The 52,615-nt window shown below is 64.6% G+C and carries 58 protein-coding genes, 1 tRNA gene, 1 rRNA gene and 2 pseudogenes (1 of these 62 cut by a window edge); 27 read left to right on the plus strand and 35 right to left on the minus strand.

The window, feature by feature from the left end:
- Positions 1 to 200 precede the first annotated feature (200 nt).
- Both rrf and PHA8399_RS12250 read left to right on the plus strand, forming a co-directional pair.
- Positions 201 to 315: ribosomal RNA gene (rrf, locus tag PHA8399_RS12245) — 5S ribosomal RNA — on the plus strand.
- 44 nt (positions 316 to 359) lie between these two features.
- A tRNA-Met gene (locus tag PHA8399_RS12250) sits at positions 360 to 436 on the plus strand.
- 669 nt (positions 437 to 1,105) lie between these two features.
- Here the strand turns inward: PHA8399_RS12250 and tnpC are convergent.
- The 10 genes and pseudogenes from tnpC to hmgA form a co-directional block, all read right to left on the minus strand.
- Positions 1,106 to 1,765: pseudogene (gene tnpC / locus PHA8399_RS22010) on the minus strand (IS66 family transposase); the annotation flags it as partial.
- A pseudogene (gene tnpB / locus PHA8399_RS12265) lies at positions 1,749 to 1,943 on the minus strand (IS66 family insertion sequence element accessory protein TnpB); the annotation flags it as partial. The pseudogenes tnpC and tnpB, both read right to left, overlap by 17 nt.
- A complete protein-coding gene (gene tnpA, locus PHA8399_RS12270; RefSeq protein ID WP_082649538.1) occupies positions 1,940 to 2,290 on the minus strand; it encodes an IS66-like element accessory protein TnpA in 351 nt (116 codons plus the stop codon). The gene tnpA and the pseudogene tnpB, both read right to left, overlap by 4 nt.
- A 147-nt stretch (positions 2,291 to 2,437) precedes the next feature.
- The gene (gene maiA / locus PHA8399_RS12275; protein ID WP_058286440.1) at positions 2,438 to 3,070 is read right to left on the minus strand and encodes a maleylacetoacetate isomerase; all 633 of its coding nucleotides are present in this window, start codon (positions 3,068 to 3,070) and stop codon (positions 2,438 to 2,440) included.
- Between the two features lie 61 nt (positions 3,071 to 3,131).
- Positions 3,132 to 3,674, minus strand: a complete 543-nt coding sequence (locus PHA8399_RS12280; protein ID WP_058286441.1) for a VOC family protein — start codon at positions 3,672 to 3,674, stop codon at positions 3,132 to 3,134.
- Entirely contained in the window at positions 3,671 to 3,889 is a 219-nt protein-coding gene (locus PHA8399_RS12285; protein WP_145977033.1) for a DUF2783 domain-containing protein, read from the minus strand. Before PHA8399_RS12285 ends, PHA8399_RS12280 begins: the two co-directional genes overlap by 4 nt.
- Positions 3,890 to 3,894: 5 nt before the next feature.
- A complete protein-coding gene (locus PHA8399_RS12290) occupies positions 3,895 to 5,505 on the minus strand; it encodes an FAD-dependent oxidoreductase (protein WP_058286443.1) in 1,611 nt (536 codons plus the stop codon).
- 149 nt (positions 5,506 to 5,654) lie between these two features.
- Positions 5,655 to 6,605 (minus strand): MBL fold metallo-hydrolase, encoded by a 951-nt coding sequence (locus tag PHA8399_RS12295; RefSeq protein ID WP_058286444.1) that lies wholly within the window; start codon positions 6,603 to 6,605, stop codon positions 5,655 to 5,657.
- Positions 6,606 to 6,687: 82 nt separating this feature from the next.
- The gene (gene fahA, locus PHA8399_RS12300) at positions 6,688 to 7,944 is read right to left on the minus strand and encodes a fumarylacetoacetase (RefSeq protein WP_058286445.1); all 1,257 of its coding nucleotides are present in this window, start codon (positions 7,942 to 7,944) and stop codon (positions 6,688 to 6,690) included.
- A gap of 104 nt (positions 7,945 to 8,048) precedes the next feature.
- Positions 8,049 to 9,404 carry a homogentisate 1,2-dioxygenase gene (gene hmgA / locus PHA8399_RS12305; protein ID WP_058286446.1) on the minus strand — a complete coding sequence of 452 codons (1,356 nt, stop codon included), beginning with the start codon at positions 9,402 to 9,404 and terminating at the stop codon, positions 8,049 to 8,051.
- Positions 9,405 to 9,475: 71 nt separating this feature from the next.
- Between hmgA and PHA8399_RS12310 the strand changes: the two genes are divergently transcribed.
- Together PHA8399_RS12310 and PHA8399_RS12315 are read left to right on the plus strand one after the other, a co-directional pair.
- Positions 9,476 to 9,916, plus strand: a complete 441-nt coding sequence (locus PHA8399_RS12310) for a MarR family winged helix-turn-helix transcriptional regulator (RefSeq protein ID WP_008556625.1) — start codon at positions 9,476 to 9,478, stop codon at positions 9,914 to 9,916.
- A gap of 51 nt (positions 9,917 to 9,967) precedes the next feature.
- Positions 9,968 to 11,200, plus strand: a complete 1,233-nt coding sequence (locus PHA8399_RS12315; protein WP_058286529.1) for an adenylate/guanylate cyclase domain-containing protein — start codon at positions 9,968 to 9,970, stop codon at positions 11,198 to 11,200.
- Positions 11,201 to 11,218: 18 nt separating this feature from the next.
- Here PHA8399_RS12315 and PHA8399_RS12320 read toward each other — a convergent pair whose 3' ends face one another.
- From PHA8399_RS12320 to rplS, 4 genes are all read right to left on the minus strand, one after another.
- Positions 11,219 to 12,028 carry a division plane positioning ATPase MipZ gene (locus tag PHA8399_RS12320; protein ID WP_058286447.1) on the minus strand — a complete coding sequence of 270 codons (810 nt, stop codon included), beginning with the start codon at positions 12,026 to 12,028 and terminating at the stop codon, positions 11,219 to 11,221.
- Between the two features lie 170 nt (positions 12,029 to 12,198).
- Positions 12,199 to 14,214, minus strand: coding sequence for a DEAD/DEAH box helicase (locus tag PHA8399_RS12325; RefSeq protein ID WP_058286448.1), 2,016 nt, complete (start codon positions 14,212 to 14,214; stop codon positions 12,199 to 12,201).
- A gap of 112 nt (positions 14,215 to 14,326) precedes the next feature.
- Entirely contained in the window at positions 14,327 to 14,548 is a 222-nt protein-coding gene (gene rpmE / locus PHA8399_RS12330; RefSeq protein ID WP_058286449.1) for a 50S ribosomal protein L31, read from the minus strand.
- Positions 14,549 to 14,559: 11 nt separating this feature from the next.
- Complete coding sequence (gene rplS / locus PHA8399_RS12335; RefSeq protein WP_058286450.1) at positions 14,560 to 14,934, minus strand: 50S ribosomal protein L19; 375 nt, start codon at positions 14,932 to 14,934, stop codon at positions 14,560 to 14,562.
- A 360-nt stretch (positions 14,935 to 15,294) separates the two neighbouring features.
- Here rplS and PHA8399_RS12340 point away from each other — a divergent pair, with 360 nt between their 5' ends.
- Complete coding sequence (locus tag PHA8399_RS12340; RefSeq protein WP_058286451.1) at positions 15,295 to 16,257, plus strand: mechanosensitive ion channel family protein; 963 nt, start codon at positions 15,295 to 15,297, stop codon at positions 16,255 to 16,257.
- A gap of 88 nt (positions 16,258 to 16,345) precedes the next feature.
- Here the strand turns inward: PHA8399_RS12340 and PHA8399_RS12345 are convergent, their stop codons facing one another.
- Positions 16,346 to 16,681 carry a YegP family protein gene (locus PHA8399_RS12345; protein ID WP_058286530.1) on the minus strand — a complete coding sequence of 112 codons (336 nt, stop codon included), beginning with the start codon at positions 16,679 to 16,681 and terminating at the stop codon, positions 16,346 to 16,348.
- A gap of 104 nt (positions 16,682 to 16,785) precedes the next feature.
- Positions 16,786 to 17,589: a tRNA (guanosine(37)-N1)-methyltransferase TrmD gene (trmD, locus tag PHA8399_RS12350; protein ID WP_058286452.1), complete on the minus strand. Its 804-nt coding sequence runs from the start codon at positions 17,587 to 17,589 to the stop codon at positions 16,786 to 16,788.
- A gap of 185 nt (positions 17,590 to 17,774) precedes the next feature.
- Here trmD and PHA8399_RS12355 point away from each other — a divergent pair, with 185 nt between their 5' ends.
- Positions 17,775 to 18,689: an aminoglycoside phosphotransferase family protein gene (locus PHA8399_RS12355; RefSeq protein WP_244270216.1), complete on the plus strand. Its 915-nt coding sequence runs from the start codon at positions 17,775 to 17,777 to the stop codon at positions 18,687 to 18,689.
- Between the two features lie 9 nt (positions 18,690 to 18,698).
- Here PHA8399_RS12355 and rimM read toward each other — a convergent pair whose 3' ends face one another.
- The 9 genes from rimM to PHA8399_RS12400 all read right to left on the minus strand — a co-directional run bounded on the left by rimM (position 18,699) and on the right by PHA8399_RS12400 (position 24,955).
- Positions 18,699 to 19,202, minus strand: coding sequence for a ribosome maturation factor RimM (gene rimM, locus PHA8399_RS12360; RefSeq protein WP_058286454.1), 504 nt, complete (start codon positions 19,200 to 19,202; stop codon positions 18,699 to 18,701).
- 153 nt (positions 19,203 to 19,355) lie between these two features.
- Entirely contained in the window at positions 19,356 to 19,994 is a 639-nt protein-coding gene (gene bluB, locus PHA8399_RS12365; RefSeq protein ID WP_058286455.1) for a 5,6-dimethylbenzimidazole synthase, read from the minus strand.
- A 4-nt stretch (positions 19,995 to 19,998) separates the two neighbouring features.
- Positions 19,999 to 20,367, minus strand: a complete 369-nt coding sequence (gene rpsP / locus PHA8399_RS12370; RefSeq protein ID WP_058286456.1) for a 30S ribosomal protein S16 — start codon at positions 20,365 to 20,367, stop codon at positions 19,999 to 20,001.
- 60 nt (positions 20,368 to 20,427) lie between these two features.
- Positions 20,428 to 20,736: a chorismate mutase gene (locus PHA8399_RS12375; protein ID WP_027235628.1), complete on the minus strand. Its 309-nt coding sequence runs from the start codon at positions 20,734 to 20,736 to the stop codon at positions 20,428 to 20,430.
- A 114-nt stretch (positions 20,737 to 20,850) separates the two neighbouring features.
- Complete coding sequence (locus tag PHA8399_RS12380) at positions 20,851 to 21,453, minus strand: GNAT family N-acetyltransferase (protein ID WP_058286457.1); 603 nt, start codon at positions 21,451 to 21,453, stop codon at positions 20,851 to 20,853.
- 61 nt (positions 21,454 to 21,514) lie between these two features.
- Complete coding sequence (locus tag PHA8399_RS12385; protein ID WP_082649539.1) at positions 21,515 to 22,033, minus strand: GNAT family N-acetyltransferase; 519 nt, start codon at positions 22,031 to 22,033, stop codon at positions 21,515 to 21,517.
- 197 nt (positions 22,034 to 22,230) lie between these two features.
- The gene (locus tag PHA8399_RS12390) at positions 22,231 to 22,782 is read right to left on the minus strand and encodes a GNAT family N-acetyltransferase (protein WP_058286459.1); all 552 of its coding nucleotides are present in this window, start codon (positions 22,780 to 22,782) and stop codon (positions 22,231 to 22,233) included.
- A gap of 3 nt (positions 22,783 to 22,785) precedes the next feature.
- On the minus strand, positions 22,786 to 24,303 hold the full coding sequence (gene ffh / locus PHA8399_RS12395) for a signal recognition particle protein (protein ID WP_058286460.1): 1,518 nt from the start codon (positions 24,301 to 24,303) through the stop codon (positions 22,786 to 22,788).
- Between the two features lie 211 nt (positions 24,304 to 24,514).
- On the minus strand, positions 24,515 to 24,955 hold the full coding sequence (locus PHA8399_RS12400) for a hypothetical protein (RefSeq protein WP_058286461.1): 441 nt from the start codon (positions 24,953 to 24,955) through the stop codon (positions 24,515 to 24,517).
- Positions 24,956 to 25,230: 275 nt separating this feature from the next.
- Here PHA8399_RS12400 and PHA8399_RS12405 point away from each other — a divergent pair, with 275 nt between their 5' ends.
- Both PHA8399_RS12405 and PHA8399_RS12410 read left to right on the plus strand, forming a co-directional pair.
- Complete coding sequence (locus PHA8399_RS12405) at positions 25,231 to 27,138, plus strand: elongation factor G (RefSeq protein ID WP_058286462.1); 1,908 nt, start codon at positions 25,231 to 25,233, stop codon at positions 27,136 to 27,138.
- Positions 27,139 to 27,338: 200 nt separating this feature from the next.
- Positions 27,339 to 27,866 carry a prolyl-tRNA synthetase associated domain-containing protein gene (locus PHA8399_RS12410; protein WP_058286463.1) on the plus strand — a complete coding sequence of 176 codons (528 nt, stop codon included), beginning with the start codon at positions 27,339 to 27,341 and terminating at the stop codon, positions 27,864 to 27,866.
- Here PHA8399_RS12410 and PHA8399_RS12415 read toward each other — a convergent pair.
- Both PHA8399_RS12415 and PHA8399_RS12420 read right to left on the minus strand, forming a co-directional pair.
- Positions 27,863 to 28,615, minus strand: a complete 753-nt coding sequence (locus PHA8399_RS12415) for an aspartate/glutamate racemase family protein (protein WP_058286464.1) — start codon at positions 28,613 to 28,615, stop codon at positions 27,863 to 27,865. The genes PHA8399_RS12410 and PHA8399_RS12415 overlap by 4 nt on opposite strands.
- A gap of 123 nt (positions 28,616 to 28,738) precedes the next feature.
- Complete coding sequence (locus PHA8399_RS12420) at positions 28,739 to 29,320, minus strand: FMN-dependent NADH-azoreductase (protein WP_058286465.1); 582 nt, start codon at positions 29,318 to 29,320, stop codon at positions 28,739 to 28,741.
- A 119-nt stretch (positions 29,321 to 29,439) separates the two neighbouring features.
- Between PHA8399_RS12420 and PHA8399_RS12425 the strand changes: the two genes are divergently transcribed.
- The 3 genes from PHA8399_RS12425 (at position 29,440) to PHA8399_RS12435 (ending at position 31,736) form a co-directional block, all read left to right on the plus strand.
- Positions 29,440 to 30,318: a LysR family transcriptional regulator gene (locus PHA8399_RS12425; protein ID WP_058286466.1), complete on the plus strand. Its 879-nt coding sequence runs from the start codon at positions 29,440 to 29,442 to the stop codon at positions 30,316 to 30,318.
- Positions 30,315 to 31,211 carry a DMT family transporter gene (locus tag PHA8399_RS12430; RefSeq protein ID WP_058286467.1) on the plus strand — a complete coding sequence of 299 codons (897 nt, stop codon included), beginning with the start codon at positions 30,315 to 30,317 and terminating at the stop codon, positions 31,209 to 31,211. The genes PHA8399_RS12425 and PHA8399_RS12430 overlap by 4 nt, the downstream gene beginning before the upstream one ends.
- 99 nt (positions 31,212 to 31,310) lie before the next feature.
- Positions 31,311 to 31,736: a universal stress protein gene (locus PHA8399_RS12435; RefSeq protein WP_058286468.1), complete on the plus strand. Its 426-nt coding sequence runs from the start codon at positions 31,311 to 31,313 to the stop codon at positions 31,734 to 31,736.
- Here PHA8399_RS12435 and PHA8399_RS12440 read toward each other — a convergent pair.
- Positions 31,733 to 32,077, minus strand: a complete 345-nt coding sequence (locus tag PHA8399_RS12440) for an ArsR/SmtB family transcription factor (RefSeq protein WP_058286469.1) — start codon at positions 32,075 to 32,077, stop codon at positions 31,733 to 31,735. The two genes, PHA8399_RS12435 and PHA8399_RS12440, sit on opposite strands and share 4 nt — an antisense overlap.
- Positions 32,078 to 32,165: 88 nt before the next feature.
- On the opposite strand from PHA8399_RS12440, the gene PHA8399_RS12445 reads away from it, so the two are divergent.
- The 6 genes from PHA8399_RS12445 (at position 32,166) to PHA8399_RS12470 (ending at position 35,973) form a co-directional block, all read left to right on the plus strand.
- Positions 32,166 to 33,062, plus strand: a complete 897-nt coding sequence (locus PHA8399_RS12445) for a DMT family transporter (RefSeq protein ID WP_058286470.1) — start codon at positions 32,166 to 32,168, stop codon at positions 33,060 to 33,062.
- A 204-nt stretch (positions 33,063 to 33,266) separates the two neighbouring features.
- A complete protein-coding gene (locus PHA8399_RS12450) occupies positions 33,267 to 33,602 on the plus strand; it encodes an AtpZ/AtpI family protein (protein WP_058286471.1) in 336 nt (111 codons plus the stop codon).
- 40 nt (positions 33,603 to 33,642) lie between these two features.
- Complete coding sequence (locus PHA8399_RS12455; RefSeq protein ID WP_058286472.1) at positions 33,643 to 34,446, plus strand: F0F1 ATP synthase subunit A; 804 nt, start codon at positions 33,643 to 33,645, stop codon at positions 34,444 to 34,446.
- Between the two features lie 88 nt (positions 34,447 to 34,534).
- Entirely contained in the window at positions 34,535 to 34,771 is a 237-nt protein-coding gene (locus PHA8399_RS12460) for a F0F1 ATP synthase subunit C (protein ID WP_008553903.1), read from the plus strand.
- An 88-nt stretch (positions 34,772 to 34,859) separates the two neighbouring features.
- The gene (locus tag PHA8399_RS12465) at positions 34,860 to 35,408 is read left to right on the plus strand and encodes a F0F1 ATP synthase subunit B' (RefSeq protein ID WP_058286473.1); all 549 of its coding nucleotides are present in this window, start codon (positions 34,860 to 34,862) and stop codon (positions 35,406 to 35,408) included.
- A gap of 4 nt (positions 35,409 to 35,412) precedes the next feature.
- Positions 35,413 to 35,973 carry a F0F1 ATP synthase subunit B gene (locus PHA8399_RS12470; protein ID WP_058286474.1) on the plus strand — a complete coding sequence of 187 codons (561 nt, stop codon included), beginning with the start codon at positions 35,413 to 35,415 and terminating at the stop codon, positions 35,971 to 35,973.
- Positions 35,974 to 36,088: 115 nt separating this feature from the next.
- On the opposite strand, the gene PHA8399_RS12475 is transcribed toward PHA8399_RS12470, so the two are convergent.
- Positions 36,089 to 36,859 carry a FadR/GntR family transcriptional regulator gene (locus tag PHA8399_RS12475; protein ID WP_058286475.1) on the minus strand — a complete coding sequence of 257 codons (771 nt, stop codon included), beginning with the start codon at positions 36,857 to 36,859 and terminating at the stop codon, positions 36,089 to 36,091.
- Positions 36,860 to 37,017: 158 nt separating this feature from the next.
- Between PHA8399_RS12475 and PHA8399_RS12480 the strand changes: the two genes are divergently transcribed.
- The 4 genes from PHA8399_RS12480 to PHA8399_RS12495 all read left to right on the plus strand — a co-directional run bounded on the left by PHA8399_RS12480 (position 37,018) and on the right by PHA8399_RS12495 (position 42,785).
- Positions 37,018 to 38,226: an aminotransferase-like domain-containing protein gene (locus PHA8399_RS12480; protein ID WP_058286476.1), complete on the plus strand. Its 1,209-nt coding sequence runs from the start codon at positions 37,018 to 37,020 to the stop codon at positions 38,224 to 38,226.
- 165 nt (positions 38,227 to 38,391) lie between these two features.
- Positions 38,392 to 41,847, plus strand: a complete 3,456-nt coding sequence (locus PHA8399_RS12485) for a chromosome segregation SMC family protein (RefSeq protein ID WP_058286477.1) — start codon at positions 38,392 to 38,394, stop codon at positions 41,845 to 41,847.
- Between the two features lie 55 nt (positions 41,848 to 41,902).
- The gene (locus tag PHA8399_RS12490; RefSeq protein WP_058286478.1) at positions 41,903 to 42,370 is read left to right on the plus strand and encodes a YbjN domain-containing protein; all 468 of its coding nucleotides are present in this window, start codon (positions 41,903 to 41,905) and stop codon (positions 42,368 to 42,370) included.
- Positions 42,371 to 42,440: 70 nt separating this feature from the next.
- Complete coding sequence (locus tag PHA8399_RS12495) at positions 42,441 to 42,785, plus strand: hypothetical protein (RefSeq protein ID WP_375543680.1); 345 nt, start codon at positions 42,441 to 42,443, stop codon at positions 42,783 to 42,785.
- Here PHA8399_RS12495 and PHA8399_RS12500 read toward each other — a convergent pair.
- From PHA8399_RS12500 to PHA8399_RS12515, 4 genes are all read right to left on the minus strand, one after another.
- The gene (locus PHA8399_RS12500; protein ID WP_058286480.1) at positions 42,782 to 43,951 is read right to left on the minus strand and encodes a lytic murein transglycosylase; all 1,170 of its coding nucleotides are present in this window, start codon (positions 43,949 to 43,951) and stop codon (positions 42,782 to 42,784) included. The genes PHA8399_RS12495 and PHA8399_RS12500 overlap by 4 nt on opposite strands.
- A gap of 45 nt (positions 43,952 to 43,996) precedes the next feature.
- Positions 43,997 to 44,908: an adenosylcobinamide-phosphate synthase CbiB gene (cbiB, locus tag PHA8399_RS12505; RefSeq protein ID WP_058286481.1), complete on the minus strand. Its 912-nt coding sequence runs from the start codon at positions 44,906 to 44,908 to the stop codon at positions 43,997 to 43,999.
- On the minus strand, positions 44,905 to 45,876 hold the full coding sequence (locus PHA8399_RS12510) for a threonine-phosphate decarboxylase (protein WP_439330523.1): 972 nt from the start codon (positions 45,874 to 45,876) through the stop codon (positions 44,905 to 44,907). The genes cbiB and PHA8399_RS12510 overlap by 4 nt, the downstream gene beginning before the upstream one ends.
- Positions 45,877 to 46,016: 140 nt before the next feature.
- Positions 46,017 to 46,991 (minus strand): glutathione S-transferase family protein, encoded by a 975-nt coding sequence (locus tag PHA8399_RS12515; RefSeq protein ID WP_058286482.1) that lies wholly within the window; start codon positions 46,989 to 46,991, stop codon positions 46,017 to 46,019.
- A 215-nt stretch (positions 46,992 to 47,206) separates the two neighbouring features.
- Here PHA8399_RS12515 and PHA8399_RS12520 point away from each other — a divergent pair, with 215 nt between their 5' ends.
- The gene (locus PHA8399_RS12520) at positions 47,207 to 47,575 is read left to right on the plus strand and encodes a hypothetical protein (protein WP_058286483.1); all 369 of its coding nucleotides are present in this window, start codon (positions 47,207 to 47,209) and stop codon (positions 47,573 to 47,575) included.
- Positions 47,576 to 47,584: 9 nt separating this feature from the next.
- On the opposite strand, the gene PHA8399_RS12525 is transcribed toward PHA8399_RS12520, so the two are convergent.
- Positions 47,585 to 48,112, minus strand: a complete 528-nt coding sequence (locus PHA8399_RS12525; RefSeq protein ID WP_058286484.1) for a L,D-transpeptidase family protein — start codon at positions 48,110 to 48,112, stop codon at positions 47,585 to 47,587.
- Positions 48,113 to 48,114: 2 nt separating this feature from the next.
- Positions 48,115 to 49,287 carry a MalY/PatB family protein gene (locus tag PHA8399_RS12530; RefSeq protein ID WP_058286485.1) on the minus strand — a complete coding sequence of 391 codons (1,173 nt, stop codon included), beginning with the start codon at positions 49,285 to 49,287 and terminating at the stop codon, positions 48,115 to 48,117.
- 98 nt (positions 49,288 to 49,385) lie between these two features.
- On the opposite strand from PHA8399_RS12530, the gene def (PHA8399_RS12535) reads away from it, so the two are divergent.
- The 5 genes from def (PHA8399_RS12535) to PHA8399_RS12555 all read left to right on the plus strand — a co-directional run.
- Entirely contained in the window at positions 49,386 to 49,904 is a 519-nt protein-coding gene (gene def, locus PHA8399_RS12535) for a peptide deformylase (protein WP_058286532.1), read from the plus strand.
- A 14-nt stretch (positions 49,905 to 49,918) separates the two neighbouring features.
- Positions 49,919 to 50,416 carry a peptide deformylase gene (gene def / locus PHA8399_RS12540; protein WP_058286486.1) on the plus strand — a complete coding sequence of 166 codons (498 nt, stop codon included), beginning with the start codon at positions 49,919 to 49,921 and terminating at the stop codon, positions 50,414 to 50,416.
- Positions 50,417 to 50,517: 101 nt separating this feature from the next.
- The gene (gene fmt, locus PHA8399_RS12545) at positions 50,518 to 51,423 is read left to right on the plus strand and encodes a methionyl-tRNA formyltransferase (RefSeq protein WP_058286487.1); all 906 of its coding nucleotides are present in this window, start codon (positions 50,518 to 50,520) and stop codon (positions 51,421 to 51,423) included.
- Between the two features lie 12 nt (positions 51,424 to 51,435).
- The gene (locus PHA8399_RS12550; RefSeq protein ID WP_058286488.1) at positions 51,436 to 51,672 is read left to right on the plus strand and encodes a GlsB/YeaQ/YmgE family stress response membrane protein; all 237 of its coding nucleotides are present in this window, start codon (positions 51,436 to 51,438) and stop codon (positions 51,670 to 51,672) included.
- A gap of 130 nt (positions 51,673 to 51,802) precedes the next feature.
- Positions 51,803 to 52,615, plus strand: the 5' portion of a protein-coding gene (locus PHA8399_RS12555; RefSeq protein WP_058286489.1) for a glycosyltransferase family 2 protein. Its footprint extends 180 nt past the window's final position; 813 of the gene's 993 nt are visible here — the first part of the coding sequence; it begins with the start codon at positions 51,803 to 51,805; its stop codon lies off the right edge, out of view.

Here is a 52,615-nt window from a genome sequence, read left to right on the forward strand (position 1 = left end):
AGTGTTACGAAAACCAAACAAGCAAACCATCCCAAAAAAACACGGACAACGTTGATTGTAACCGACGCAGGCTGTTGTGCCTGCCGCCACCAGGCGGTGACACAGCAACCGGGCGGCAATGCGCATTTGCTGAAGCAAACACGCTGCCTGCCGCTCAACAGCCTTGCTCCGCAAGGACGTCGGAATTGGATTTTTCTTGGTTTGGTGGCCACAGCACAAGTGAAACACCCGGTCCCATCCCGAACCCGGAAGTTAAGCACTGTCGCGCCGATGGTACTTGGGCTCAAGCCCTGGGAGAGTAGGTCACCGCCAAACCTAGTAAAATCCAAAACCTCTCTAATCGATGACAAAACACCTGTCGCGGGATGGAGCAGCCAGGTAGCTCGTCAGGCTCATAACCTGAAGGTCGCAGGTTCAAATCCTGCTCCCGCAACCAATAAAATTTCCTCAGACATATCAAAGGCTTCGGATCTACCGTCCGGGGCCTTCGCCGTGTCCGGGCCTTGCGCACCCGCCGCAAGACGCAGCAGCCCGGCCAGATCCCCCTCAAGGGTCAGATCCAGGCCAGCGCCTGCCGCCGCGGGCGTCAGCACGATCCGCTCCACCAATGCCCGAGCCTCTTCTAAGCAGATGCCCGCCAATCCGTTTGCGGCATCTGACACAAGCTGAGCTGGTGAGATTTATTCGCCGTGAGGGTCACAAGAAGGGTATTGATGACACAGGGATCGAAGCTGCCGTGGATCTGCGACGTGCGCTGCGAGACCTGCCACAGCCGGAAGGAACAAAAGGAAGCAGCAGCTCAGGGCTGGGCGCTGATCGGAGCTGACCCGGACAGGGACCCGAACTATCGTCTGTACCGGCATCGGGAATGCGGGCACACCCAAAGGGTGGCCCGGGTCAATATGCAGACCGGAAGGTTTGGCTGCGGCAAATGCGGTGACGACTGGCCCGCCGCGCCAAGCCATCTCTACGCCATGCAGTTCAAGCTTCCGAACGGGGCACAGCTGGTAAAATTGGGCTTTTCCCGGAACCCGGACTCCCGCCTGCGCCACCAGCTTATGAAGGACCACAGCGTGGACGCGCAGATCCTGAAGACCGTCCGGATGGCGAGCGGGCAGCTGAACGCTTCCCCGCGGCCGCGCGCTTGATCAGTTCGAGCTGCCGCCGCAGGCGGGTCAACTCCGCCCCATGGGCGCTCGTCGCGGACATAGGTCCAGACGCGCGCCGTGGCGCACTTGCCTTTGGACTGCATCCTGATCGGGGTGTCGTCTGCAAGGATTGCCTGGCCAGCGCGCACATGACGGCCGATGGCATCAGCCAGGGGTTCCAGCAGCGCCGCAGAGCGGCCAACCCAATCCGCCAAGGTGGAACGGTCCAGATCGATACCTTCACGTCCGTAGATTTGCGATTGGCGGTACAGAGGGCAGTGGTTCGCATATTTGCTGACCAGCACATGCGCCAGCAACCCAGGACCGGGACGGCCGCGCTCAATCGGACGTGATGGCAGTGCCGATTGAATGATCCTGTCGCAATCCCAGTAAGCCATGCGCGGGCGGACAATCCGGTTCACAACAAACCAGCCCGGCACATACTCCAACTCTTCCGTCACATCCTCGGCAATGGTCCGAAGCTGGCCGCCGCATGTGCAGGCGTTTCCGGGCGTCAGAACCTGATCAATCCGGGGCAGATCGGGCGGCAGAGGTTTGCGTTTTGGTTTGACCTTCTGCCCCTCGGCATCACCGTCAGGAGCATCTGCGCTGGCCATCCCACCAGATGACCTTCAGCAGGTCGCCCCGGCTGCCCCGGAATACAAACAGATGCCCGCTGAACGGATCTTCCGCCAAAACCTTCTCGGCCAGAGCTGACAGGCCGCCGAACCCCTTACGCATTTCCGTGACCCCGGCTGCCAGCCAGACCTTTGTACTTGCCGGAACTGGGATCACGCCGAAAGCTTCCGGATCAGTGCGGCAAGCGCATCGGTATCAAAGCCGCCCTGAACCTTCAGGCGGGGGCCGTTGGCAAGCTCCACCTCTATCTGTGACCCGGCATCCGGCGGGGCTGAAGCAGGTTCCGCATCCAGAACTTCAACTGGCAGGAACGGCACAACTTCCCGTTCCTCATAAGCCGCCGCTGCTAACCGGGGTTCCTTCAGCCAATTGAAGACCTGATTGGCATTTACATCATAGCGCCGGGCAACCTGGGACACTGATACACCCGGTACCCGCGTCTGTGCGCAGATCATCCGTTTCTCGTCTTCAGACCAATTCCGCCGCCTGCGCCGCTTCGCCATATTCAACCCCGATAGTTTCCACTTGTTCGCTAATGGACATTATCCATCACTAACGACCGCCGTCAGTGCGGGCAGACCGGACGGTTGCAGCCCGAACGAAGCCCGGACAAAACAGAACCGGAGCGCCGAGGCGGCAGAACCGGGGCGTCAGGAATTCTGGTCCGGATGCGCGGTTGCAAACGCGGGATGGTCCGCGCAGGCGGCCTCCACTGAGCAGATCCGCGGCAGGTCCGAGAAATCCGCCTCCCAGCGGCGGGCGTTATACAATTGAGGCATCAGGCAGATGTCCGCCAGCCCCGGCGCGCTGCCGGTGCAAAAGGGGGTCTGCTCGAATCCGGCCAGCAGAACCTCAAACGCTTGCAGGCCGGGGCGGATGAAATGCTGCATCCAAGCCTTGGGCATATCCGGCGCGCCGCCGCTGAGGGCGGTTGCGTGTTTGGCCACCTGCAAGTTGCAGACCGGGTGCACATCCACCGCCACAGAGTGTGCCAGCGCCCGTGCCAGAGCGCGCTGGCCCGGGTCCTGCGGCAGCAGGCCAAGCGCCCGTGTTTCGTCCAGATAGTCGAGGATCGCCAGCGACTGGGTAAGCCGCAGGCCGTCGATCTCCAGCACCGGGACAAATCCCTGCGGGTTGCGGGCCAGGTGGTCCGGGCTTCTGTGTTCGCCCTTGACCAGATCGACCGGGACAGTGGTGTAGCCGATCTCCGCCAAATTCAACGCGATGCGCAGCCGGTAGCTGGCTGACGAGCGCCAATAATCATAAAGAACCGTGCGGGTCATCCGCGTCCTCCCTGTTGTGAAAAGGCAGCCCTTTGGGCTGCCTTCCACCGTTTGTGCGGGCTCAGCCCTTGTTCAGTTCCTTGGCGTGCAGCCAGTCGGCGTGTTTCGGTGCCTTCTTGGTCTTCGACCACTCCTCCAGCATCTCCCACTTCACCGCGTCCAGCTTTTCAAGCAGCGCGTCTTCCGCGGGATCGGGGCAGGCGAGCTCCACCCGGTGGCCGTTCGGGTCAAAGAAGTAGATCGAGTGGAAGATGGAATGATCGGTGACGCCCAGAACCTCGACGCCATTGGCCTCCAGATGCTCCTTGAACTGGATCAGGGTGTCGCGGTCCTTGACCTTGAAGGCGATGTGCTGCACCCAGACCGGCGTGTTGCGGTCGCGGTCCATCTCCGGCTTGGTCGGCAGCTCAAAGAAGGCCAGGACGTTGCCGTTGCCAGCATCCATGAAGATATGCATGTAAGGATCGGGTTCATGCGTCGATGGAACGTGGTCCTCGGCAATGGCCAGGACAAAGTCCATGTTCAGCATCTTGTTGTACCACTCCACCGTCTCTTTGGCGTCTTTGCAGCGGTAGGCGACATGGTGAATCTGTTCGATTTTCAAGCGGTGTCCTCCCCGGGATTCAGCGCGGCCGCAGCCAGCGCTTGTTTCAGGATTGCGCGTTTTCCAATGTGGTTGGCGAGCAGCAGCACCAGGCGGGCGTTCAGGGCATCGCTTTCGGACCTGCTGAGGCCCTCGTGCGCTGCCAGCAGATCTGCATAGAAATCGTCGGCGCGCTCGGTGTTGGCGGTCAGGATCAGCTGATCGGTTTGTGTCATGGTGATCATTCCTTGCCGATGGCCCGGCGGATTGCGTGCCGGAACTGGTTTTCATCAAAGGCAGGCCGGCGGGCGGCCACATGCTGGTCCGGGCGGATCAGGTAGACGCCGCTTTCATGCTTGCCCAGGTAGCGCTGCTGCAGCGCCAGCGTCTTGTCATCCTTGATCGACAACGCCAGGCGGGTGACCTCGATGCCTTCCTCCACGATCACGTCCGGCGCGTCGGCGTCTATGGTCAGCAGCACGAACTTGTCGCCCAGCTTATCCAGCAGGAACCCGTCGCCAAGCGGTGCGTCGGGGCAGGGGGAGCCGGGGCGGGTGCGGTCCGGCCCGTCCAGCGCATCCGCCGAGTTCAGCGGCGAGCCGTCATAGGTGCAAGGCACCGACAGGCGGCCGGAGTTCACCAGGGGGCGTGCGAATTCATACTGTTCCGACAGGTCCAGGACTGCGTCGCGCAGCACCCGGCTTATCTCAGATTTCGGAGTGATGAAATCGGTTGAGCGCGAGGAGTTGAGAATGTTCTCATCCGCGCCGTGAATGCGCTCGGCGTCATAGGTGTCCAGCAGGCCCTCCGGCGCCTTGCCGTCCATCACCAGCTTCAGCTTCCAGCACAGGTTGTCGGTGTCCTGCAGGCCGGAGTTGGCGCCGCGGGCGCCGAAGGGGGAGACCTGGTGCGCAGCATCGCCGGCAAAGATCACCCGGCCGTGGCGGAATTTCTCCATCCGGCGGCATTGGAAGGTATAGATCGAGACCCACTCCAGCTCGAATTTCACATCCTCGCCAAGCATCGCCTTGAGGCGCGGGATCACGTTATCCGGACGCTTCTCGCGCTCCTTGTCGATGTCCCAGCCCAGTTGCAGGTCGATGCGCCAGACCCCGTCAGGCTGCTTGTGGAGCAGCGCCGACTGGCCCTTGTTGAAGGGCGGATCGAACCAGAACCAGCGTTCGGACGGGAAATCCGCTTCCATGATCACATCGGCAATCAGGAAGTTGTCCTCGAACACCCGGCCGACGAAATCCAGGCCCAGCATCTGCCGGGTGGGCGAGCCCGCGCCATCGCAGGCAATCAGCCATTCGGCCTCCAGCGTATAGGAGCCTTCGGGCGTGTCGATTTCCAGCACCGCGTGGGTGGGGTGGGAGCCGATGGCAGAGACCTTGTTGCGGCCCCGGATTTCGATCGGCGCGCCCTGCTCTTGCAGCTCGCGCACCCGGTTCACCAGGTATTCCTCGAAGTAATACTGCTGCAGATTGATAAAGGCGGGGCGTTTGTGGCCCTCTTCCGGCAGCAGGTTGAACTCATAGACCTGGCGGTCGTCGAAGAACACCTTGCCGGTGTTCCACTGCACGCCCTTGTCGACCATCGGCTGGCCGCAGCCCAGCCGGTCAAGGATCTCCAAGGGCCGCTTGGCAAAGCAGATCGCGCGGGAGCCGAAGCTCACCTTGTCGTTGTCGTCCAGCACTACAACTTCGGTGCCCTGCTGCGCCAGGTCGATGGCGGCAGCCAAGCCAACCGGGCCCGCCCCGATGACCACCACCTTGCGGCGCACGGGCGAAGAGGCGTCTTCATCCGCATGGCGCTTGTAGGGGTACAAAGGGACTTCAAAGATCTTCTTCATCTGGTCTCCTCCCAAATTCCGGGTGCCGTCAGGCACAGCTCTACCCTTTCCCGGCAGGAGCCGGCCGGGAGCATGGTCTAGCGTCTCACAGGTTCTGCCGGGGCGACACGATCTGGATCAAACCGCCCCGGGTGCTAAATTGCCGGGACTCAGCCCTGCAGGGCCTCCCACATCTCCAGATCGCGCTGAGCGGTCCAGATCCGCGGGGTGTCGATGCCGCGGGCCTCGTCAAAGGCGCGGGCGACGTTGAAGGGCAGGCAGTGCTCATAGATCGCATAGTCTGCAAACTTCGGATCGCACTCGGCGCGAACCGCGTCCCAGGCCTCCTTCAGGGTGCCGTTGCGCGCCGCCACCTTGGCCGCCGGGCGGTAGGTGCTTTCGACGAAATCGCGGGTGTTTTCGATCGCGGCGTTGACCATCTCCTTGCCGACCAGCGCGTCGCCGCGGCCCGGGGCAATGGCATCAACGTCAAAGGCCTTGATGTTGTCGAGCGTGCTGCCCCAGTCGCCGAAATGGCCATCGCCGCAATAGCAGGCCGAGTGGTATTCGACGATGTCACCGGTGAACATCACGTTCTGATCCGGCACATGGATCACGATGTCGCCCGCGGTGTGGGCGCGGCCCAGGTGCATCAGGTCAACCCGGCGGTTGCCGAGGTAGACAGTCATGTCATCCGAGAAGGTGGTGGTCGGGTATGTCAGCCCGGGAATGCTCTCATGGCCTTCGAACAGCCGCGGGAAGCGCTGGAACTCGCTGTCCCAGTCCTCCTGCCCCCGCTCCACCACCATGGCGCGGGCGGCGTCGCCCATGATAACCTGCTGCGCGCCAAAGGCAGAGGCGCCCAGCACGCGCACCGCGTGGTAATGGGTCAGAACCACATGGGTGATCGGCTTGTCGGTCACGGAGCGGACGCATTCGATCACCTTGTTGGCCAGCCGCGGGGTCGCTTGCGCCTCGACAATCATCACGCTGTCATCGCCGATGATCACGCCGGAGTTGGGATCGCCCTCTGCGGTGAAAGCATAAAGGCCCTCGCCCACCTCGGTGAAGGAGATTTTCTTTTCGCTCATGTCCCCTTGGGACGCGAATGCCTTGGCCATGTGTCAGTCCTTTCAGCGGTGCGCCAGAGGCAAGTGCGGGAGCCTCCGGCGGAGATATTTGGGGCAAGAGGAAAGGCGGTGCTTACCTCTTGAACGGATCGTCCAGCGCGGGCAGAACCTTGCCCGTGCAGTCACCGAACCCGATGGTGTAGCCATCGCCTTTGGCCGCGCCTTTCAGGGTCAGCGTATCGCCGTCAGCGATGAAGGAGCGCTCCTCGCCGGTTTCCAGTGTCAGCGGCTCCTTGCCACCCCAGCTGAGTTCCAAGAGCGAGCCGCGGCTTTCCTTGGTGGGGCCAGAGATGGTGCCGGAGCCCAGCAGGTCGCCTGCATTCATCGGGCAGCCCGAGGTGGTGTGGTGCGCCAGCTGCTGCGCGGCGGAGTAATACATCTCCTTGTAGTTGGTCCGCGCGATGGTTGTGGCCTCTTTTCCTTCCGGCGCCAGGGTCACTTCGAGGTCGATGTCATAGAGCATCGGACCGCAGTCCTTCAGGTGGTCCAGAAGCTCCACTTCGCGCTCCGGCGTGTCGCAGCGGAACGGCTCCAGCGCCGGCTTGGTCACGATCCAGGGGGAGATCGTGTTGGCAGTGGCCTTGGCCTGGAACGGGCCAAGCGGCTGGTATTCCCAAGCCTGGATGTCACGCGCCGACCAGTCGTTTAGCAGCACGTAGCCAAAGATGTGGTCATCGGCTTCCTGAACAGTGATGGGTCCATCGGAGGGTGTGCCGACGATGGCGCCCATCTCCAGCTCGATATCAAAGCGCGCGCAGGGTGCCCACCGCGGCTTGTCGTCATTCGGGCCTTTCAGTTGGCCCCAGGGGCGGCGCACGTCGGTGCCGGAGACCACCACCGACGAGGCGCGGCCGTTATAACCGATCGGGATGTGCAGCCAGTTCGGCGGCAGCGCGTTTTCCGGGCCGCGGAACATGGTGCCAACGTTGAAGGCGTGGTTCTTGCCAGCATAGAAATCGGTGTATTCGCTGACCGCAAAAGGCATGTGCAGCTCTGCATCCGCGGCCGGAACCAGCAGCGGCTCCACCTTGTCCTGCTCCGCCGCCCCTTCGGACAGCAGCGCGGTCAGGCGGTCGCGCAGTGCGGCCCAGACCGCCGGGCCTTCTTCCATCAGATCGTTCCAATAGGGCACGTCGAACAGCGGCGCATCGCCGAGCTGGACCAGACCGGCCTCCTCGGCGGCCTGCATGTCCAGGATCATATCGCCGATCGCGACACCGCAGCGCGGGTCATCACCGTCGACGGAGAATACGCCATAAGGCAGGTTGTTCAGCGGGAACGGGTGGGCCGCATCATTGGCCGAGGCCGCCCAGGATCTCATCAAAGCCATATCGTCTTCCTGTCATCAGCCGGTGCCGGCTTCATCTTTCCAAAAATACTCCAGGGGTGAATGGGCCTTCCTGAGGCCCAGAGGGGGCAGCGCCCCCTCCACCTTCACTTCAACCCGGGCGTGCCGTCAAACTTCTTCTCGATGTCGCTCCAGCAGTCGATGTAGTCATCCTGCAGCGGCGCTTCCTTTGCTGCAAAGGGCGTCAGATGCTGCGGGAAGCGGGTCTCGAACATGAAGGACATGGTGTTGTCCAGCTTCTCGGGGCCGAGGTTGGAGTTTGACGCGCCTTCAAAGGCGTTCTTGTCCGGCCCGTGCGGCAGCATCATGTTGTGGAGAGACATGCCGCCCGGCACGAAACCTTGCGGCTTGGCGTCGTACTGGCCGTAGATGTTGCCCATCAGCTCCGACATGATGTTCTTGTGGTACCACGGCGGGCGGAAGGTGTTTTCGGCCACCATCCAGCGTTCGCGGAACAGCACAAAATCAATATTCGCGGTGCCCGGCACACCCGACGGCGCGGTAAGCACGGTGAAGATCGACGGATCCGGGTGGTCGAACAGGATGGCGCCCACCGGGCAATAGGTCCGCAGGTCGTATTTGAAGGGGGCGTAGTTGCCGTGCCAGGCGACCACATCCAGCGGCGAATGGCCGATCTTGGTCTCGTGGAACTGGCCGCACCATTTGATGGTCACGGTCGAGGGCGTCTCGCGGTCCTCGAACGCCGCCACCGGCGCCTTGAAGTCGCGCGGGTTGGCCATGCAGTTGGCACCGATCGGGCCGCGGCCCGGCAGTTCGAATTTCTGGCCGTAGTTCTCGCAGACAAAGCCGCGGCAGGGGCCTTCGAGCACTTCCACACGGTAAACCAGGCCGCGCGGGATGATGGCGATTTCCTGTGGTGCCAGGTCGATGATGCCCAGCTCGGTTGCAAAGCGCAGGCGGCCTTCCTGCGGCACCACCAAGAGTTCGGAGTCGGCGGAGAAGAAATAGCTGTCCACCATCGACTCGGTGACCAGATAGATGTGGCTGGCCATGCCGACCTGGGTGTTCACGTCGCCCGCGGTGGTCATGGTGCGCATGCCGGTGAGCCAGGTCAGCCCCTGATCGGAATGCGGCACCGGATCCCAGCGGTACTGGCCCAGCGAGATCACGTCCGGATCGACACAGGGCGCCGACTTCCAATGCGGCAGGTCGATCTTCTGATAGCGGTGCGAATGCTTCACCGAGGGGCGGATCCGGTAGGTCCAGGTCCGCTCCGGCGGGTCGGCGGTAAAGGCGGTGCCGCTCAGCTGTTCGCCATAGAGGCCATAGTTGCATTTCTGCGGGCTGTTCATGCCCTGCGGCAAGGCGCCGGGCAGCGCCTCGGTTTCAAAGTCGTTGGCAAAGCCGGGCATATAGCCCTCGTTCGGCCCCGCAAGCGAGGGAGCCTGGATCATTTCATGGGGATCGGCTGGCCGATTCATCGCGCGTTTCTCCTATCACTGCTTGCGGAATATTAGTTGTTTTTGTAACTAACAAGGGAGAGAGGACGCAAATGACCGAGAAAGATGACTTCACTCTGCAGGATTTCCTGCCTTTTCTGCTGAACCGGGCGGCCGAGGAAAGCTCGCTGGGGTTCCAGCGGCACTACAAGGACCGCTATGGTATGCTGCGCACGGAATGGCGGGTGCTGTTCCATCTGGGCAACTATGGCCAGATGACCGCCAAGGAGATCGGCGAGCGGGCCAAGATCCACAAGACCAAGATCAGCCGTGCGGTCGCCAAGCTGGCAGAGAAACGGTTTGTGACCCGCACTCGGGATGAAAGCGACCGCCGGGCAGAGCATTTGACCCTGACCCCGGCGGGGCAGTCCGCCTACCGGGAGCTGCGGGACGTGGCGCAGGAGTTCGATGCCAAGCTGTGCCGCCAGTTCACGACCGGCGAGGTTGCGATTTTGCGGTATATGCTGCGCAAATTAGCAGGCATCGGCCCGTAGACATTGCTGGGTGCAATGCCCAGATATGGCAGCGGAATTGAAGGTGAAACCATGATACAGATTGATGTCAATTCGGGACCGCTGATTGCCTGGCTGATGGAACAGGGACTGCATGGGGCGCAGCAGCAGGATCTCTTGCAGGGCTATTGCCAGCGGCTGTGCGATGCGGGCGTGCCGTTGTGGCGTTTCCATCTGGCGCAGCGCGCCTTTCACCCGAAATTCGGCGGCATCGGTTTTAACTGGACCCGGGCCGACGGCCTGTCTCACCAGCATTACGAATACCGCGAGTCCCCGCGCGAGGAATGGCTGCGCAGCCCCTTCTACCACATTCTGGATCAGGAGCTGGACGAGTTCCGCGAGAAACTCGAAGACGGCGCGCCGGAGGAATTCCCGCTGCTGCCGGAGCTGCGGGAACGCGGGGCAACGGATTATTTCGCCAAGGGTGTGCGGTTTTCCCCGCCCGAAGCCGGGCCGAACGACCCCAGTCATCCGCAAGAGGGCATGCTGGTCTCCTGGGCGACGGACCGCCCTGGCGGCTTTTCAAACCGCGAGCTGGACCTGATCCGCACCACCCTGCCGCATCTCGGGCTGGCGCTGAAATCCTCCTCCAACCGGCAGATGGCCAGCGATCTCTTGCAGGTCTACCTGGGCCGCGATGCCGGCCGCCGGGTGCTGTCGGGCGAGATCCAGCGCGGCTCCTCGCAGCAGATCGACGCGGTGATCTGCCTGTTCGATCTCAAGGGGTTTACCGAACTTTCCGAGCGGCTGCCCGGAACCGAGCTGATCGACATGCTGAACGGCTATTTCGGGCTGGCGGTGGAAACCATCCAAGCGCATGGCGGCAACATCCTCAAGTTCATGGGGGACGGCATGCTGACCATGTTTAATCTGGGCAGCATCGAGGAAGACGCCCACGCGGCTCTGGCCGCCGCCAATGAGCTCTGCGGCAAGATCCGCGCCTGCAACACCGAACGCGAGGCGCAGGGCGTGCCGACCGCAGGCTTTACCTTGGCACTGCACGCGGGCACTATCCTCTATGGCAATATCGGGGCGGAGAGCCGGCTCGACTTTACGGTGATCGGCCAGGCGGTGAATCAGACCGCCCGGATCGCCGGGATGCACCGGTCGGTCGGCCAGAACATCATCATGTCCGAAGATGTTAAGCTGGCTGCCAGGGGCACCAACCATGATCTGGTGTCGCTGGGCCGCTACATGCTGCGCGGGGTGGCCGAACCGATGGAGCTCTACACGATCAACCGCGGCAACTGCGGCTGTTCCGGCTAAGGTGCCGCCGGGGCGGGGTCAGATGCTGACCTCGACCCCCGGCAGGTTCACTTCCTTCATCATATCGCGCAGCTCCTGCCGGGCGGCGATGTTAGAGATGTTCAGCTGCTTGACGCCAACATCCTTGAGGTCCAGCAGCGTCAGCCCGCGCGGGAACAATTCGCGGAAGATCACCCGCTCCGAGAACCCGGGCGCCACGCGGAAGCCGATGCGCTTGGACAGCATCTTGATGGCACGCTCCATCTTTTCTTTGTTGACCATACGCTGGGTGCCGACCCGGTTGCGGATCACGATCCAGTCGATCGGCTTGAGCCCAGCCTGCGCCCGCAGCTGGCGGGCGTTCCAGACCATTTCCGAATACACGGACGGACCGGTGATGGTCTCGCCCTTCTGGTCCACATGGGCCAGCAGGTCGAAATCGACGAAGCTGTCGTTCAAGGGCGTGATCAGCGTGTCCGCCAGCGAATGTGCCACCTGGCTCAGGCGCGTGTGCGAGCCGGGGCAGTCGATCAGGATGAAATCATGGCCCGGCTCCAGAGCCGAGACCGCTGCCGAAAGCCGGTGGTCGTAGATATTTTCACCCGGCTGCAGGCCGGCCGGGTCGATCTCCGGCAGCTCATGCATTTCGACCATCGGCAGTTCCAGCCCCGCCTTGGCGCAGAAATCCTGGCGGTTTTCCAGATAGCGCCCCAAGGAGCGCTGCCGCAAGTCCAGGTCCAGCGCCGCCACCTTGTGGCCCAGCCGGGCCAGAGTGGTTGCCACATGCATGGAGACAGTCGATTTGCCCGCGCCGCCCTTCTCGTTGCCGACGACAATGATATGCGCCATGTACAGGTCCCTTCGCTCGTGCTTTGGTGCACGTCTTTAGCTTTGTGCCCCTGTATAGGCTCTGGATTCGGCCAAGAAAAGTGGTGCGCGCAGGCTGGTGAATTTAGGGTTAGCGCCCATTAAATCCGCAACACTGGCCCAGCGGATTTAACGGGCACCAAGGCCGGGCTTCACCGGTGCTTTGCAGGCCCGGAGGGGCTGCGCTTGGGGCGGGCATCGCCGCCCTTGCCGCCCTTCGCTGTCTGGGGTGCCGCCGCGCGCGCCTTGTTCTTCTTGCTGTTCGGCTTGCCCGCCGGCGGTTTCGGCCCCTTGGCTTTGAACGGCTTGCCTGCGGGCGCGCCGGGCCTTGCCATCCGCTTGGAGGGATCGGACGCGCCCTTGGGCTTGGCCGTCACGGCCGGCTTGGGCTTGCTGGGGCGGGTCTCTGCGCGCGGCTCCCGCCGCTCGTCCCGCGCCGGTTTGTCTTTCCACTCCTTGCGCGGCGGGCGGCTGTCTTCCCCGGCCTCAGCCTTGCGGCGGTAGGGCTTCGGGCCTTCTTCCTTGCCGCGGTGCGGCTTGGGCTTGCGGTCGCCCTTGAACCCGCCAGGCCCGCGGCGCGGAGCAGGGCCCAGGTCAGGCGCCTCGGACAGCCGGGTCAGCACGGCGCCCGGTTCCAATTCGGTCTTACCGTCCAGCGCCTTCAGGAAGCCGTCAACAGCGCCCTCGCTGATTTCGGCAAAGGTTTCATTGTCCTGCACCCGGATCGCCCCGATGGCGTCGCGGTCGATATTGCCGGCCTTGCACAGCATCGGCAGCACCTTGCGCGGGTCGGCACCGGCCTGGCGGCCGCCGGACAGGGAGAACCAGACGGAGGGGCCAAAGGCTTTGCGTTCCTTGCGTGGCTCTTCCTCACCGGCCGGGCGCAGATCCTCTGGCGCCGAATGGCGGCTGCGGAACAGGCGCAGATAGGTGGCGGCGATTTGCTCGGCCGAGAAATTGTCCAGCAGGGTTTGGACACCGGCCTGCTCGTTCTCCTCAACGGGCTGCTGCCAGACCGGATCGGCCAGCATCCGCTCTTCATCCCGCGCCAGCACATCATCGGCAGAGGGCGCTTCGCAATGCTCGGCGGTCAGTTTGGCCCACTTCAGCAGGCGCAGGGCCTTGGCGCGCGCCTTGGGCGGCGCGATCAGCGCGCTGACGCCCTTGCGGCCCGCGCGGCCGGTCCGGCCGGAGCGGTGCAGCAGCGTTTCGTGGTTCGAGGGCAGTTCCGCATGGACCACCAGCTCCAGCCCCGGCAGGTCGATGCCACGCGCCGCCACGTCGGTGGCCACGCAGACCCGCGCGCGCCCGTCGCGCATCGCCTGCAGCGCGTGGCTGCGCTCGGTCTGGCTCAGCTCGCCCGACAGCGTCACCACCGGCAGACCGCGGTTGGTCAGGCGCGCCGCCAGACGGTTCACCGCCGCGCGGGTGTTGGCAAAGACGATGGCGCTGGGCGCCTCATAGTAGCGCAGCACGTTGATGATGGCGTTTTCCGCGTCCGCTTGCGCCACGCTCATCAGACGGTATTCGATATCCGCGTGCTGCTTGGTCTCGCCTGCGGTCTTGATCCGCATCGCGTCGCGCTGAAAGGTCTCGGCCAGGCTGGCAATCGCCGGCGGCACGGTGGCGGAGAACAGCAGGGTGCGGCGGTCTTCGGGCGCTTCGCCCAGGATAAACTCAAGATCCTCGCGGAAGCCAAGGTCCAGCATCTCGTCGGCCTCGTCCAGCACCACGCCGCGCACCTGGCTGAGGTCGATGGAGCCGCGCGCGATGTGGTCGCGCAGACGGCCCGGAGTGGCCGCCACGATATGGGCGCCGCGTTCCAGCGTCCGGCGCTCGTCGCGCATGTCCATGCCGCCGACGCAGGAAGCAATCCGTGCGCCTGCCTCGCGGTAGAGCCAGCCCAGCTCGTGTTTCACCTGCAGCGCCAGTTCGCGGGTCGGGGCAATCACCAGCGCCAGCGGCGCCGCGGCCTCGCCGAACGCCTCATCCTCACCCAGCAGATCCTGAGCCAAAGCCAGGCCAAAACCGACGGTCTTGCCCGATCCGGTCTGTGCAGACACCAGCAGGTCGCGCCCTTCCACGTCGGGCTGAGTCACAGCCTCCTGCACTTGGGTCAGGGTTTCATATCCGCGCTCTTGCAGTGCGTTGGCCAGGGCTTGTTTCACGAGGGGGCTGTCTTTCCCGCGGGGCGCGCATCCGGCCCCAGCGTCAGGAGAAATGAAAGAAGGCTGCCCGTCCGGGGCAGCCTTCGGGAGTTTGAAAAATACGGCAGGCGGCTTAGAAGCCCAGGCCTTCGTATTTCTTCTTGAACTTGGACACGCGGCCGCCGGCGTCCAGCAGGCGCGAGGTGCCGCCGGTCCAGGCCGGGTGCACAGTCGGGTCGATGTCCAGGGCCAGCTGATCACCCTCAGAGCCCCAGGTGGAGCGCATCTTGAGGATGGTGCCGTCGGTCATTTTGACGTCGATGAAGTGGTAATCGGGATGGGTGTCTTTTTTCATGATACCGCTCCTCAGGCTTTCTTGGGCTTGTAGTTCGCATCTTCTGCGATACGGGCCGACTTACCGCGGCGGGCGCGCAGGTAGTACAGCTTGGCGCGGCGGACGCGGCCGCGGCGCACCACTTCGATCGAGTCGATGTTGGTCGAATACAGCGGGAACACACGCTCCACGCCTTCGCCGAACGAAATTTTGCGGACGGTGAACGAACCGGCAATGCCCGAGCCGTTCTTGCGGCTGATGCAAACACCTTCGTACATCTGCACGCGCGAACGCGAGCCTTCGGTCACCTTGTAGCCGACACGGATGGTGTCACCGGCTTTGAAGTCGGGGATTTCTTTCCCCAGGGCGGCGATCTGTTCCGCCTCCAGCTGTGCGATCAGGTCCATCTGATCATCTCCTATTTTCGCTCGCGGTTGCTTCCGCGAAGATTGGCGCGGACAAGAGAGCTCCTGGTCTTCACCGGGTCCGCCCGCAGGCGCCCGCCAGAGATCATGCCGGTCGTTCCTTGAATTTGCGGCCTGCCTGCCGCGCGTGGCCGAAGAAGGCCGGTTGGCAGTAGTTCGGCAAACCGCAAACAGCCCGGAGCCGCAAAAGCGATTCCAGACCAGCGGACGTATAGGCGGGAACGCCGCAGGGATCAAGCGAAAGAAACGAGGGGCCGCCGCTGGTACGGTTCTGGCGCAGGGCGGGGAACGATCCCGCCCGCCGCGCGTTTCATCCCGAAGTGTCTGTGCGGAGGGAAACGGATGGAACAGATAGACGCAGATGTCGGTAATGTCTTTGAGAAAATCGACAGCTGGGTCGATGGGTTCTTCAAAATCCTGCCGAACCTCGGCATTGCCTTGGTTGTTCTGGCAGCCTTCTGGCTTCTGTCCAAGCTGGTCGCGTCATTCGTGCGCAAGGCCGGCAAGCGGCGCGGGCGGGACAATCTGGGCGAGGTTGGCGCCGCCTTGATAAAATGGGCGCTGATCATCGTAGGTGTCATGCTGTCGATCACGATCGTTGCACCGTCGATCACGCCTGCGGATCTGTTCGCCGGGCTGGGCATCGGGTCGGTCGCCATCGGTTTCGCCTTCAAGGATATCCTGCAAAACCTTCTGGCCGGGGTACTGATCCTGCTGCGCCAGCCCTTTGAGGTGGGGGATCAGATCGTCTCTGGCGGGCATGAAGGCACGGTGGAGCGGATCGAGACGCGCGCGACCCTGATCAAGACCTACGACGGGCGCCGGGTCGTCATTCCGAATTCCGACATCTACACCGATGCGGTGACCGTCAACACCGCGTTTGACCAGCGCCGCTCGCAGTATGACGTGCAGGTTGGCTGCAACGACAGCTTGGAGGACGCCAAGGATACCATGCTCGCGGCGGTGCGGGGGTGCGAGGGCGTGCTGGAAGACCCGGCGCCGGAGGCGCTGCCCTGGGCCATTGCCGACAGCGGCAACAACATTCGCTTGCGCTGGTGGACCAAACCGGACCGGGCCAGCGTCGTGTACACCTTTGCCCAGGTGATCGAGGCCGTCAAAACCGCGCTGGATGAGAAGGGCATCGACATGCCTTACCCGACCCAGGTGGTGCTGTTCCACGATCAGACAGAGGAAACGGACGGCGACCGCAGCCGCCATCGCGAAGGCTGGCCTGCACGCCCGGACGGCGAGAACCCCAAACCGCTGCGAATTGCAGATGGCCTCAACGGAGGGCAGCAGCCGTAACGGCTATGCGCGGGGCGCCGGGAGGGGGCCTGGAGCGCCCCATCTTTACTTGCGCCGCATTGGTCTGCGGGCTGCAATGGCCTGCAAATCAGCCGGTCTGATCGTCGACGTCTGCCTCGGGGGCGTTGGTCTTGACCGACTCGATGCCATTGTCGCGGCTCGACGCGCTGGTGTAGCTTTGCGAGGTCCCAATCACCTGGCCATTTGCGGCCTTCAGATTGAACATGTACTTGCCGGCCGCCGTGTCCTTGCGCTCGTAACGGCCGTCGTCACTGGCGTTCTTCTTGACCGACTCGATACCGTTCTCGGCGCTGGCCTTTTGCGTGTAGCCCTCGCTGGCAAGGATGTTCTGGCCATTGGCTGCCTTCAGGCGGAAGCGGAATTCGCCTGCATTGTCGGTATAGAGTTCAAATTTCCCAGCCACGCTGTGCACTCCTAATTCCTGATGAATATGAACGGACTAAAGCACGGCTTGACCGATCCGGCAACGGTTTGGCGTTGCGGGTGCTGGGCGGGGGGGGGACAGGGTCAGCGTTTGTTGCCTTTGGCCTGCTGGTAGGCCGCCCACAGGTCCGGACGCCGCGCCTGGGTGATCTGTTCGCTCATGCCGTGGCGCCATTCGGCTATCTTGCCGTGGTGACCGGACATCAGGACTTCGGGGATCTCCAGGCCTTTCCATTCGGCGGGGCGGGTGTATTGCGGATGCTCCAGCAGGCCGGAGGAGAAGCTCTCCTCTTCGGTGGAGGCCTGGTTGCCAAGCACCCCGGGGATCAGCCGCACGGTGGCGTCAATCAGCGCCTGGGCTGCCAGCTCGCCGCCGGTCATGACAAAATCGCCCAGGGAGACTTCCTGGATGCCGTAATGCTCCAGCACGCGCTCGTCGACGCCTTCGAAGCGGCCGCACAGCAGGGTGATGCCGTCGCACCGGGCAAAGCTCTGCATCATCTGCTGGTCCATCCGCCGCCCGCGCGGGGACAGGTAGACCAGCGGCCAGTTGCCCCGGGTGTCCGCCATCGTGTGCTCGATCGCCTCACCCAGCACGTCGGGGCGCAGCACCATGCCGGCGCCGCCGCCGGCTGGTGTGTCATCGACATTGCGGTGCTTGCCGATGCCGAACTCGCGCAGGTCTACGGTCTCCAGCTGCCACAGGCCCTCCTGCAGCGCCTTGCCGGTCAGGCTTTCGCCCAGAACGCCCGGAAAGGCTGTAGGGAACAGCGTGATGATCTTGGCTTTCCACACCCCCGCCAGATCCGGCGTCGGCGTCATCAGCTCGCGCGGCTTCAGGGTCGGGCGGATGGCTTTGCGGCCATGAGATTTGCTTGGTGCAGTCATAATGTTGCTGTTTAGTGCAGTCAGATTTCCACGCAATAAAAAGCTTTGGTGTTTCGATGAATTCAGAACAGCCGTCTGCGGCAGCCCGGTGCGATCCGTTTGCTGCGGTGGACGCGGTACAGGCCCGAACACAGGCGCTTTGGCCCACGGCGGCCGCGGCATCCGGCCTGCCCGAAGATGGGGCCGTGTTCCGCAGGATGCAGGTCAACAGCGGTGTTGAGCATCGCCGCTGTGTCTTGGAGGTGAGGACCACCGATGGCCGGAGCTTTGTCTTGCGTGCCGATTTCGAGGCGTCCGATCCGCTGCGGCTGGCCAGTTTTCTGGACCGGCATCAGGCCGCTGTCGACAGTCTGAAGGCGGTGCCGGGCGTGTCAGCACCAGCGCTCCTGTGGCGGGACACGCAGAGCGCTGCCGTCCTGATGGAATTTGTCCGGGGGGATACAGCGCACCGCGAATTGGCGCTTACGGAATACGGGTTCGGGGACCGCAGCAGTGTTTTGCGGCGGATTGGGTCCGCGGTGGCCGCCTTGCACGATGTGTCCGGCGCGGGGGAAAGGCAATTTTGGCCGAAGCCGTTTCTGACCCGGGTTTCGAGCCAGGCCCAGGCGGTGCGCGACGGGCAGTTGCCGGTGCCGAAACCCAACAAGTTTCTGGGGCTGTGCGCCTACCTGCACCGGGCGGCACAGCGAGCGCGGGGGCATTCCTTTCGCGGAGCTGTCGAACATGGCGACCTGCATCTGCGCAATATCCTCATGCCGGAGGCGGCCGTCTCCTTTATCGACTTTTCAAACCATGACGGCATCTTCCCGCAGCGCGACCTTGCCAATCTCTGGCTGGCAAACTGCCCTGACCATCTGGCGGCGGAAGGCCGCACGCCTGGGTTCGGGCTGGTTGCGCAGGCCGATTGGGAAGCCTTCCAGGACGGTTATGGCGCGGATCTGGTGAATGATCCCGTTTTCCGCTTCTTCTATGCCCACCGCCTTTTCAGAATCTGGGCAGGGTTGTGCCACAAGCCGCCGGAGCAAAAGCTGAAAAGCGCGGAGGCTGCGGTCAGGATTGCGCAGGTGTTTGAGGCGCTGCTGGGTGAGGAAGCCGGGTGACCAGCCGCCTCAGATGAGCCCTTCGGGCGGGTCTGCGACAATGCGGCCCTGATTCAAGTCGACGGTCGGCACCGCCTCCAGGGTGAAGGGCAGCAGCACGGTGGCCTTCAGCCCGGGGCCGTGGATCTCCAGCAGGTCTGAGGCACCGTGGTTTTGCACCGATTTCACCGTGCCCAGCAGGGTGCCGCCGGTGTCGTAAACCTCCAGCCCGATCAGGTCGGCGTGATAGAACTCGTCATCCGGCAGTTGCGGCAGCTGATCGCGGCGGGCAAACAGGCGCAGCCCCTTGATCGCGTCGGCGTCCTCCTTGGTTTCCACCCCGCTGATCCTGGCGGCAAAGCCGTTCTTGATCGGCCGGGTGATCATCAGGGAGTAGCTCTGGCTGCCATCCTCATTGCTGAGGGGGGAATAATCCTCGATCTCTTCCGGGATGGCGCAGAAGCTCTTGAGCCGCACCTCGCCGCGCACGCCGAAAGCGCCGGCCACCGCACCCACGCAGATCAGTTCGCTCATGGTCTTATTCCTTTGCACAGAAGCCTGCGCGCAGCCACTGGCCGCCGGATTGTTCGCAGAGCTCGCTTTGGTGGTTGCGTTCAAAAAAGATGCCCGCGGTAAAAGCCACTGCAACAAAAAACACAAGCCTTATCAACCGTCCCATGGGCGGCCTCAGCGGGTTTCCAGCGGCAGATCCGCCATCCGGCTTTCCCAACCCTGCTCCTCCAGCTCCGGCGTGTCCGAGAGCCGCTCCGGGTAGCCGATGCAGAAATAGCCGATCAGCTGCCAGCCGTCCGGGGCGTTCAGGTCGCGGTTCAGCTGCTGCGGGTCGAGGACCGAAACCCAGCCCAGCCCCAAACCTTCGGCGCGCAAGGCCAGCCAGAACAGGGTGATGGCGGTGACCACCGAATAGCGGCGCATCTCCGGCATCGTGGCGGCCCCCAGGCCGTGGCCCTGGACGGTTTCGTCGTCGCAGTAGACTGCCAGTTGCACCGGGGCGTCGCGCATGCCTGACAGCTTGAGGCCGGCATAGCGTTCGGCACGCTCGCCGGAATACCCCGACAGCGCCTCGGCATTGGCTTGTTCGAAATTCTTCAGCGCCGCGGCGCGGGCGGTTTCGCTCTCCACCCGCAGGATGCGCCAGGGTTCGCTCAGCCCCACCGACGGGGCCAGCGGAATGGCAGAGAGGCAGCGCTGCAGCACTGCCTCCTCCACCGGATCGCTGCGGAACCGGCGCACGTCGCGCCGGAGCCGCATCAGCAGATCAAGCTGGCTGCGGAACTCTTCGGGAAAAGCGCCCCGCAGCTCCACGGAATTATTCCGCGTCTGCAGCTGCTTCGGCGGCTTCAGCAGCCTTTGCAGCTTTCTCTTCGGCGCGCTCCTGGGCTTTCTTGCCCGGGGTGCCTTTTTTCGGGTTGCTGCGGTCGGCCTTGGCACGGACGCCTGCTGCTTCCAGCATGCGGGCGATACGGTCGGTCGGCTGGGCGCCCTGGTCCAGCCAGTGCTGCACGCGCTCCATGTCCATTTTCACGCGGTCTTCCGAATCTTTCGGCAGCAGCGGGTTGTAGGTGCCCAGCTTCTCGATGAAGCGGCCGTCGCGCGGCATGCGGCTGTCAGCAGCCACGATGCGGTAGAAGGGACGCTTTTTAGAGCCGCCGCGGGCCAGACGGATTTTCATTGCCATGGGTACATCTCCTTTGATGGCGTTGTCCGGGGTATGCCCCGGTTGTTCCTGTTGTCGTTGTTATTCTTGGTGTTTCTTGTGGTGGCGGATGACTTCACCGATGATGAAGTTCAAAAATGCCTTGGCGAATTCAGGGTCCAGATCGGCCTGCTGCGCCAGGTCTTCGAGCCGTGCGATCTGCGCCGCTTCGCGGGTGGGATCGGACGGGGGAAGGTCATGTTCGGCCTTGAGCCGGCCCACCGCCTGGGTGTGCTTGAAGCGCTCGCCCAGGGTGTAGACGAGGATCGCGTCCAGGCGGTCGATGCTTTCGCGGTGGCCCTTCAGCAGCTGGGCTGCGCGGGCGACGGGATCTTGGATATCTGTTGTCATCAGCTTCTCCGCAATTCAGCAGGCCGGGGAGGCATCAAGGGGGTGCCGCGCGTGCAGCGGGCGTGCACCATCTGTGCACCGCCGCAGTGCAGCGACATGGTATCGAAACGCTGTTCAGTCAATGGCCCAGCTCTCCGGTTTGAAGAGCGGGTCGGCATAATGGGCGATTTCCATGTCGATCCCATGCGCAATCTGGCTGTCCTTCAGGGCGTCCGGGGCGGGGTGGCGGTAAACCGCATCGTTGCCGTCGATGGTGGCGGCCTCGTGGTCCTTCTTGGCGCCAAGCCGTTCCGCGAGCCGGATCGAGTCGAGATTCTTGGGGTCGATATAGCTGACCGCGGTCTCCCAGCCCAGATTTGAATAAAAATGCCGGCGTGCGGCGTGCGCAGCCTCCAGCGCATAGCCCTTGCCGGCGGCACCGGGCCAGATGATCCAGGCGATCTCGCGCTCCGGCCAGCCTGCGGGCTGCCAGCCGCCGGCCATGCCGTAGGTTTCATCGGTGGCCTTGTCGTGGATCATCCACATGCCGAAGCCGCGCACCTGCCAGTGGCCGATCTCGGCGGCATAGAGCATCCAGGCCTCGTAAGGGTTCAGCGGCCCGCCCATGAAACGGGAGCGGAAGGAGCTGAAGGTGGCCTTGAAGTCCGGGTAGTCCTGCGGCGCGGGGCCGCGCAGCACCAGGCGGCGGGTTTCGATCACCGGGATGTCAAACGGCATCAGCGCGCTCCTTCCACGGGAAGGGCGCGGCCGGGCCGGGATATGATCCCGCCGGGGCGCATCAGTGCAGCAGCCCCCGTGCATCCTGCGGGCCGGACGCGCCGGCCGGCGGCATGTGGCGCCAGGCGCGGATGTTGGGCGCGGGCTGCAGACGGAAGGAAACCGGTTTTTCCGGGCGGGCGCCGACACGGCGGGCCAGTGCGATGGAGGCGTCGTTCTCCTCCGGCACGTAAGAGACGATGGTGTCCCAGCCGGCCTCTGCAAACAGCCAGTCGAGCACAGCCTGCGCGGCTTCGCTGGCATAGCCCTTGCCGCGGCCTGGCTCCATCAGGTGCCAGGACAGTTCCGGCTCCGGCCAGCCTTTGGGGAACCAGGGGCCGACGAGGCCGACAGTCATGCCGGTGCTGCGCTCGACCACGGCGAACAGTCCATAACCGTGCAGGTGCCAGTGGCCGATGATGGTGGCAATCGACCACCACAGCGAATCCGGGTCCTCCGCCGCGTCGATGAAACGCGGTGCGCCCGGGTCCAGGAAAGCAGAGTTCGCGTCAAACTCCGGATCGGCCGGAGAAATCAGCATCAGACGTTTTGATACGAGGCGCGGATACCGTTTTTGCGAGTCTTCCATAATATACCCCTTCGCCCGGGCGGCGGACCGCCCGGCCTGAAATTCACCCATCCGGTGAAGGAGTATCGGGGAGACTGCGTAATTTTCGGTTAAGCAGGCCGTCTCTGCAGCAGCCGGGCGGGGCTGGCTGGGGCTGATTTGATGGAAGCTCATGCGTAGGCCTCCATTCCGCCGTCGCAGGAGGCGGCAGGTGCGGGGTGGCGGTAGACCAGTTCGCGCCCGTGCTTGGGGTTGTCGAAGTCTTTCTCGAACACCGCGCCCAGCCGCTCTGCCAGGGCTACGGAGCGGGTGTTGCCGGGGAAGATGTTGGAGCAGAGCGCCGGCAGGCCCATCACCTCATAAGCATGGGTGCGGGCGGCCCGGGCAGCCTCGGCCATGATGCCGCGGCCTTCGCCGGCCGGGAAGGCCACCCAGCCCAGTTCCGGTTCCGGCCAGCCTTCGGGCTGCCAGAGGCCGGTGATCCCCAGCGCCGCGCCTGTATCCTTGCAGGTGATGGTCCAGAAGCCGAAGCCGCGGATCGCCCAATGTCCCACCGACATAGCGAACCAGCGCCAGGCCTCGTTGCGGTCCAGCGGCCCGCCAAATCCCCAGGAGCGCGCTTCATCGGCGAAGAACGCTGCCACCGGCCCGAAATCCGCCGCCTCCGGTCCGCGCAGGACCAGGCGTTCGGTTTCAAGCTGAGGGATGGCGGGGAGATGCATGGCTTATTTCTTCTTCCCGAAACCGCTGAGGCCCGCGGGAAGGCCCATGCCGCCGAGGCCGGGGAGGCCGCCGGGCAGGCCCTTGCCGCCGCCCATCGCCTTGGCTGCCGCTTCCAGCGCCTTGGGGTCCATCTGGCTGGGGTCCATGCCGGCCATATCCGGCATACCGCCTTTGCCGAACATGCCCTTCATGGCCTGTTTCAGCATCTTGCCTTTGCCCATTTTGCCCATCTTCTTCATCACATCGGCCATCTGCCGGTGCATTTTCAGAAGCTTGTTGAGGTCGGACACCTCCATGCCGGAGCCGGCCGCGATGCGTTTCTTGCGGCTGGCCTGCAGGAGGGCGGGGTTGGCGCGTTCCTTCTTGGTCATCGACTGGATCATGGCGATCTGGCGCTTCAGCACCTTGTCGTCCATGCCGGCGTCCTGCACCTGCTTGGCCATTTTGCCCATGCCGGGCATCATTTGCATCATGCCCTCCATGCCGCCCATCTGGAGCATCTGTTCAAGCTGCATTTTCAGGTCGTTCATGTTGAACTGACCCTTCATCATGCGCTTCATCATCTTCTCGGCCTGTTCGGCCTCGATGGTTTCCTGGGCCTTCTCGACCAGTGCGACGATGTCGCCCATGCCGAGGATGCGGCCGGCGATGCGGTCGGCCTCGAAGGTCTCCAGCGCGTCCATCTTCTCGCCCAGGCCGACAAAGCGGATCGGCTTGCCGGTGACGGCGCGCATCGACAGCGCAGCGCCGCCGCGGCCGTCGCCGTCCATCCGGGTCAGCACCACGCCGGAGATGCCGATCTTGGCGTCGAATTCCTCGGCCACCTCAACCGCGACTTGGCCGGTCAGGCCATCGACCACCAAGAGGGTCTCGCGCGGGGAGACCACGTTGCGGACGTCCTCGACCTCCTGCATCAGGGTCTCGTCGATGTGCAGGCGGCCGGCGGTGTCGAGCATGTAGACGTCATAGCCGCCCAATGTCGCCTGCTGCTTGGCGCGCTTGGCGATGTCGACGGGTTTCTGGCCGGGCACGATCGGCAGGGTATCGACGCCGATCTGCATGCCCAGCACCGCCAGCTGGTCCATCGCCGCCGGGCGGTAGACGTCGAGCGAGGCCATCAGGACCTTCTTGCCCTCTTTCTCCTTCAGCCGCTTGGCGAGCTTGCCGGTGGTGGTGGTCTTACCGGACCCCTGCAAGCCGACCATCAGGACGGGTGCAGGCGGGTTGTCGACCTTGAGCTTGCCGGGGTCCTCGTCGCCGCGCAGCACATCGACCAGCGCGTCGTGCACGATCTTGACCACCTGCTGGCCCGGGGTCACCGATTTGGTGACGGCCTGGCCGGTGGCCTGTTCCTGCACCCGTTTGACGAAATCGCGGGCAACCGGCAGCGAGACGTCGGCCTCCAGCAGCGCGACGCGGACCTCGCGCAGGGCGGATTTGACGTCTTCTTCGTTCAGGGCGCCCTGTTTGGTGAGCCGGTCGAAGACGCCGGATAGGCGTTCGGATAGATTTTCAAACATGCCTGCGGCCTCCTGTTGCCGGTTTCAATGTGTGGCGCCCCCGTATGTAGGGGACAAGCGGTCCATGCGCAAATGCCGCCCAAGTCCTCGTGTCCGTCGCGGGGGCAAACCAAACGCGTTTGCCCCCACGGGCGTAACACGCTGGTGGGGGGCGATCCCTGGCACGGGCAGGGACCGGAAGACTCAGATCTCCCGGATGTTTGGGCAGGCGTTACGCGGATTGGATGCCGGAGTCAACCTTTGCGGGGCCGGCGGCGTGGAGCCATGCGTTGATCGCTTCGGTCATGCTGCTGTCCAGCACCAGCACGAGGCGGTGGAGCTTGCGGGTGCGGCCCTCGCTGCGGCTGGTGGCGCTTTCGACCTCGGCGCGGGAGAGATCGGCGAGGAGGTGCTCCACCTGGCTGCTGCCGAACACGGACTGCCTCCGGATCACGATGCTACCACCGGGGCGGTCGAGGGTCACCCGCACCCTGCGCACGAAGAGGCAGAAGGCGGCAAAGCCCAGTCCGAACCAGAGGGTTTCACCGCCGGTGCTGGCAGCGCCAAGGCTGGCGCCGGCGAAAGCCAGGATGAGCCGGGCGGGTGCGATGCCGATGAACCAGGGCGTGTCGTCCAGGATCAGCCGCTCGGATGTGTTGCGGGTGGCTTTCATGGCATCAGCTTTCCCTGCAAAAGGCTGCGGGTCTCGGGGAACCGGCCGGCTGGCCGTCAGAGATGAGCGGCAAGCAGCGCAGCTACGCCCTCTGCGCGCTTGACTCGGAGGGGCGGGCTTGGCCAACATCGGGAGATTGGCCCATTGCCGCACCCAATGGCGGGGCCTGCCCGGAGGGGCGCCGAGGCAGATCTGCAGCACAGGCATGATGCGCGAACGTTAGCGTCCGCGGCCCTATGCGGGCAGCAGCATCAGCCATGGGAGGATCTGAGAACATGCGCGTTTTCACTATTCTGGGACCGTCGCAGTCCGGCAAATCAACGCTGGCCACGGCGCTGGCCAATCTGGACAGCGCCGCCGGCAAACGGCAGGAGGTTGCAGGCGTCGCCGCTTTGCAGCCTTTTTTATTTATGGGGGAGGACTGGGCTGCGATCGACATCGCGGGCGGGGCCGACAATCTGGCGCAGGCGGGCCCGGCATTGGCCGCCAGCGACGCTGCCGTCCTCTGCGTACCGGCTGACGCCGGCGCTGCGGTCCTCAGCGCGCCGTACTTGCGCAAGCTGGAGGAGGCGGGGATCCCCGCCTTTATTTTTGTCAACCGGATGGACCAGGCAACGGACCGGGTGGCGGAGATTGTTGCCGCGCTTCAGGCCTATTGCAGCCACAACATCATCCTGCGGCAAGTGCCGATCCGCGAGGACGGGCAGGTTGTGGGTGCTGTGGATCTGATCTCGGAACGCGCCTGGCAGTATCAGGAGGGCAAGCCCTCGGCGCTGATTGAGCTGCCGGTGGCGATGTATGCCCGCGAGCAGGAGGCGCGGACCGAGCTGCTGGAGGCGCTTGCGGATTTTGACGACACGCTGCTGGAGGAGCTGATCGAGGATCAGAAAGTGATGCCGGAGGAGGTTTATGACGTGGCCACCAAGGTGCTGCAGCATAACGACCTGATCCCGGCGCTGATGGGATCGGCCGAGCACAGGAATGGCATTCTGCGGCTGATGAAATCGCTGCGGCATGAAGCGCCGGATGTGGGTGTCGCGCTGGAGCGGCTGTCGCGGGGCGGCAAGGTGATGGCGGTCGGCTGCATGGCCGATCTGGTCAAGCATCTTGGCAAGACGGTGATGGTGCGGGCGCTGGACGGCAGTGTCGGCAACGGGCTGCCGGTTGGCGGCGCAACGCTCGGGTCGCTGACCGGTGTCGGCTCCGCGGCCATCACCCGCCTGACACCCGGGGATATGGGGCAGGCGGTGAAGTCGGACCATTTGAACCTGGGCTATTCCTACGGCCCGGACGGGGCGGCGCCGCTGCCGGACTGGGCGCAGCCGCGGCCCTCGACCTTCCGGCGGGTGATCACCCCGGTGCATGAGCGTGACGACGCGCGGCTGTCGGGCGCGCTGGAGCGGCTGGCGGAGATCGACCCGGCGCTGGTGGTGGGCCAGGAGGAGGCCAGCGGCCATGTGCTGCTGAGTCTGCAGGGGCCGCTGCACATGCGCCGGATCAAGCAGGCCTTGAAGGACGAGTTCGGCGTCGAGGTGGAGGAGGGGCCGGTGCCGCCGGCGCTGCGCGAGACCATCAAGAAATCCGTGCAGGTGCATTACCGCCACCGCAAGCAGTCCGGCGGCGCCGGCCAGTTTGCCGATGTGGTGATCGAGGTGAAGCCTCTGCCGCGCGGCGGCGGTTTTGTGTTCGAGGAAACCGTGAAGGGCGGTGCGGTGCCCAAGAACTACATCCCCTCGGTCGAGGCCGGCGCGCGCGAGGCGCTGGCGCAGGGTCTCAATGGACACCCGGTGGTGGATGTCTGTGTGACCCTGAAGGACGGCAAGCATCACTCGGTGGACAGTTCCGATTATGCCTTCCGCACCGCGGGCAAGAACGCGGTGAGGGAGGCGCTGGCGGAGGCTGGCGCGGTGCTGCTGCAGCCGATTATGCGGGTGCAGATCCATGTGCCGTCGGTCTTTACCGGCGGGCTGGTGCCGGTGGTGAGCGGGATGAAGGGGCAGATCCTGGGCTTTGAGGCCGAGGATGGCGTTGCCGGCTGGGACGTGTTCGAAACGCTGCTGCCGATGTCGGCGCAGGACGATCTGTGCAACACGCTGGCCAGCGCAACCCGCGGCACCGGCTGGTTCAGCACCGATTTCGACCACTATGAGGAGGCGCGGCGGGCGGATTTCGCCGAGGCGTAGGATCGGGTGCGGGCTGATTGCTCGCCGTCTGCCCGGCCGAAAGGCCGGGCCGCGCCCGACCCTCCCCCACGGGGAGGGCGCTTTCAGCACCCGCCCCGAGGCTCGGGCGCGGCCCTCTGTGCATTGATGATACAGCTTGCAATTCTGAGTCTTTTTGCGTGATGTGCGCAGCGACCCGGAACGGCTTGCGGAGTAAGATCATGGATGCCTCATCGGCCTGTCAGGACAGCCTGCCTGTCTCCTCGGATGCGCTGCTGAAGCAGCTGGACGATTGGGGCATCGCTTACCAGTTGCATACCCATGTTCCGCTGCGCACGGTGGAAGAGGCCAAGGCGGTTGAGGATCAGTTCATGGCGCCGGGCGAAAACGCGCTGCGGCTGAAGAACCTGTATCTGCGCGACAAGAAGAAGCGGAGCTATCTGGTGACGCTGCAGCAGGACCGCGAGATCGACCTGAAGGCGCTGGGCGCTGAACTGGGGATCGGCAATCTGTCGTTCGGCTCGGCGGACAGGCTGCTGGAGAACCTCGGCATCCGCCCCGGCGCGGTCAGCCCGCTGGCGATGATCACCGGCGTGGAGAAAGGTGTGACCTTCTATATGGATGCGCAGGCGCAGGAGGCGGATGTGATCTATATGCACCCGCTGGTCAATGACCGCACCGTGGCGATGAAGCAGGCCGATGTGATGGCGTTCTTTGAGAAGACCGGCGTTGCGGTGAACTGGGTCTAACCGGCCCGTTCCTCCTCCAGCGCCAGATCCAGCGCTGCGGCCACATGGGCGGCGGAGGGGTTCACGAACAGGAAGCCCCCGGCCTCAAAGCTGACATCGTCGATTAGGTCCGGGAAGGCCAGCGGCAGTTCGGTGCAGGCCAGCAGGATGGCGGTGCCGGGTTGCGCGTGGCGCGCGCAGAAGCGCAGCAGGCGGTCCTGCGCGCCACTGGCCGCGCCGCCGTGGAAATCCTCGTCGATCATGGCTTGCATTTCGGCAATTTCAGCGTCCGGCAGGGTGTCGTTGGCGCGGACACCGTGTTCCGCCAGCACATTCGCGTAGTTGCGGGCCTGCATGGTGACGGCGGTGCCCAGCACCAGCGCCTGCGCGCTGCCGGTCGCGGCAGTGGCCTTGGCGGCGGCATCGAAGATGCTGAGGACCGGCATCATCACGCCCTTTTTGATCGCGTGCAGCCGGGCGTGCGGGGTGTTGGAGGCAATCAGGGCAAAGTCGCAGCCCGCGCGCTCCAGCGTCAGCATCGCATCGCGGAAGACGGCGTCGAAGGCGGCCCAACTGGCCTCATCCCCCGGGCGGCCGCGCAAGGCGCGGGTTTGGGCCTGTACCACGGATTCGATGGTGATGGGCGGCACCGGCAGCGGCGCGGCCGCGCCGCGGTCTGCAAAGAACCGCCCGGCGCCTTCGCAGATGGCGCGGTAATAATCGATGGTGGAGGCCCAGCCGACGCCGCCGAGAATGCCGATCTTCTTCATCAAATTGCCTGCCCTTGAGATGCCGCTGCGGGCAGACTGGCACGGCAGCGGTGGGCTGCCAAACGTAAAAAAGCCGCCAGCGCTCCGCAGGGAATGCTGGCGGCGGGACCGGGGCGCTGCGGGTCAGGCTGCCAGGGCTTCGATCTGGCTTTCTGCCTTGGCCAGAGCGCCGTCGGCGTCGATGGACATGGCGTCAGCGGCCACGACCTCGACATCGGTGATGCCGATGAAGCCCAGCACGTGGCGCAGGTAGGTGGTGGCAAAGTCGATGTCGGAGCCGGCCTGGGTGCCGCCGGAGGCCATGACGATGACGGCGCGCTTGCCTTCCAGCAGGCCGATGGGGCCGGTTTCATGGTACTGGAAGGTGAGGCCGACGCGGGCCACCAGGTCGATCCAGGCCTTGAGCGTGGAAGGCACCGAGAAGTTGTAGACCGGCGCGCCGATCACGATGGTATCCGCCTGTTTCAGCTCCTCCACCAGCGAGTCCGATAGGGCGAGCAGCTGTTTGTGTTCGTCTGTGCGCTGGTCCGCGGGGGTGAAGTTGGCCCCCACCCAGGCGCCGTCCAGCAGCGGCAGCGGCGCGGCCAGGTCGCGGCGGATCACCTGGTCAGCGCCGAGGCGGCTGACGATCCGGGCCGAGAGGTCGCGGGTGACGGAGCCCTCGATGCGGGCGGAAGAGTCGATATGGAGAACGGTGCGGGTCATATTCGTGGTCCTGTGCTTGTTGCTGACAGGAATTTGGGGTATTGCAAATTTGAACGCAACGGCGATCAAATAACAACATTTGTGCGCTGGCGCGCAGTTCTGCTGGCAGGGAGACTGGCATGGAAAACTGGGATGAAGTCCGCACCGCCTATCAGGTGGCCCGCATGGGCACGGTCAGCGGCGCGGCGGAGGTGCTGGGGGTGCATCACGCCACCGTGATCCGCCACATCGACGCGATCGAGGCACGGCTGGGGGTGAAGCTGTTCCAGCGCCATGCCCGCGGCTATACGCCGACGGAGGCCGGGCAGGACCTGTTGCGGGTGGCGCAGGCCACGGATGATCAGTTCAGCCAGCTGGTCGGGCGGCTGAAGGGGCAGGGCGACGACGTGTCCGGTGAGCTGGTGGTCACCTCGCTGGCGTCACTTGCGCCGATGATGGTGCCGGCGCTGAAAGAATTTCAGGACATGCATCCGGGGCTGATCATCCGCTATCTGACCGGCGAGCGGCTGTTCCGGCTGGAATACGGTGAGGCGCATGTGGCGGTCCGCGCGGGCAATGCGCCGGATCAGCCGGACAATGTGGTGCAGCCCTTCATGAAGCAGCAGGTCGGCCTTTATGCCGCCAAGACCTATGCCGGCAAATACGGGCTGCTGAAGGGGGTGGAGGATATCCCCAATCACCGTTTTGTCGGCCAGGACGACGAGGGCAGCCGGGCGCCGTTTTCGCGCTGGCTGCGGGCCAATGCTCCGGCGGAGGCGATTGCCTTCCGCTGTACCGACGGCGCGACCCTGAAGGCGGCCGTGCGCAGCGGCGCGGGGATCGGGTTCATGGCGGCCTGGGAGGCGCGGCAGGAGCCGGATCTGGTGGAGATGATGGCACCGCAGGAAGACTGGGAGGGCACCCTGTGGCTGGTCACCCATGTCGATCTGCACCGGACCAACAAGGTGCAGGCGTTCCTGAAGTTCCTGAAGGAGCAGGTGAAGGACTGGCAGCTGTGAGCGAGGCGCTGCGCGGGCATCTTGCGATGCTGATGTTCTCGGCGCTGGTGGCGGGGTCGTTTTCGCTGGGCGTTATGGTGGCGAATGAGATCGCGCCCGCGGCGCTGAACGCGGCACGTTTCGGCATTGCCGCGGTTGTCATCGGCGCGGCGGCGCTGGCGACCACCGGGCTGCGGCGCGCCCATTTCCGCGCGCCCTGGCGGTTTGCGGTGCTGGGCGGGCTGTTCGGCGGCTATTTCGTGCTGATGTTTTACGGGCTGCAGACCGCGGCGCCGGTCAGCGCCGCGGCGGTGTTCACGCTGGTACCGGTGATGAGCGCGCTGTTCGGCTGGCTGCTGCTGCGCCAGATCACCACCCCCTGGATGGCGCTGGCACTGGCGCTGGGCGCGGGCGGGGCGGTCTGGGTGATCGTGCGCGGCGACCTGGGCGCGCTGGCGGCGTTTGAGATCGGCCAGGGCGAGATCATCTATTTCTGGGGCTGCGTGCTGCATGCCATCTATACGCCGATGGTGCGCAAGCTGAACCGGGGCGAACCGGCTGTGGTGTTCACATTCGGGATGCTGCTGGCGGGCGGCGCGTTGCTGGCCGCCTTTGGCTGGCGGGATATTCTGGCGACTGATTGGATGCAGCTGCCCGGCATCGTTTGGGTCGGTCTGTTCTATCTGGCGGTCTGTGCCAGCTCTGCCACCTTTGTGCTGCTGCAATATGCAACCCTGCGGCTGCCCTCGGCCAAGGTGATGGCCTATACCTACCTCACGCCCAGCTGGGTGATCCTGTGGGAGATCGCGCTGGGCCGGGGCGCGCCGCCGGGCATGGTGCTGATCGGGGTGGCGATGTCGGTGGTGGCGCTGGTGATGCTGCTGGAGGGCGCGCGGGAGCAGCAGCCCGCGTGACCGCTGCGGCCCGCCGCTTGACGGAGGTCAAGGCGCCCGCGGCTGGCCCGGCTACCATGACAGACGCAGGAAACGCGCTCAGGTAACGAGGAGCGTGACATGTTCAAACACATCCTGGTCCCGGTGGACCTGCGCCTGCCCGACCCAGTGTCCAAGGCGCTGGACGTGGCGATGGAAATGGCCCGGATCGAAGGCGCGCGCATGACGCTGGTCAACGTGTCCGGCGGCACCACAGGGGAGACCTACAACGATGGCGCGGCTGAGGAGGTCATGACCTCGCTGGCCAGAAAGATCGAGAGCAAGATTGCCGGGAAGGCTGACGGGGTCAAAGTGGAGGGCATCACGGTCCACTCAAACGACGTTGCGGCGGAGGTGGACGGCATCCTGGCCCGCACGGTGGACGAGACCGGCGCCGATCTGGTGATTGCCGGCAGCCATGCGCCGCGGCTTCTGGATTACATCACCACCTCCCATGCCGGGTATCTGGTACGCCATTCCAAAGCGTCGGTGTTTGTCGTGCGCTAGCTTTCGGCCTGGGTGTCTTCGGCGTTGAGCTCAGCTTCGAGGAAGCGTTCGAAGGCATCCAGGTTCACCGGCTCGAACTGGCCGAAACCCTGCATCCAGACCGACGCCGCGCGCATGGCGTCGGGCTGCAGCTTGCACCATTTGACCCGGCCGCGCTTTTCCTGCGCAATCAGGCCCGCGCGGGTCAGGATCGTCAGATGCTTGGAAATCGCCGCCAGCGACATCTCGAAGGGCTCCGCCACATCGGTGACGGCCATGTCGTCCTCCAGCAGCATGGTGAGGATCGCCCGGCGGGTCGGGTCGGCTAGGGCTGCAAAGACACTGTCGAGGGGATCGCTCATGCCTTCACTCCTATCCACAGCCTGCGGGTTTGACAATCTGTCCTGAGCCGTCAAGGTAGCGGCTTTCAGGCGCGCGGGGATTGATGGCATGGCATTGAAATACTGGCTGGTGATTTTCATCCTCGGCATCGGCTGGGGAATGTCGTTCATGTTTAACGCCATTCTGCTGCGCGAGCTGGGGCCGCTGTCGGTCTCGATGGGGCGGGTGGGCTTCGGCGCGCTGGGCTGCTGGATCTATGTGCTGGCCGCGCGCAAGCCTGTGCCCGCAGCGCCGGGGCGCTGGCTGGGGCTGTTCGGCTTTGGCGTGCTCAGCTATGCCGGCCCCTTTGCCTTTTATGCGCTGGGCCAGCAGCACATCGCCAGCGGCGTGGCCGGGATCGTCAATGCCACCACCCCGGCGATGGCGGTTGCCGTCTCGCATTTCTGGCCCGGCGGCGAGCGGGCAACGGTGCTGAAGTCGCTGGGAGTGCTGTGCGGCTTCCTTGGCATCGTGCTGCTGTCGCTGCCGCTGTTGCAGGGCGGCCAGCCGTCGGAGGCCTGGGCGGTGCTGATCACGTTGTGCGCGCCCTTGTGCTATGCCTTCTCCGTCAACATCGCGCGCAGCTTCAGGGATATGGAGCCGGTGGTCCTCGTGGCGATTGCGCTGACCGGCGCCACCGCCGCGATTGCGCCGCTCGCCATATGGAGCGAAGGCCTGCCGCACGTAACGCGCATCGAGACCTGGGCGTCCTTGCTGGTGATCGGCTTTGTGCTGACCTCGGCTGCCTTCATCGCCTTTTACTGGGTGCTGCCCAAGGTGGGGCCGACCAATATCACCCTGCCGACGCTGATCGCGCCGGTCTCAGCCCTGTTCCTGGGCACCTTTGTTCTGAAGGAGCAGCTGCTGTCAGAGCACCTGTGGGGCATGGCGGCGATCCTGATGGGGCTGCTGCTGATCGATGGGCGGATCGTGCGGCTGCGGATGCCGCGGCGGCCTGTTCGCTAAAATCAACCTTTTGGTTGAATATGGAATCCGGAGCGGTTTGGCGCTAACGGCGGCTGCGGCAAGGCGGCGCGGCTTGCGCTGTCGCAGTTTTGTCCGTATGTTTTCAATGGCTTGACGTGAATTTGAAACTTCAATCCTTGTAATTGACTCCTCAGCCCCTTGGCCTTAGCACCCTTCACAGAACTTCGCGTGAGGATGGCGCCCGTGACCGACGACGACCAAAAGCAGCGCATGGCGCAGCTGGAGGAGAAGCTGGCGGCGGCGCGTAAGGCCCAGGAGCCCAAGCCGCGCGCGGATGAGCATTATTCGATGGCCAACATGGCCTGGCGGATGGTGATCGAATTGGTGGCCGGTCTCGCGATCGGCTTTGGCATCGGATACGGGCTCGACCTGCTGTTTGGCACGCTCCCGGTATTCATGGTGCTGTTTGTATTGCTGGGGCTTGCCGCCGGAGTGAAGACGATGCTTCGCAGCGCGCAGGAGATCCAGGACAAGAAACTGGCCGATGAGGCCGAAAAAAATGCGCAAGACCGGGACTGATCCGACGGGATCGGCTGCCGGCGACAGGAGAAGCGGACCGATGGGCAAAATTTTCTTTTTCGCAGTTCTGGCACTGGTCGTGGTGTCGGGCCTGATTTTCGCTCCGGCGGAATCAAAGCTGGCGATCCACCCGATGGACCAGTTCATCGTGCAGCCGCTGTTTGGCGGTGACCACGTCTCCTGGTACACTCCGACCAACGTGACCCTGTGGATGGGCCTGGCGGTTGCCGCCGTGTTCGCGCTGCTGGTGCTGGGCTCCTCGCGCCGCGCCATCGTGCCGGGCCGCACCCAGTCGGTGGCGGAACTGGCCTATGGCTTCATCTACAAGATGGTCGAAGATGTGGCCGGTAAGGACGGCGTCAAGTTCTTCCCCTACATCATGACCCTGTTCATGTTCATCGTGATGGCCAACTTCCTGGGCCTGATCCCGATGTCCTTCACCACCACGTCGCACATCGCGGTGACCGCGATCCTGGCTGCGCTGGTATTCTTCACCGTGACCATCGTCGGCTTCGTCAAGAACGGCGCCGGTTTCCTGGGCCTGTTCTGGGTGTCGAGCGCGCCGCTGGCGCTCCGCCCGATCCTGGCCATCATCGAACTGATTTCCTACTTCGTACGCCCTGTCAGCCACTCCATCCGTCTTGCCGGTAACGTGATGGCCGGCCACGCGGTTCTGAAGGTGTTCGCAGGTTTCGCTGGCGCCCTGGGCCTGTTCAGCTTCCTGCCGATCTTCGCAATCACCGCAGTCTACGCCCTCGAAGTTCTGGTGGCCTTCATCCAGGCCTACGTGTTCACCATCCTGACCTGCGTGTACCTGAAGGACGCACTGCACCCGAGCCACTAAGGCCAGGATCTGAAAGCTAAGCGGGCGGCGCCCTGACGGGGCCTGCCCACCCTAGAAATCACCACATTCCATCGTAAGGAGAGAAATCATGGAAGGCGATATCGCACAACTCGGTCAGTTCGTCGGCGCAGGCCTGGCAGCAATCGGTTCCGGCGCAGCCGCAATCGGTGTGGGCCACGTGGCTGGCAACTTCCTGGCAGGCGCTCTGCGCAACCCGTCGGCAGCTGCCGGCCAGACCGCAACCCTGTTCATCGGCATCGCGTTTGCAGAAGCACTGGGCATCTTCTCGTTCCTGGTCGCTCTGCTGCTGATGTTCGCCGTCTAAGACCTTAGGAACCTATTTCCTTACGGCCGGGCAGTGCGGCAAAACCCTGCGCTGCCCGGTGTAACGGCAAGTTCCCAAGGAGGACGACATGGCATCTAATACGCAAGACGCAGCACACGGCGCCGCAGACGCAGCGCACGGGTCTGCTCCGGGCATGCCTCAGCTGGACTTCTCGACCTTCGGGAACCAGATCTTCTGGCTCGTGGTCGCCCTGGTCGTGATCTACCTCATTCTGTCGCGCGTCGCGCTGCCCCGCATCGCTGCGGTGCTGGCCGAGCGTCAGGGGACCATCACCAACGACCTCGCCGCGGCTGAAGACCTGAAAGCCAAGGCTGTCGAGGCCGAAAACGCATACAACAAAGCTCTGGCGGATGCCCGTGCGGAAGCTCAGCGCATCGCTGCTGAGACCCGTGCAGAAATCCAGGCCGGGCTGGACGAGGCGATTGCCAAAGCAGACGAGCAGATCGCTGCCAAGGCTGCCGAGTCCGAAGAGGCGATCGCCGAAATCAAGGCCGGCGCGCTGGAAGGCGTGAAGGCTGTTGCCACCGAGACCGCGGAGGCGCTGGTGACCGCGCTGAGCGGGTCGGCAGACAAAGACGCAGTTGCTGCGGCAGTTGCACAGCGGACGAAAGGATAAGGACATGCGCAATATCCTCGCTCTTGCCCTGACCTTTGGCGCGGCCGGCCCGGCGCTGGCAGCAGAAGGCCCGTTCCTGTCGCTGGGCAACACCGATTTCGTTGTTCTGCTGGCTTTCCTTCTGTTCGTCGGCATCCTGCTGCTGGCCAAGGTGCCGGGCCTGCTGGGCAACCAACTGGACAACCGTGCCGCGGCCATCCAGAAGGAACTGGACGAAGCCCGTGCGCTGCGTGAAGAGGCCCAGACCATCCTGGCGTCTTATGAGCGCAAGCAGCAGGAAGTTCAGGCCCAGGCCGATCAGATCGTTGCTGCCGCCCGTGACGAGGCTGCCCGTGCAGCGGACGTTGCCAAGGCGGATCTGGAAACCTCCATCGCCCGCCGCCTGGCGGCCGCCGAGGAGCAGATCGCGTCGGCAGAAGCTTCGGCTGTGAAGGAAGTGCGCGACCAGGCGATCTCGATTGCTGTTGCTGCCGCGGATGAGGTGATCTCCAAGCAGATGACCGCCGCCGAGGCCAACAAGCTGATCGACGCCGCCATCGCGGATGTGGACGCCAAGCTGCACTAAGCTCTCGCGGACACTTGTGAAGTCAAAGAACCCGGCCCAGGCGGCCGGGTTTTTTTGTTGCGGTCGTAAGGAACACGGGGGGCGGAATCGCCTGACTGCGCGCCATCTGGCGGCTTCACCCCTTACCAGTCTCGTGCTCCAGCCGCTGCCGCGCGACTTCGGCGTTGCGCTCAGCCCTTTGGTGGTCGGTGAGGGCCTGTTTCACATAGTCCAGATGCGCCTCGACCGCTTTTCGCGCTCCCTGCGGGTCGCGGGCCTGCAGGGCGGCGTTGATGGCGCGGTGCTGTTCCAGAAGCGCCTCATAGGTGGTGTGCTGCTGGAACATGATCCGGCGGTTGTAGAACACGCCCTCGCGCAGCAGATCGAACATGGACCGCATCATGTGCAGCATGATGACGTTGTGGCTGGCATCCATGATGGCGGAGTGGAACTGGGCGTCGAGCTGGGCCGCTTCCTCGGAGATCGCCGGGTTGCCCGCAGCCTCCATCTTGTCGAAGATCGCCTGGATCACCTGCAAGTCATAGTCTGACCCGAACCGGGCGGCACGTTCGGCGGCCAGTCCCTCCATGTCGCGGCGGAAGGAGAGGTAGTCAAACACCGCCTCGTCATGGGTGGCGAACAGCTGGATCAGGGCAGGGGAGAAGGCGGAGCCGAGAACATCCGCCACAAACACGCCGGAGCCAGCCTTGGACGCCAGCAAGCCGCGCGCCTGCAGCTCGCCGATGGCATCGCGCAAGGAGGGGCGGGAGACGCCCAGCCGCTCTGCCAGTTCGCGTTCGGAAGGCAGGCGCTCGCCCGGGGACAGGATGCCGCGCAGGATCAGCTGCTCGATCTGCTTGACGACGGAGGCGGAGAGCTTCTCGGGCTGGACTTTCTGAAACGGCATCCTGACGCTCATTTAAATTGGTCAAAACATATGACCACGCTCGGGGGGCGGCTGCAAGGGCGGGCAGGGATCACGATGGCTGTAACAGTAGGTCAGGATCGTTGACTTTGTTTTGCACTCTCCTACCGTGGGCCTAGATCATGCGCGAGGAGAGAGGCATGCAGCTGAACCAGATCTTTGCCACCCGCAATGCGCGGATGAAGGCGTCGGAAATCCGCGAGCTGCTGAAGCTGCTGGACCAGCCGGACATCATCTCCTTTGCCGGCGGCATCCCTGATCCGGCGCTGTTCCCGGCGGATGAATTCGCCGAGGCCTTCCAGGCTGCGCTGGCGCCGGAGCGGCAGGCACAGGCGCTGCAGTATTCGGTGAGTGAGGGCTACCTGCCGCTGCGCCAGTGGATCGTGGCGGAGATGGCGAAGATCGGGATTGTCTGCGAGGCGGACAACGTGCTGATCACCTCCGGCTCCCAACAGGCGCTGGATTATCTGGGCAAGCTGTTCCTGTCGCCGGGCGACACCGCACTGGTGGGCTGGCCGACGTACCTGGGGGCGCTGGCGGCCTTCAACGCCTATGAGCCGCGCTATGACCGGCTGTCGCTGACCGGAAACCGCACGGCGGAGAGCTATACCGAGGGCGCGGAGGCGGCCGGAAGTGCGGTGAAGTTCGTCTACCTTTCGCCGGATTTCGCCAATCCGACCGGGGAGACGCTGGACCGGGCCGGGCGGCTGCGGCTGCTGGAGCTCGCAGATACGCTGGACTGCGCCGTCATCGAAGACGCGGCTTATCAGTCGCTGCGCTATGACGGCGCGCCGGTGCCGCCGGTTCTGGCGCTGGAGCTGGAGCAAAAGGGCTCGATCGAGGATTGCCGGACGGTCTACTGCGGTACCTTCAGCAAGACGCTGGCGCCGGGGCTGCGGATCGGCTGGGCGGTGGCGGCCAAGCCGGTGATCTCGCAGATGGTGCTGCTGAAACAGGCCGCTGATCTGCATACCTCGTCGATCAACCAGATGGCAGTGCATGGCGTGGCTGCAGCCTGTTTCGATGAGCATGTCGAGCAGCTGCGTGCGGTCTATCAGCGCCGCCGGGACGTGATGCTGGCGGCCCTGGAGGAGCACATGCCGGAGGGCGTGGCGTGGACCCGGCCGGAGGGCGGCATGTTCGTCTGGATGACCTTGCCGGAAGGTGCGAACGGGGCGGACCTGCTGGCCCGGTCACTGGAGACGGAGAAGGTGGCCTTTGTCCCCGGACAGGCGTTTTTTGCCGATGGCAGCGGCCAGAATACGATCCGGCTGAGCTTTTCCAACTCCAACCACACGGCCATTGAGGACGGGATTGCCCGGCTGGGACGGCTGTTGCGGTCCGCCTGACGGCCAAACAGCTCCGGCTTGGCAAAAGACCGCCGGAACGGGCAGTTTATCCACAAGATATAGTGTGGATTGATCCGCATTCGCCCCGATTTGGGGGTGCGGAGCGTTGACACACGCGATAAGACCCGCTGAACTTTCTCCATACGGAATCACGAAGGGGCAGCTTTGCGGTTTTCCAAGCTCAGGCTGAACGGCTTCAAAAGCTTTGTTGATCCTACCGAACTGGTCATAGCCGATGGGCTGACAGGGGTTGTGGGTCCAAACGGTTGCGGCAAATCCAATCTTCTCGAAGCGTTGCGCTGGGTGATGGGCGAGACCCGCGCCAAGGCGATGCGCGGCGGCGGCATGGAGGATGTTATCTTTGCCGGCACCACGTCGCGGCCCGCGCGCAACTTTGCCGAGGTGAGCCTGCAGATCGACAACTCAGAACGGCTGGCGCCCTCCGGGTTCAATGACAGCGATATTCTGGAGATCGTGCGGCGGATCACCCGTGATGTGGGCAGCGCCTATAAGTCCAACGGCAAGGACGTGCGGGCGCGTGACGTGCAGATGCTGTTTGCCGATGCCTCCACCGGGGCGCATTCGCCGGCGCTGGTGCGGCAGGGGCAGATTGCCGAGCTGATCAATGCCAAGCCGAAGGCGCGGCGGCGGATCCTGGAAGAGGCGGCGGGGATCTCCGGCCTGTATCAGCGGCGTCACGAGGCGGAGCTGAAGCTGAAGAACACCGAGGCCAACCTGCTGCGTGTCGATGACGTGATCGAGCAGTTGGCGGCGCAGCTGTCGCAGCTGGCCAAGCAGGCGCGGCAGGCACAGCGCTATCGCGAGATCGGCGAAAAGCTGCGGTTGTCCGAAGGCATGCTGCTGTACCGGCGCTGGCGCGAGGCGGATGAGGCGCGGCTGGCCTCCGAGGATGAACTGCGGGCGCGGGTCGAGCAGGCGTCGAAGGCCGAGGCGCTGGTGCGCGCGGCCGCGGCGCAGCGCGGCACGTTTGAGGAAAAGCTGCCGCCCCTGCGCGAGGAGGAGGCCATCGCCGCCGCCGTGCTGCAGCGGCTGGTGGTGCAGCGGGATTCGCTGAGCGATCAGGAGGCGCAGGCGCGCCAGGCGATCGAGCGGCTTAGCAGCCGGATTGTCCAGCTGGGCAATGACATTGAGCGCGAGTCCGGGCTGAACAACGACGCGGGCCAAACCATTGAGCGGCTGGAATGGGAGCAGCGCGAGCTGTCCAAGGCCGGCGACGGGCACGACGGCAGGCTGGCCGAGGCGGCGGAGCTGGCCCGCGATGCGGGGTCGATCCTGCAGGCGCGCGAGGACCATCTGGCGCAAGTGACCGAGGATGTCGCCCGTCTGGCCGCGCGCCACCAGTCGGCACGCCGTGCGGTCGAGGATTGCCAGCGGGCGCTTGGCCGCTCGGAAGGCGAGGCGGAAAAGGCCCGTGCCGCACAGGGCGAGGCGCGACAGGCCCTGAGTCTGGCGGCGGAGAAGTTCGAGGCTGCCATGACGTCCGAAGAGGAGGCCCGCGAGGCCTCTGAAGCGGCGGAGGAGGCGCTGGCGGCTGCGGACGAGCTGCGGACGGAGACCCAGAGCCTTGAGGCGGAGGCGCGCTCGCAGCGGTCGGAAGCCGAAGGCGAGCTGGGCGCGTTGCGCGCCGAGGTGACCGCGCTGGCCAAGCTGGTGGAGCGCGACACGGCCGAGGGCGGCCAGATCCTGGACGAGCTGACCGTGGCGCCGGGCTACGAAAAGGCGCTGAGGGCGGCTCTGGCCGATGACCTGCGGGCGCCGTTGGCGGAGGCGGACGGGCCGACCGGCTGGGTGTCCCTGCCGGGCTATGACCACGATGCAGAGCTTCCGGAGGGCGTGCAGCCGCTGGGGCTGTTTGTCTCCGGGCCGGAGGCGCTGTCGCGCCGGGTGGCGCAGATCGGGCTGGTGGATGGCGATGCCGCCGCCGGGCTGCAGCCGCAGCTGAAGCCGGGGCAGCGGCTGGTGACGGTTGAGGGCGACCTGTGGCGCTGGGACGGCTACCGCGCCTGGGCCGAGGATGCCCCGAGCGCCGCCGCGCTGCGGCTGGAGCAGCTGAACAAGCTGGAAGCGCTGAAGCAGGACATGGAGCGCGTCAGCGCCAAAGCCGAGGGCGCCCGCGGCGCGCATGAAATGCTGCTGCGCAAGCTGGAAGAGGTGACGCTGGCCGACCAGAACGCCCGCCAGGCGCGCCGGGTGGCGGATCAGCGGGTGGCGGATGCGGCCCGCGCGCTGAGCCGGGCGGAGGCGGACCGCAACCTGGCCGATGGCAAGCTGGAAACTCTGGGCATTGCGGTTTCCCGCCACGAGGAAGACGCACTGAATGCCAGCCTGCAGCTGAAAGAGGCGGAAAAGGCGCTGGGGGAACTTGGCGATCTGGATCAGGCGCGCGGGGCCGTTGAGGAGATCAAGCAGTCGGTTGAGGCCGCGCGGATCACCATGCTGACCCACCGCTCCAGCCATGATGAGCTGCGCCGCGAGGGCGAGGCCCGTACCAAGCGCGCGCAGGAGGTGACCAAGGAGCTGTCAGGCTGGCGCCACCGGCTGGAAAGCGCCAAGCAGCGGATCGAGGAGCTGGCGGAGCGCCGCGAGGCCTCGCAGGAGGAACTGGAAGAGGCCAACGCGGTTCCGGCAGAAATCGCCGGGAAACGCGAAGAGCTGAACGAGGCGATTTCCGGCGCCGAGGCGCGCAAGTCCGCCGCCACCGAGGCGCTGATCGCCGCCGAGGCCGAGCTGCGCGACGCGGTTCAAAAGGAGCGCGAATGCGAGCGGCTGGCCTCCGAGGCGCGCGAGGCGCGGGCGCGGTCCGAAGCGCGCAGCGATGCGGCCAAGGATGCGGTGACACAAGCCGCGGGCCGCATCATCGAGGCGCAGCAGATCACCCCGCAGGCCCTGCTGGAGAAGCTGGGTGTGTCGCCGGACGAAATGCCGCCTTCGGAAGGCCTGGAGGCGGATGTCGACCGCTACAAGCGCCAGCGCGACGCCCTGGGCGCGGTGAACCTGCGCGCCGAGGAGGACGCCCGCGGCGTGCAGAACGAGCACGACACGCTGGTGGCGGAGAAGCTGGACCTGGAAGGCGCGGTGAAGACCTTGCGCGACGGGATTGCCAGCCTCAACCGCGAGGGCCGCGAACGGCTGCTGACCGCGTTCGAGCAGGTGAACAGCAGCTTTGCCATGCTGTTCACCCACCTGTTCGGCGGCGGCGAGGCCAATCTGGTGATGGTCGAAAGCGACGACCCGCTGGATGCGGGGCTTGAGATCATGTGCCAGCCGCCGGGCAAGAAGCTGTCGACCCTGTCGCTGCTGTCGGGCGGCGAGCAGACGCTGACCGCGATGGCGCTGATCTTTGCGGTGTTCCTGTCGAACCCGGCGCCGATTTGTGTGCTGGACGAGGTTGACGCGCCGCTGGATGACGCCAACGTCACCCGTTTTTGCGACCTGCTGGACGAAATGTGCCGCCAGACCGACACCCGTTTCTTGATCATCACCCACCACGCGGTGACGATGGCGCGGATGGACCGGCTTTTCGGCGTCACGATGCAGGAAAAGGGCGTCAGCCAGCTGGTTTCGGTTGACCTGAAAAAAGCAGAGGCGATGGTGGCCTGAGTTCTTGCGCCGGGGGATCGGCGCGGGGGCGCAAGACGTATTGGTGGAGACAAAAATGAGTATAGTTAAGGCGATTGCCGCCTCCGTGGCGCTGGTTCTGCCGGTGGCGGCGGCGGCCCAGAATGTGGTGGCCACGACCGGCGACAGCGTGGCTGACTTCTTCAAGGATGAGGGTGCGCAGGTGGAACTGACCACCGACAGCGTTGGAGATCCGAACGTCAAGGTTGAGTATTACGGCAACGACTTTTCGGTCTATTACTACGGCTGCGGCAACAACACCGATTGCAGCGCCATCCAATTCTTTTCAGGCTATCAGACCGATGGCAGCGTGCGCCTGGCCAAGATCAACGAGTGGAACACCGAAAACCGCTTTGCCCGCGGCTACATCTCCGAGGAAGGTGCAGCGCGGATCGAGATGGATGTGTTCCTGGGCGCTGATGGGATGAGCCCGGATGACTTTGCCCAGGCGGTCAGCCTTTGGACCCGTGCGATGCAGGATTTCGAAGAGTTCATCGGCTGGTGAGCGCGGTTGTCACCGGATCGTGACGGCGGGCTGAGAGAACAAACGCTAAGGTGGGGGCATGAAACGGATCATGCCCCTTTTCTTATGCCTGATGGCAGGCGCGGCCCAGGCCGCGGACTGGCAGCTGCGCCCGGGCGATGCCCCGTTCGTGCGGACTGAGCTGGAGGCGCTGCCGGGACGGTCCTTCCGCTTTTATGACGGCGGCGAGTCGCTTTATGGCCGCGACGGCGCCTATTCCTATACCTATTCGCAAGAAAACGGCGGCGGCACGGCCTGGGGCACGTACCGGATTGCCGGGGACGGCAGCATCTGCGTGGACTTCACGAATGGGTTTGGCCGCTGCGACCTGTATGTCCGCAACGGCAGCCGGGTGATCCTGATCACCGAAAAGGGAGAGCGCTTCCCGGTGCGCTAAAGCTTCTTCAGCAGCGCCGGGGTCGGCCATGCGTCGGCGGGCAGGCCGAGGCGGGCCTGCTCTTTCTGCACGGCAAGCCGGGTGCGGGCGCCGAGAATGCCGTCGATATTCCCGACATTATGGCCGCGCGCCTGCAGTTTCTCTTGCAGCTGCTTCATCTGAGAGCCGCTCAGCCCGCTCTCGGGCCTGCCGGCCTTATAGACATCCGCGCCTTCCAGCCGGTTGGCGAAATAGGCGGCGGTCAGCGCATAGGTGAAGCTTTGGTTCCACTCAATATAGACGTCGAAGTTGGGGTAGGCGAGGAAGGCCGGCCCCTTGTGCCCTTGCGGCAGCAGCAGGGAGGCGCGCATGGACGGATCCGGAAGGCTGCCGTCGCGCGCCGCAACGCCAAGCGCACGCCACTCTGACACGGTCTTCTTGCGGGCGGTGCCGGTCAGCGACAGGTCCATGCCGCCGGGAAGGGTGACCTCCTGCAGCCAGGGCTGTCCGGGCTGCCAGCCCAGGTGCGACAGCATCCGGGCGCCTGACATCAGCGCATCGGCGGCAGAGGTTTTCAGGCTGACCTTGCCGTCGCCGTCGGCATCGACGCCGTGCTCCAGGATGTCGCCGGGCAGCATCTGCACCATGCCGATCTCTCCTGCCCAGGCGCCGGTGGTGCGCTTGGGGTCGAAATTGCCCTGCCGGTACATCTCCAGCGCGGAAAAGACCTGCGGCCGGAACAGTTCAGGGCGGCGGCAGTCGTGGGCCAGCGTCACCAGCGCGTCGCGGGTGTTGAAATCGCCCTGATAGCCGCCGTAATCGGTTTCCAGCGCCCAGAAGGCCAGCAGCACACCGCGGTTGATGCCATAGGTGTTTTCGATGCGCTGGAAGGTGCTGTCGTGCCTTTGCGACATTTGCAGGCCGCGCCGCAGGCGGTCCTGCGAGATCAGGCGGCGGGAAAAGTCGATAAAGGGTTTCTGGAAGACACCCTGGGCCCGGTCGGCCTCAAGCACCCTGCGGTTCTGGCGGGTGCCGTCAAAGAAGGCGTTGACCGTGGTCATGCCGTAGCCTGCCTGCACCGCCTCGTCTTCCAAAAGCTTGACGAAATTCTGAAAGCCGCCGCCGCATTGGGCCGCCGCCGCTGCGGGCAGCAGGCTCACCGCGAGGGCAAAGGGCAATAGGCGCATAACTCTGGCGCTCCTTGTCTTTCCGCTCCCACAGGATCTTATGTGCTAGAAAAACGCGGCGATGGCAATGGTCAGGGCCAGGGTTATTGCCCAAGTTTTCCAAAGCAGGGTGACGGAGCGGGTTATGGTTTCGGCGCTGGCGCTTTTGGCGCCTTCGGCGTGGACCCAGGGGAAGTCGCGCATCTCGCCGTCATAGGACCGCGGACCGGCCAGAGCGGTGTCCAGGGCGCGCGCCATCGCAGCCTCGGACCAGCCGGCGTTGGGGGAGCGGTGCCTGCGGGCGTCGGCGGCGATATCTTTCCAGTGGCGCAGCTGGCCGCCGGCCAAAGCAATCAGCAGGCCGGTCAGCCGCGCCGGGATCAGGTTCAGCAGATCGTCCAGCCGGGCAGCGGCCCAGCCAAAGTCTTTGTAGCGGTCATTGCGGTAGCCGATCATACTGTCGGCGGTATTGACCGCCTTGTAGATGATCAGCCCCGGCAGCCCGGCAATCAGGAACCAGAAGGCAGGCGCGATGACGCCGTCCGACAGGTTTTCCGACCCGCTTTCGATGGCGGAGCGGGCAACTTGCGGTGCGGACATGGCGGCGGTGTCGCGGCTGACGATCATCGCCACCGCCTCCCGGCCTTCGGCCAGGCTGCTGCGCAGGCCCTTGGCGACCGCAGCGACATGTTCTGTCAAGGACCGCTGGGCGATCAGGACGGCGGCAACCAGGATTTCCACCAGCGCCCCGGGCAGCGCTAGAAGTTTGCCCGCGAAATAGCCGCCCAGGACCAGCGCGAGAGCCGCCAGCACGCCTTGAGCGCGGCGGTTGCTGCCGGTGTTGAGCTTGCGGTCCAGGAAGCCAACTGCCTTTCCCATCAGAACTGCGGGGTGGGGCAGGCGGGACCACAGCCATTTCGGCTCGCCAAAGACGGCATCCAGCAGCAGGGCAAAAACCAGCATCGCCGCGGTGCTCATAACGCGGCCTCCAGCCGGGCCCAACCGTCCGAAGGCGGCAGGCCCAGGCGCAGATAGGATTGCGAATAGGGGAAGATGCGGCTCCAGATATGGGCGCGGGCCAGCTGGCGCTGCCAGGCGGGGGCGTCCTCCACGTTATAGAGCCGGAACAGGTCGGTGCCGCCAGCCAGGCTGGCGCCCTTGGCCAGCACCAGTTCATCCAGCCGGGCCGCATCCTGTCTGAGGCGGGTGCGGGTGGCCTCAGCCCATGGGCGGTCCTGCAAGGCCAGCGCCCCGGTGCGCAGGGCGGGACCTGAGACGGCCCAGGGGCCCTGCCAGGTGGCAAGCTTGGCGATCAATTCAGGATCGCCGATGGTAAAGCCCAGCCGCATCCCCGCGAGCCCCCAGAATTTGCCAAAGCTTTTCAGAACGATGACGCCGGGACGGGCGGCCATGCGGATCAGGCTCTGGTCCGGGCAGACATCGCAGAAGCTTTCGTCGATGATGGTGAGCGGTGAAGTGAAATGCTCTTCGCTCCACAGGCGGCCGTCCGGATTGTTCGGGTGCACGACGACGCGGGCTTCGGCCGGGCCTTTATCGCGGATCATCCAGCCATGAGCCTCAAAGGCGGCCGCATGTTCGTTGTAGGTGGGCTTGGTGATCTGCACCCAGCGCGGCGCGGCGAGGGCGGGCAGGACGGCAATCAGCGCCGACGCGCCCGGCGCGGCAAGGACGGCTGCCTGCTCGGGGATGTTCCAGAACGCGCGGGCCGCGTGCTCAAGCTCCGCCAAGGCATCTGCATCGGGCAGCGCGCCCCAGTCGCCTGCGGTGAAGTCCGGCAGCGGGTAGGGGTGCGGGTTGATGCCCGTCGACAGGTCCATCCAGCCGCTGCGGGTTCCGCCGAATTCGGCCATCGCCGCGCTGAGGTTGCCGCCGTGATCGCGGGGCGGAGGAGCGTTATCAAGCGGGCGTTCTGGCATCGCGGGCATCACCGGTGGATATTTCTCTCCAGGCTGATCGCTTGCCATATGAGATTACCCGTTTCTTAAAGCAACCAGTTCAGTGCGTGAACTCCCTATTTGGTGCAGGATAAGCGGATCTGACGCCAGGCGGCGTCAGGCCGCAGGGGTCAGCCGCGGCGGTGCGGTTCCATCCAGTCAATCTCTGGATTGACCGGAATGATCCGGTGCGGGTTGATGGTGTCGTGGCTGTAGTAATAGTGGCGCACGATGTGGTGCATCCCCACGGTCTCTGCCACGCCGGGCCATTGGTACAGCTCGCGGGTGTAGGCCCAGAGGTTCGGGTAATCCACCAGCCGCTTGCGGTTGCATTTGAAATGCACGTGGTAGACGGGGTCAAACCGCAGCAGGGTGGTGAACAGCCGCCAGTCGGCCTCGGTGATGCGGTCGCCTAGCAGGTAGCGGTGCTGCGACAGCAGGTCCTCCAGCCAGTCCAGGCTTTCGAACAGCGGCTCTACAGCGGCGTCATAGGCTTCTTGCGAGGTGGCAAAGCCGCTTTTGTAGACGCCGTTGTTGACGGTGCTGTAGACACGGGCGTTCACCGCCTCAATCGGCTCGCGCAGCTCTTCCGGCCAATAGTCATCGGTGTTGCCGGTGAGCCCGTCGAAGGCCGAATTGAACATCCGGATGATCTCGGAGCTTTCGTTGGAGACGATGGTATTTCGCGTCTTGTCCCACAGAACCGGTACCGTCACCCGGCCGGTGTAGCCGGAATCGGCGCGGGTATAGATCTGGTGCAGGTGGGAGCTGCCGAAAAGGGAATCGCCAGTGGCGCCGTGGCTGTCGGTTTCAAATGTCCAGCCCTCGCCCAGCATGTCGGGATGCACGGCAGAGACAGAGATATGGTCTTCCAGCCCCTTCAGTTTGCGGAAGATCAGGGTGCGGTGCGCCCAGGGGCAAGCAAGCGAGACGTACAGGTGATAGCGCCCGCTTTCCGCCGGAAAGCCGCTCTCGCCCGAGGGGCCGGCGCTGCCGTCGGCGGTGACCCAGTTGCGGAACTGCGATTCGCTGCGCTTGAAGGCGCCGCCGGTGGAATCGGTGTCATACCACTGATCATGCCATTTTCCGTCGACCAGTAAGCCCATCGTGTCTGCTCCTGCTGTTGTGCAGCTCAAACATAAGGACGGCGCGGCCTGGCGCCTATGCAATGCAGCGCGCAAGCCCTCTGCGCATCTGCACAGGGGTAACAAAATTGCGCTGCCAAAAATTTTACAGAAAAGTTCACTTGATTTTATCTATTTGTGACGCACCGTTGAATAAATGGACCTGTGATACCTCAAGCATCTGGAAGGCTGCCGCTATGAATACCTACGTTCCCAAGGCCGTGCAGGAAGCGCTCGATACCGCCCGCCTGCAGGGGATGCGAAAGAAAAGCAGGCTGCGGGTAATGGCGGACAATGAACTGTATCCGGTGTTGCGGATCTGGAAAACGGGGTTCTCGGTCGAGGCGGAAACCGCACCGATGCTGCGCGGGCTCGTCGACATCTACGACGGCGCCCGTCATCTGTCGCAATGCCTGATTGTCGCCAGCGAGGAAGAAGGCGGCGAAATGCGGTATGAGTTCAAGCGTTCGACGCTTGCCTCCGACACGCCGCCGCTGGATTTCTACAAATCGCCGGACGCGCCCGCCGGGCTGATCCCCTTCGACCAGTCGCAGGGCAAGATCTGAGGCGGCAGGTCAGGGGCGGATTTCCACCTCGGTTCCGATCTCTGCCAGACGCCACAGCGTTTCCATCTGGTCATTGCTGACGGCGATGCAGCCAGCGGTCCAGTCGCCGGGCAAGGTGATCAGGTTTCCCACCGAATTCGGCTGCCCGTGAATGAAAATATCGCCGCCGGGACTGACTCCGGCGGCCTGCGCGCGGACGCGGTCTTTGGGCTGAGGGTAATCGATTCCCAGTGACAGGTGATAGGCGCTGTTGGGGTTGCGCCTGTCGATCCTGAAGGTGCCTTCAGGGGTTTTGCCGTCGCCTTCCTGAAATTTGTCGCCCGCCGGTTCGAAACCCAGCGCGATGGGGAACTCCAGCACCGTCTCGCCGCCGCGGCTCGCGGTCAGGCGGCGGGCGGATTTCTCGATCAGGATGCGGTCGATCCGGTCCACCGCCGTCGCCTGCGGCGGCACAGGGCGCGGTGCGAAGGCCTGCCAGGTGGCCCAGGCGGCGCCGGTCAGGACGACCAGCGCCAGAAGCCGCAGCAGGCGCTTCATGGTTATTGCAGGTCCGAGAAGGCAGCGGTCAGGCGGCGGCAGGCGTCTTCGACCCGGGCGCGCTGGGTGGCCAGGTTGAAGCGTTCCATGAACTCGCCGCCGGCGCCGAAGCCGTCGCCGGGCGAAGTGGCGATTTTGGCGTCTTTCCGCAGCCGCTTGATGAATTCCTCGCGGCTCATACCGGTGGCGGAGAAATCGACCCAGGCCAGATAGGTGGATTGCAGCGGCAATGACTTCAGTCCCGGCAGCGCGTTGACCGCCTCGTCGAACAGTTTGCGGTTGCCCTCCAAGTGGGTGATCTGGGCATCCACCCATTCGGCGCCTTCGGGGGAGTAGGCCGCGGTGATCATGGCGACGCCAAGCGCGCTCGGGTCGTAATCCAGCGTGTTCAGCCGCTGGCGCATCGCGGCGCGCAGCTCCGGGTCCGGAATGATCATGTTGCCGGTGCGCTGCCCGGCGATGTTGAAGGTCTTGGAGGCGGCGGTGAGGGTCACGGTCCAGGCGCGCGCGTCAGGCGCCGCCGCATCCATCGGGACAAAGGTGCTGCCGGGATAGACCAGATCGTGATGGATCTCGTCAGAGACCAGGATCAGATCGTTGCGCTTGGCAAATGCCGCCACCGCGCGCAGCTCCTCCGGGGTCCAAACCCGCCCCGAGGGGTTCTGCGGCGAGCACCACAGCAGCAGCTTCTCGCTCCCGTTCAGGCGCGCCTGGGCGTCGTCGAGATCCAGGTTGTAGGTGTCGCCATCCCGCGCCAGCGGGCATTCGGTGACCGTGCGCCCGGCCTTGTTCACCTTGTGGGCAAACTCGTGGTAGACGGGCGAGAAAATGACCACGCCGTCACCGGGCCGGCTCCAGACATCCAGGCTCAGCGCGATGGCGTTGCCCAGGCCTTGGGTGGTCAGCACCCAATCGGTTTGGATGTCCCAGCTGTGGCGGGTCTTCATCCACCATTGCACCGCGTGCAGGTATTCCGGGTGCTGCCAGGAGTAGCCGAAGACACCGTGTTCGGCGGACTTTCTGACGGCCTCAATGACACAAGGCGCTGTCTGATAGTCGGAGTCCGCGGTCCACATCGCCAGACCATCCTGCGGGGACACGCCGAACAGCGTCTCCATCTTGTCCCATTTCGAGCTGTGGGTGCCGCAGCGGTCGATGATCGTGTCAAAATCCATGTGGTGAACTCCCCTGAGATTGAAAGCGAAGCTAATCGCTGCAGCGGCAGGCGCAAGGGGGCGTTGCGATGGGGCGGCTGATCGCATACATGAAGCGCATGAAACGACCGATCCTGATCCATCCCGATCCCCGCCTGAAAAAGGTCTGCGCGGCAGTGCCCGACCTCAGCGACGACTTGCGCGTGCTGGCGGATGACATGCTTGAAACCATGTATGCAGCCCCCGGCATCGGCCTGGCGGCGCCGCAGGTCGGTATCCTGCAGCGGCTGATCGTGCTGGACTGCGTCAAGGAAGAGGACGGCGACCCGCGCCCTCTGGTGATGTTCAACCCGGAAATCATCTCCTCCTCGGACGAAACCAACGTTTACGAGGAAGGCTGCCTGTCGATCCCGGATCAGTATGCCGAGGTGATCCGCCCCAAGGTGGTGGATGTCGAATGGATGGACCGCGACGGCAATGCGCGGCGGGAGACCTTTGACGGCCTGTGGGCGACTTGCGTGCAGCATGAGATCGACCATCTGAACGGCAAACTGTTCATCGATTACCTGAAGCCGCTGAAGCGCCAGATGATCACCCGCAAGATGCAGAAGCTGAAGCGCGAACGCGCCCGCGCCTGAGGAAACCCACAGACATGACCGTCCGCACCTGCCTTCCCTGGCCCGACAAGCGCCTGCGCACCAAGGCTGATGAGGTGACAGAGATCACCGATGAGATCCGCGAAATCTGGAATGATATGGTGGATACCATGGAGGCGATGCCGGGCGTGGGCCTGGCCGCCAACCAGATCGGCGTGATGCTGCGGCTGGCGGTGGTGGATGGCTCCACCGAGCGCGGCAAGGCGGTGAAGCTGGCGAACCCTGAGATCCTGCATGCCTCGATCGAGCTGCGCGAGCATGACGAGGCCAGCCCGAACCTGCCGGGTGTGTCGGCCAAGATCAAACGACCGCGCGCCGTGACTGTCCGTTACTTGAACGAACAGGGCATGATCGACCGCAAGGATTTCGTGGGGATCGAGGCAACCTCGGTGCAGCACCAGATCGACCATCTGAACGGCAGGATGTATTTCGACCGCTTGAGCAAGGTGAAGCGCGACATGCTGATCCGCAAGGCGAAGAAGCTGACCGGCTGACAGACAACACCGCCCGGCCGCAGGCCGGGCCGCGCCACCCCGCGGGCCTGCGCAGCCCTTTGTGCTCAATAGCGGGACCTTGATGGGAGCAGGAGCACGAAATGCGCATTATCTTCATGGGAACGCCTGACTTCTCGGTGCCGGTTCTGGACGCGCTTGTTGAGGCCGGGCACGACATTGCCGCCGTCTACTGCCAGCCGCCCCGGCCTGCGGGCCGCGGCAAGAAGGACCGTCGGACCCCCGTCCACGCCCGCGCCGCGGCCTTGGGGCTGGAGGTGCGCCACCCGGTCTCGCTGAAAGGCGCGCAGGAGCAGGCGGCGTTTGCGGCGCTGAACGCGGATGTCGCCGTGGTCGTGGCCTACGGGCTGATCCTGCCGCAGGCCATTCTGGATGCGCCGCAGCACGGCTGCCTGAACATCCACGCGAGCCTGCTGCCGCGCTGGCGCGGTGCTGCGCCCATTCACCGGGCAATCATGGCCGGCGACGCCGAAACCGGCATCTGCATCATGCAGATGGAGGCGGGGCTGGACACCGGCCCGGTGCTGCTGCGCAAGGCCACTGCGATCGGGGCCGAGGAAACCACCGCCCAGCTGCACGACCGGCTGTCCGGAATGGGCGCGGGTCTGATCGTCGAGGCCCTGCGGCGCCTGCCGGAGCTGGCACCCGAGGTGCAGCCCGTAGAAGGCGTCACCTACGCCGAAAAGATCGACAAGGCGGAGGCACAGGTCGACTGGTCGCGCCCGGCGGCGGAGGTCGACCGCAAGATCCGCGGCCTGTCGCCCTTCCCCGGCGCCTGGTGCGAGATCGAAGGCCAGCGGGTCAAGCTGCTTGCATCAAAGCTGGCAGAGGGGCAGGGCGTGCCCGGCGAGGTGCTGGACGAGGCCCTGACCATTGCCTGCGGCACTGGTGCGGTGCAGCTGTTGCGCTTGCAACGGGCAGGCAAAAGTGCGCAGGATCCGGATGTATTCCTGCGCGGCTTCCCGGTTCCCAAGGGCAGCCGCCTGTAACCGGAGGCCGGCATGCCCATCATTGCCCTGATCATCATCGGTGCCGCAGCGGGCTTCCTGGCCACCCGGCTGATGCGTCTGGAAACGGACATTATCACCACGGTCTGCATCGGCATGGCCGGGGCGCTGCTGGGCGGGCTGGTGCTGCGCGGCCTGCTTGCGGTTATGGGCTTCATGGCCGGTTTCATCGGCGCGGTGCTGGGCGCGCTTGTGCTGATCTGGCTCTGGCAGCGCTATACCGCCAGATAACCGGGGCTGAGGCGCGCGGGACACAGCCGCAGCGGGAAAGCGCAATTCCTGCTGCGCAGAGGATCTTGTTGGATAAGATAACGCAACCGCAGCCAAAAGCGGCGGGAACCGAGGCAGAGAGCATCAGAAAATGACACAGGACACTGGCCGCAGCGGCACGCCGAATGTGGTGGTGGTGACCACCATGAAGGACGAGGGCGCCTATATCCTCGATTGGATCTGCCACTATAAATCCATCGGTGTCAGCGATTTCGTGGTGTTCACCAACGACTGCTCGGACCCTACCGACCACATCTTGCGCTGTCTGCACCGGATGGGGGTGGTGGAGCACAGCTTCAACCGGGTGATGCGGCGCGGGCCGCACAAAAGCGCGCTGATGTGGGCCGAGTATGAGCCCAAGGTGGCCGGGGCCGACTGGGTGCTGGTGGTGGATGTCGACGAATTTCTGCAGATCAATACCGCGGACGGCACGCTGCCAGGCTTGCTGGCTGAGCGGCAGGACGCGGACGCGGTTTCATTTGTCTGGCGGATCTTCGGCAATGCGGGCGTGGGGACCGCGGACCATCCTGCGGTGCCGCAGGCCTTTGTCCGGGCCGAACCGGAGGAAGGCCAGGCGGATGAGCACCGGTTCTTCAAGACGGCGTTCCGCAACAACGGGAAGTTTGAGCGGATGGGCGTTCACCGCCCCTTCCTGGCGGTTGCGCCGGAGGAGGTGAACTGGCAGCTGGCCGACGGCACCCGCCTGCCGCAGAATGAGCTTGAAGGCGTGCTGTATGTGCGCGGCAGCTACGGTTATTCCGCCGCGCAGCTCAACCATTACGCGCTGCGTTCGCGCGACGGGTTCCTGAACAAGAAGGCCCGCGGCCGGGCCAATCATTTCACCGCTTCCATCGAACCCGGCTACTGGCACAAGTTCGACCGGAACGAGGAGGAGGACCGGCGG

This window comes from Leisingera aquaemixtae (genome assembly GCF_001458395.1).
Taxonomy (GTDB): Bacteria; Pseudomonadota; Alphaproteobacteria; order Rhodobacterales; family Rhodobacteraceae; genus Leisingera; species Leisingera aquaemixtae.

Excerpts from the sequence above, each read along its gene's own strand:
- tnpA (WP_082649538.1), bottom strand. The coding sequence starts at position 2,290 with ATGGCGAAGCGGCGCAGGCGGCGGAATTGGTCTGAAGACGAGAAACGG.
- maiA (WP_058286440.1), bottom strand. The coding sequence starts at position 3,070 with ATGACCCGCACGGTTCTTTATGATTATTGGCGCTCGTCAGCCAGCTAC.
- PHA8399_RS12285 (WP_145977033.1), bottom strand. The coding sequence starts at position 3,889 with ATGACACAAACCGATCAGCTGATCCTGACCGCCAACACCGAGCGCGCC.
- PHA8399_RS12290 (WP_058286443.1), bottom strand. The coding sequence starts at position 5,505 with ATGAAGAAGATCTTTGAAGTCCCTTTGTACCCCTACAAGCGCCATGCG.
- PHA8399_RS12295 (WP_058286444.1), bottom strand. The coding sequence starts at position 6,605 with ATGGCCAAGGCATTCGCGTCCCAAGGGGACATGAGCGAAAAGAAAATC.
- fahA (WP_058286445.1), bottom strand. The coding sequence starts at position 7,944 with ATGGCTTTGATGAGATCCTGGGCGGCCTCGGCCAATGATGCGGCCCAC.
- hmgA (WP_058286446.1), bottom strand. The coding sequence starts at position 9,404 with ATGAATCGGCCAGCCGATCCCCATGAAATGATCCAGGCTCCCTCGCTT.
- PHA8399_RS12310 (WP_008556625.1), top strand. The coding sequence starts at position 9,476 with ATGACCGAGAAAGATGACTTCACTCTGCAGGATTTCCTGCCTTTTCTG.
- PHA8399_RS12315 (WP_058286529.1), top strand. The coding sequence starts at position 9,968 with ATGATACAGATTGATGTCAATTCGGGACCGCTGATTGCCTGGCTGATG.
- PHA8399_RS12320 (WP_058286447.1), bottom strand. The coding sequence starts at position 12,028 with ATGGCGCATATCATTGTCGTCGGCAACGAGAAGGGCGGCGCGGGCAAA.
- rpmE (WP_058286449.1), bottom strand. The coding sequence starts at position 14,548 with ATGAAAAAAGACACCCATCCCGATTACCACTTCATCGACGTCAAAATG.
- rplS (WP_058286450.1), bottom strand. The coding sequence starts at position 14,934 with ATGGACCTGATCGCACAGCTGGAGGCGGAACAGATCGCCGCCCTGGGG.
- PHA8399_RS12340 (WP_058286451.1), top strand. The coding sequence starts at position 15,295 with ATGGAACAGATAGACGCAGATGTCGGTAATGTCTTTGAGAAAATCGAC.
- trmD (WP_058286452.1), bottom strand. The coding sequence starts at position 17,589 with ATGACTGCACCAAGCAAATCTCATGGCCGCAAAGCCATCCGCCCGACC.
- rimM (WP_058286454.1), bottom strand. The coding sequence starts at position 19,202 with ATGAGCGAACTGATCTGCGTGGGTGCGGTGGCCGGCGCTTTCGGCGTG.
- rpsP (WP_058286456.1), bottom strand. The coding sequence starts at position 20,367 with ATGGCAATGAAAATCCGTCTGGCCCGCGGCGGCTCTAAAAAGCGTCCC.
- PHA8399_RS12375 (WP_027235628.1), bottom strand. The coding sequence starts at position 20,736 with ATGACAACAGATATCCAAGATCCCGTCGCCCGCGCAGCCCAGCTGCTG.
- PHA8399_RS12380 (WP_058286457.1), bottom strand. The coding sequence starts at position 21,453 with ATGCCGTTTGACATCCCGGTGATCGAAACCCGCCGCCTGGTGCTGCGC.
- PHA8399_RS12385 (WP_082649539.1), bottom strand. The coding sequence starts at position 22,033 with ATGCTGATTTCTCCGGCCGATCCGGAGTTTGACGCGAACTCTGCTTTC.
- PHA8399_RS12390 (WP_058286459.1), bottom strand. The coding sequence starts at position 22,782 with ATGCATCTCCCCGCCATCCCTCAGCTTGAAACCGAACGCCTGGTCCTG.
- ffh (WP_058286460.1), bottom strand. The coding sequence starts at position 24,303 with ATGTTTGAAAATCTATCCGAACGCCTATCCGGCGTCTTCGACCGGCTC.
- PHA8399_RS12400 (WP_058286461.1), bottom strand. The coding sequence starts at position 24,955 with ATGAAAGCCACCCGCAACACATCCGAGCGGCTGATCCTGGACGACACG.
- PHA8399_RS12405 (WP_058286462.1), top strand. The coding sequence starts at position 25,231 with ATGCGCGTTTTCACTATTCTGGGACCGTCGCAGTCCGGCAAATCAACG.
- PHA8399_RS12410 (WP_058286463.1), top strand. The coding sequence starts at position 27,339 with ATGGATGCCTCATCGGCCTGTCAGGACAGCCTGCCTGTCTCCTCGGAT.
- PHA8399_RS12415 (WP_058286464.1), bottom strand. The coding sequence starts at position 28,615 with ATGAAGAAGATCGGCATTCTCGGCGGCGTCGGCTGGGCCTCCACCATC.
- PHA8399_RS12420 (WP_058286465.1), bottom strand. The coding sequence starts at position 29,320 with ATGACCCGCACCGTTCTCCATATCGACTCTTCCGCCCGCATCGAGGGC.
- PHA8399_RS12425 (WP_058286466.1), top strand. The coding sequence starts at position 29,440 with ATGGAAAACTGGGATGAAGTCCGCACCGCCTATCAGGTGGCCCGCATG.
- PHA8399_RS12435 (WP_058286468.1), top strand. The coding sequence starts at position 31,311 with ATGTTCAAACACATCCTGGTCCCGGTGGACCTGCGCCTGCCCGACCCA.
- PHA8399_RS12440 (WP_058286469.1), bottom strand. The coding sequence starts at position 32,077 with ATGAGCGATCCCCTCGACAGTGTCTTTGCAGCCCTAGCCGACCCGACC.
- PHA8399_RS12445 (WP_058286470.1), top strand. The coding sequence starts at position 32,166 with ATGGCATTGAAATACTGGCTGGTGATTTTCATCCTCGGCATCGGCTGG.
- PHA8399_RS12455 (WP_058286472.1), top strand. The coding sequence starts at position 33,643 with ATGGGCAAAATTTTCTTTTTCGCAGTTCTGGCACTGGTCGTGGTGTCG.
- PHA8399_RS12460 (WP_008553903.1), top strand. The coding sequence starts at position 34,535 with ATGGAAGGCGATATCGCACAACTCGGTCAGTTCGTCGGCGCAGGCCTG.
- PHA8399_RS12465 (WP_058286473.1), top strand. The coding sequence starts at position 34,860 with ATGGCATCTAATACGCAAGACGCAGCACACGGCGCCGCAGACGCAGCG.
- PHA8399_RS12470 (WP_058286474.1), top strand. The coding sequence starts at position 35,413 with ATGCGCAATATCCTCGCTCTTGCCCTGACCTTTGGCGCGGCCGGCCCG.
- PHA8399_RS12475 (WP_058286475.1), bottom strand. The coding sequence starts at position 36,859 with ATGCCGTTTCAGAAAGTCCAGCCCGAGAAGCTCTCCGCCTCCGTCGTC.
- PHA8399_RS12480 (WP_058286476.1), top strand. The coding sequence starts at position 37,018 with ATGCAGCTGAACCAGATCTTTGCCACCCGCAATGCGCGGATGAAGGCG.
- PHA8399_RS12490 (WP_058286478.1), top strand. The coding sequence starts at position 41,903 with ATGAGTATAGTTAAGGCGATTGCCGCCTCCGTGGCGCTGGTTCTGCCG.
- PHA8399_RS12495 (WP_375543680.1), top strand. The coding sequence starts at position 42,441 with ATGCCCCTTTTCTTATGCCTGATGGCAGGCGCGGCCCAGGCCGCGGAC.
- PHA8399_RS12500 (WP_058286480.1), bottom strand. The coding sequence starts at position 43,951 with ATGCGCCTATTGCCCTTTGCCCTCGCGGTGAGCCTGCTGCCCGCAGCG.
- cbiB (WP_058286481.1), bottom strand. The coding sequence starts at position 44,908 with ATGAGCACCGCGGCGATGCTGGTTTTTGCCCTGCTGCTGGATGCCGTC.
- PHA8399_RS12510 (WP_439330523.1), bottom strand. The coding sequence starts at position 45,876 with ATGCCCGCGATGCCAGAACGCCCGCTTGATAACGCTCCTCCGCCCCGC.
- PHA8399_RS12515 (WP_058286482.1), bottom strand. The coding sequence starts at position 46,991 with ATGGGCTTACTGGTCGACGGAAAATGGCATGATCAGTGGTATGACACC.
- PHA8399_RS12520 (WP_058286483.1), top strand. The coding sequence starts at position 47,207 with ATGAATACCTACGTTCCCAAGGCCGTGCAGGAAGCGCTCGATACCGCC.
- PHA8399_RS12525 (WP_058286484.1), bottom strand. The coding sequence starts at position 48,112 with ATGAAGCGCCTGCTGCGGCTTCTGGCGCTGGTCGTCCTGACCGGCGCC.
- PHA8399_RS12530 (WP_058286485.1), bottom strand. The coding sequence starts at position 49,287 with ATGGATTTTGACACGATCATCGACCGCTGCGGCACCCACAGCTCGAAA.
- def (WP_058286532.1), top strand. The coding sequence starts at position 49,386 with ATGAAACGACCGATCCTGATCCATCCCGATCCCCGCCTGAAAAAGGTC.
- def (WP_058286486.1), top strand. The coding sequence starts at position 49,919 with ATGACCGTCCGCACCTGCCTTCCCTGGCCCGACAAGCGCCTGCGCACC.
- fmt (WP_058286487.1), top strand. The coding sequence starts at position 50,518 with ATGCGCATTATCTTCATGGGAACGCCTGACTTCTCGGTGCCGGTTCTG.
- PHA8399_RS12550 (WP_058286488.1), top strand. The coding sequence starts at position 51,436 with ATGCCCATCATTGCCCTGATCATCATCGGTGCCGCAGCGGGCTTCCTG.